A 57,671-nucleotide genomic window follows, 5' to 3' on the forward strand; every position below is an offset into this window, starting at 1 on the left:
TCTATAGTCGCTTTAATCTCATCTCTTAAAACGTCTTCTTCTTTGTCGGTTTCAACAATTATGAAATGACTATTTTTTAATGGGAATTTAACAACTTCTTCTTCAACGATTTCTTTAGTTCGTTCAGTCTTAAGTTCGAAGTGAGGCGGTAAAGTATGTAAATCAGATTCAAATTGTAAAGCTACATTTAACAAATCTGAAACGACTGCACTACCTGTAGCTAAACTTCCTGCACCTTTACCATAAAACATCGTATCTCCTACAGCATCACCTATAACATATATAGCATTATACTCGTCTTCAACATGAGACATTTGATGACTATTTGGAAGTAATGTTGGTTTTACACTTGCAACCACTTCACCGTTTTCGTATTTCCCTTGACCTATTAATTTTATTTTGTATCCTAATCTTTCTGCAACTTTAATATCTTCAATTTCAACATCTGAAATACCTACTCTTTCGACATCATCCAAGGAAATAACTCTATTAAATGATAAATAGCTCGTAATGACAACTTTACGAGCTGCGTCTACACCTTCAACATCATCAGTTGGATCGGCTTCTGCATATCCTAAATCAGTTGCAAGTTGTAATGCTTCTTCATAAGATTTACCTTCTCGAGTCATTTGGCTTAGTATAAAATTAGATGTCCCATTAAATATACCCATAAATTGATTGATATTATTTGCATTTAATCCATTATTAATCGCATTAACAATAGGTATACCACCTGCAACACTTGCTTCATACTTTAACGCAACTTTATTTTTTTCTGCTAAGTCTTCTAAGACTCTTAAATGTACAGCTAACAAATCTTTGTTTGCTGTAATAACATGAATACCTTTAGATAAGAATGCTTTCAACCATTCTACAGTTGGTTCAATTCCACCCATTACTTCTACAACGATATCTAATTCATCATCATTTAAAATATCGTCAATATTTTCAGTTAAATGATAGCTAGAGGTATTAATTGCTCGCTTCTTACTCGTTGAGTTAACGAGAATATGTTTAATATGTATAGATTTACCTATTGTATCTTCTATTTGCTCTTTATTTTCTTCTACAATCTTTACGACACCTGTTCCGACAGTGCCGAGACCTAATACTGCTACATTTAATACTTTCATTTTCTCACTCACCTTAAATATATTGTTCTTGTTAAAAATACAAATGTCTACTTGAAATAGACTCAACTTTATTATAGTATAAATTCATTAAAGTTTTTTGTAAAGTTTGAATAATTCGAATTAATAGTAATATTATCATTATTTCTAGCTTTGTAAAGAGCTACAATTACATTACCCCCAGTAAAAGGACTGATAAAATGAAAGTTTCAAAATTTGGCGGAAGTTCCGTCGCGAATAGTGAACAAATTAAAAAAGTATTAAACATTATCAACTCTGATGATGAAAGAAAAATTGTCGTTGTATCAGCGCCAGGTAAAAGGTTCAAAGAAGATATTAAAACAACAGACTTACTCATCCGGTTATATGACAAAGTGATCAATAATTTGGATTATTCAAATAAACTACGCCAAATTATTGAACGTTATGAAGAAATTGTTACAGAGCTTAAAATGGACGATGCGATTTTAAAAGAAATAAAGGATAACTTGCTATACTTAATTGATGTATACAAAAATCAACCTGAGCGATTATTAGATGCATTGAAAAGTTGCGGAGAAAATTTTAATGCAAAAATCATTGCACAATATAATAATCAGTTAGGCTATCCAACACGTTATTTATCTCCAAAAGAAGCGGGCATTATTGTGACAGATGAACCAGGAAATGCCATGATATTAGAATCATCATATGAAAAAATTTATCAATTGCGTGAGTACGACGAAACCCTTATTATACCTGGGTTCTTTGGGTATTCTGAGAATGACGATATCGTAACATTTCCGCGTGGAGGTTCTGACATTACTGGCGCTATTTTAGCTAGAGGTATAAAAGCAAGTCTTTACGAAAACTTCACTGATGTATCAGGTATTTTCCGTGCAAATCCAACAGTGGTTTCGCAACCAGAAGTGATCCCAGAAATCACATATCGAGAAATGCGTGAATTATCTTATGCAGGATTTGGTGTCTTCCATGACGAAGCTTTAGAGCCACTATACAAAGATCGCATTCCCGTCGTTATTAAAAATACGAACAGACCACATGATAAAGGCACTTTCATAGTAAGTGAAAGAGAAATTTCAAACTTATCTCATATTGTTTCTGGCGTAAGCTGTGACAAAGGTTTCACAATCATTAATGTCAAAAAATACTTAATGAATAGAGAAGTAGGATTCACAAGAAAAGTTCTTAGCATATTAGAAGAAGAGAATATTTCTATCGAACACATTCCTTCTGGTATTGATAATTTAAGTATTATCATGAGAAGCGCACAAATAAAAGGAAAAGAAGAACGTGTGTTAAATAAAATTCGAGAAGAAATCGAAGTCGATGAACTTACTATAGATTATGATTTAGCTATATTAATGATTGTTGGCGAAGGTATGAACAAAGCAATCGGCACAGCAGCAGGCGCTACAAAAGCGTTAAGTAAAAATAAAGTTAACCTTAATATGATTAACCAAGGTTCTTCAGAAATTTCAATGATGTTTGGTATAGATGAACAATATTCTGATATAGCTGTTCAAGCAATATATAACGAATATTTCGCTAAAGAAACAACACAAATTATTTAAAATATTAAAAAAAGAGATCCTCACTAGGCTATAACCTACTGAAGATCTCTTTATTTTAAGTATAAGTATTTTTGTCCCAACCTTTTTATGTTTCTGACAAAATAATTTGATTTAATTTATCTTTTCCAATTACTTTTCTAAGCATGAAAAATTGATAATAACTTAAGTGCTGAATCAGTCTTTGATATTTATATATGTCGTCTTGTCTCAGTTCATGATATAGTTTATACATCATTTGAATCTCCGGACGTAAATATTTAACATCAGTTTCTAAACTATGAAAATATATTTTATAGTCTTCCACTTCTATATTGTGATCATGTCTAAATTGCCATTTTTCATCTTTCGTCTCATAAATATACACTTTAATAATCCTACATTGTGCTTTTTTATCATATACATAAAACTTAGTATAATTATAAAGTTCGCTAGCATTGATTTCTTCTAGTTCGTTTAAAGGTGTTTTGACTACCAACTGATATTGGCGTTCTAAAAAGTAATTTGTTAACAAATCCACTTCTTCTCTACTTACTGTTATACTCATTAGTTCCTTTGTATATGTGTACTCGTTTAGAAATAAATCAATCGCACATTGTCCACAAACAATATATTGAAATGGGTAGTCAGACATTATCTGTTTTAATTCATCTATTGATAAATATTGTTCGTTTCTTTCCAAATCAGGTACCTCCTAAGTAAGCGTTTTCATTCCCCTTTCATTTTATCAGTTTTGTAATAATTATCCAATAGCTATTTATTGTTTAATCTTTACGATTTAGTGAATCTTCTTTAGTAAATCCATTTGGATATCGTTTTTCAAGCTTTGCTATGTTGGACATGGCTATATCATTTAAATCCATATCGAGTGCTTTAGCGCAACAAGCGATATACCACAATACATCTCCTAACTCTTTCTTTAATTCTTGCTCGTCTAATTCATGACCATGAAACACATGTTTTTTTACGATATCAGCGACTTCGCCTGCTTCTCCTGTTAGTCCTAAAGCACCATTAATTAAGCTTTGTTCTGGATCTCTTTTTATGTCTGACATCGTTCTTAATGCGAGTTGTTGATACTCATTTAATTCCATAATGCTACCTCTTTTCAATTTGATTTTTTAACAATTGTATAACAGATTGTGTGCCGTTATCATCAAATCCTGCCTCACTAAGGGCATCATATACTTCTTTTGCTTTAAGTAAACCAGGCATATATAGTCCCATTTTTTCACTTTCTTCAATCGCGATTTTCATATCTTTTATAAAATGTTTAACATAGAATCCAGCTGCATAATCATTTTTAACCATTCTTGGTCCTAAATTAGATAATGACCAGCTACCTGCTGCACCGTGTTCGATAGAATTGAACACTTTTTCTATATTTAAACCTGCTTCTTCTGCATAAATAATTGCTTCTGCTACACCTAACATTCCAGCTGCAATCGCTATTTGGTTAGATAATTTCGTATGTTGACCATTACCACTTTTACCTTGATATACAACGTTTTTGCCAATAACTTTGAAGATGTTCTCTACTTGACGATATGCATCTTCATCTCCTCCGACCATAATTGTTAGTGCTGCATTTTTCGCACCTACATCTCCACCTGAAACAGGTGCGTCTAAACTTTTAATATTTTGAGATTTAGCTTTTTCATAAATTTTTTCAGCTAATGCTGGACTTGAAGTTGTCATATCAATGACTATGCTACCTTCTTTAGCGTGGTTTAAAATGCCTTCTTCACTTAAATAAATGGATTCAACATCTTTAGGGTATCCTACGATAGAAATAATAACGTCACTATTCTGCGATAATAATTTAACCGTATCACACCACTCGGCACCTTGTTCAATTAGTGAATCAGCTTTTGATTTTGTTCTATTAAAAACATTTACTGTATATCCTTCTTTAATTAAATGCTCTGCCATAGATTTCCCCATGACACCAGTACCTACAAATCCAATTGTTTGTTTAGTCATCAAAAATGCCTCCTATTTTTATCATATACAATCATTATACCGATTTATCAGAAAAATCTAAATCATTGAACATATAGACATTCATAAATTTCACAATCCATTTACATAAAATAAACATTATTTAACGTTTATTATTAAAACTGAAAAACCTATAAAAATTCATTAATAAATTTAGTTTGATTTTAATTTGTAGTGGTATTCAATTAATGTTGATACATAAGTGTCAAACATATAAATAGAAAAGAGGTTCTAACATGAAGAAATTTATAATGTTGCTATTATCTTCATTCCTATTTTTAGCAGCTTGTGGCAATGGAGATAGCGATAGTAGCAAAGATGATTCTTCTGCTAATAAAGATTCATCTAAATCTGACGATTCTTCAAAATCAGGAGATAGTAAATCTGATAAAGATTCTAATTCTGATGGTTCTTCAAAATCAGGTGACAGTAAATCTGATAAAGATTCTAATTCTGATAGCGATAGTAAATCTAATAGTGATGCTAACGCTGACTCTGAGAGCAATGATAAGTCTTCTGAAAGTACAAATAATAACAATTCAGACGCTAGTAATAGTAGTGCTTCTTCCGACTCTAATTCTAACAGTTCCAATTTTTCAGATGACAATGGAACTTCAAGTTATGATGCAACAAGTAACGCCAGTAACTCAAATAATCGTTCAGCTGATGCAAATGCTTCTGCAAGTAATAACCAAACAGTTTCAACACTTGGATCTGAACAAGCACAACAAATTTATAACGAAACAGGCTCTAATGCCTATTTAAACTCCATTAATGCAGATTGGAGACAAAAGTACGAAGGCGGACTAACTAACCCTGAAAAAGCTTCTTTAAATGCATTAGAGGTAGGTACTTATAACGGTCCTGAACAACCTGAATTATTCTATAATGCATTAGTTCAAATTCAACAACAATATGCACAATAAATTAAAGGTCTCTTCATTAGGTTATAACCTAGTGAAGAGACCTTTTTATATTTTTAAATTTCATGATTTTGAAAGTGCATGCTTGTCTAGGGGTAAATCGCACGAAGACTAATCATAACCTTGAAATGTTAAGTGTGTACTTAATTCAGCATATACTGGTTTATTTGTTCGATAAAATAATCTTTCATCTCATTGATAATCCATTCATCTGGCATACCATCAACTGTTGTTTTCCAATTCGTATGAATTTCTAATGAACGGTGTGGACATTCAGTTTCACTAAATTCTAAATGTAGTCTCACTGTTTCCCTATTTGGCGTTAAATTATAATCTATCATGTCTGTCGCTATTGTTCGAAATGTTTCTTGTTCATTTAATAAAAATTCTTCATCCGTACTTGAAAGAGATTCTAACACTTCATAACCGATATATTGTTCATTGCCAATTGGATGAGCAGTATGCCATGCGATATTTTCAGTATCGATTGCTTGCCATTGTTGATTCCGATCAATATAGTAATGTGCTATCCCTTGTACATATCGTTCTTCAGGTGCATTTATTAATACTTCGCGCCATTCATTTGCATTTAATTCACTGGCATCATTATGAATAACTACACCTAGTAGAGGTTCGGTTCTTTTCTGCATATCGTAATTAATATAATCATTTTGTGATGTCATCGTTATCCTCCCCCATAAATATTAACTTTTATTTATCTTAACATAAATAATTCATGAACTTGAAACTGTTTATACATCTAAATAAATGGTAATGTAATAAAAGAACGATTACAGGAGGTTATATATTTATGACACAACATTTTCATAAAGGCATATTATTTTATCATAAAGCTGCTGGACAAGGTAATATATACAAAGAACTTGGACAAGTTACTGAAAACTTAACGCAGCTTTGTGATGACTTAACAATAAAATTAAGTAAAGAAGAAGGACAAATTAAATCGTATTGCAAAGAAATCGCTGAAAATAATCATGTTAGTTCTTTTGATGTTTTTTTCATACTAGGTGGCGATGGAACTTTAAATGAACTTATAAATGGTGTTGTAGAAAACAATCTACAAATACCGATTGGTGTGTTGCCTGGAGGAACATTCAATGATTTTACAAAGACGTTAAATCTTTCTCAAAAACCAATGCAAGCATCTCAAGATCTATTAAATAGTCAAATTAAATCGTTTGATGTTTTAGATGTAAATGGTACATATGCACTTAACTTTGCTGGTATAGGCTTAATGGTTCAAAATGCAGAGAACGTTGAATCTAATCAAAAAGAATTATTTGGTAAGTTCAGTTATGTGTTTTCTACAATAAAAACAGTTTCAAATCCTGAAATTTATAACTATAGATTAATAGCAGATGGAAAAGAGTATTCTGGTGAAACTTCCATGATTTTAGTAGCAAATGGTCAAAATGTCGGTGGTAGTAAAATTCCATTAGAAGATTTATCACCAAATGATGGCAAGATGAATATCTTTATATTCGACAAACAAAACTTTAGTATCATTAATGACTTTTTCAAAGTAAAAGATAGCATGAATTGGAATGAAATTAGCGAAAGTATTACACATATTTCTTGTGAATCAGCATCTTTAGAAACAGATCCACATGCAAAATTAGACATAGATGGCGAAATATTATTTGAAACACCAGTGGATATTAAATTATTAAAAGATCAAGTTAAACTACTATATTTAGATATTAATAATCAATAAAGAAGCTGGTACATAAATCCCAACTCAAAAAAAACAACTCATTCTACTGATTCATTCAGCTAGAAACGAGTTGTTATTTTTTATAAAATTTACGATTTTGTTCGTGCATGTTTGCCTAGGGTATGGTTCGATTATAAGAAAAAGAGTAGGAATTCAATTTTAATTATGAATTTCTACTCTTTTTTAATTTCTAGGAAATTTATATCCTAGACACTTTTACTATTTAGTTTCAAATACTATTAAACTTGGATGTTCCCTTGTTCATCTGATGGTCTTAGAAGTGCTAAAACAGCACTTATTATCGCTATAATATGTGGGATTCCCGTCCAACAAAAAGCTAAATGTAACAAACCTACTACGGGCTTTTGTGCATAAAATTTATGAACACCAAAGTTGCCTAAAAGAACTGCTAATGCAATATATATCCATTTATTAACTAACATTATACCCCTCCTTCAACTATAAGTTCATTATATCTCCTACTTTATAGTAATACCCTAATGTGAACTAACAATATCATATATAAAGTGACGTTTTTGTAACATAAAAAAAACCTGCCGACATAGTCAGTGACTTTGTCGGCAGGTTAACAATCATTTCTAGTTCCCTAAATAATCGTTAAACTCAGCTATAAATTGTTCTTTATCGTTTGCTGAATGATATTTTAACCCGCCTAACATAATCGACTGGCTACTTACTGTAATAAAGTCATAATCAATGGAATGTTTCAAAAATATATTTTTTGCATCTTCTTGATTGTAATTATTCTTTAGGTTTTCAAATACTAAAATCTTCTCATCAAAAAACATAACTGCCTCCAAAAAAAACTTAATATATAAATACTACAAAACTATATTAAGTGAGGCTAGGGGCAATTGATGTAAATTAATACAAATTAGACTTCTATACACAATGTGTGTAAAATAACAAAACAAATTTGAGTGATAGTTAATGTTTTTGACCGTTTATGATTCTTTGATAAATTCTGCTTCTAAATGCTCAATCATTTTTTTCGCTTTTTTTAATCCAGGAGACTCAGTTTCTTCTTTTTTGTGTTGAAGTTCCACTAAATTAAAATCCACTTCTTTTTTTAAAGTACTCCACATTTCATGATAAACACTTTCATCCATGATGAGTAACCTCCTATTCATAAATCTAACACTTAATATTTACCCTTATATTATATAAACAATCATTTATATAATATTTTTAATATGATAGACTTTATATAATATATTATATAGGAGTGTTTCTAATGGAATTTAGTACCGCGATAAAAAAAGGGTTAAAAGCCAACAAGAACGTTTATATTATGACTGTTGATCATATCGAGATTAAAGTAGAAGAGTTACTTAAAGATGGTTTCGAACATCTTTTAATTGAAACACCTGATCACATCATAAATGTAGCGAAGAAACAAATCATTTATGTTCAAACTGATAAATAATTAATGTAAAATTGTAGATTCTAATAAATATGTTTGTTCATATTTCACTGCTAACTGATGTATAAATTGCAGTAATTCATGAGCGCTAATATGATTGCTTTGAAATTGCTCTTTATATTTTATATATTGAGCTTTTTCCTCGTTGGTTGCAATTTTTTTGAAATATCCCCACATATGATCAAATGTATTCATAATTGACCCTTTAGTTGGTTCTGTTTTTTTAGCTGTTTTGATTTTAAATTCTAACGCTTCATACGACAAGTTACCTTTTAGTGATTCTCTAATATCTAAATATGCCTTCTGGCTATGCATCATTACGTTATATTTTTCATATCTCCACAATTTTTCAATCTCTGACCTACTTTTCATTTCATCACCTTCTCACATTGCAACGAGGTGCAATATTGTCTTGAGCCCACTTTAAATATAGTAATTTTTGATATTCTAAGTATGCTTTATCACTTAGTAGTTTACAATCACCGTATACATAAAATGGCGGTAATTTTTCATTTGAAAGCACACCATCTTGAAGTGCTAAGTTAATGACTTCACCCATTGTTTGAATTTTATGTTCAAATTCAAGCGATCTTTTTCCGCCTCTTCTTTTATGTTCTTTATCCATTTCTAATAATAATTGATATGCATCTAATAAATAAGGTTGGCCATTATTAAACACATGTTTTACAATCGGATGATTAAGATAACGGGTATCGCCTTTTATATATCCCAACTTTGCTAGACAAACATTAATAATCTGGTATAGTTCTAATACTTGTTTAGACAGTCTACGATTATCTAAAAATTTAGCACTTATTTCATGATCTTCACTTACTCTAAAGATTTGCATATATGCTTATACCTCTTCTTATCATTTAATCATCATAACAACTCCAAAACAAATCAATTTTGAAACTATCTATATACTAGTCATGCAAATCGATTTGATAAAATACTAAATCCAACCAAGTTTCGAATTTATATCCCACTTTTTCAAGTGTACCAACGTGTTTAAAACCTTTTCGCTTATGAAGTATCACACTACCCTCATTTGATGAATCGATACCTGCTACCATCGTTCTATATCCATTTTCTTTTGCAATTAAAATTAATTGATCTAATAACTGTGAAGCAATGCCTTGTCTTCTATAATTAGGGTTTACATAAATGGAATGCTCAATCGTATATTGGTAAGCTGCCCAATCTCTAAAAGGACCGTAAGAAGCAAAACCAGCAACTTCACCATCTTTTTCAAATACTAGTACTGGAAGATTGGATTTCAGTTTACTATTAAACCATTCTTTTCTTTCCTCAAGATTCGTTTTCTCGTATGTATAAACAGTTGTTGTATGAACAATTGCGTCATTATAAATATTTAATATACCATTCAAATCATTCTCAGTTGCATTTCTAATCATTAAGTATCCTCCGACATCTTTTTAATTTATTTAATCATATCAATCCACCTTAAAAAGTAAAGACTTTGATATAATATGTTGTATATGTTTTTTTAATGAAATAATAACGATAAATAAAATTGGAGTTGATCAGTTGTTCGAGTCAATCAAATTTACACGAGACGTTTTAGAGGAACATCATACCATTCAAGACCTAAATATAGAACCTTTGAATATCGAATATGAAAGCTGTTATTTCCGACTCGCTAATCATACATATAGAAGTAGACGTGCTAAAAAGACACCGAATAAAAAAGGATATTTCGTCGTATTTTGGGTTAAAGATGAAAACAATAAGAACAGGCCCTATACTTATGAAGAATCAGCAGACAAACTGATCATTACGATAATGGATGCCGCTAAAAAAGGTCAATTCATCATCCCTAAAGAAGTACTGCTTAAGAAACATATTATAAGTCATAATAATATAAAAGGAAAAATGGCTATGAGAGTTTATCCTAGTTGGGAAGAAAATTTAAATAAGACAGCTGCCCAAACAAAAAACTGGCAACAAGATTATTTTATAGATTTATCAGATAGCATAGATTCTTAAAATATTGCTAAATTATATTAAAAGTTTTTGGAGTGAAAAACGTGTTAAAAACATTAAACTTTATAAGTGCCTTAATGATTATAATTTCTCTTTTATATACGATTGTCGTTTATCAGAATTTACCTTCAGAAGTTCCAACACACTACAATTTATATGGTAAACCAGATGCATGGGGCAACAAACCGATTATATTTTTAATTCCTGGTATTTCTGCTTATGCATGGTTATTAATATACATCGTTTATAAATATTACGATAAAATCGCTAAGTTAGGATTGAATTTAAAAAATGAAATACCTTCAGAAGAAGCTATTAGATTCGATAAGAAATTACTAGTCGTTCTTAATTTTGAATCAGCTCTTAGTTTTTCATTAAGCCATATGAAAGATGTTTATAATATCCTCGGAGGAAATATTGATTTTGGGGTTTATGAACTTATCATTTTCCTAAGTGTCATTTTAATAACCTTGGTATATGGCATATTGAAAGGTAGAAAATATAAATAAGAGATAATTGTCTCTTATACAGAAGGTGGATAATAATTTGTTAAACGATTTTGATTACACACAAATGCTTAAAGGCGAATTATATTTAGCTCACGATATACAAGAAACAAATAGTTCTAAACACGGAAAAATAATCGCTCAAAAAATCAATCAGACTCCTATCGAAAATAAGGAAGAAATTGTTCGTTTAGAGAAAGAACTTTTTGGTCATACTGGAGAAAATATTTACGTACATCCTCCACTTCATATAGATTATGGTAGACATATCAATATCGGTGAAAACTTCTATGCAAATATGGATTGTATTTTTTTAGACGTTAATTATATAAATATTGGAAATAATGTCATGTTCGGTCCAAGAGTAAGTTTATATACAGCGGGTCATCCAATAGATCCAACAATACGTAATGACCAATTAGAATTTGGTCAAGCAATTAATATAGAAGATAATGTATGGATAGGAGGAAGCGCAACAATCTTACCAGGCGTAACTGTTGGTAAAAATTCAATAGTCGCAGCTGGCGCTATCGTAACTAAAAATGTACCTCCTAATACAGTGGTCGGCGGAAATCCTGCCAAGATTATTAAACATATAACAAAAGCTGATTATGAAAAATGGGATCGACTTAAAACAGAATACTACAAAAAGAAATTGAGTTTAAAAAACGATGCATAAAAAATCACCCAATCCGAAAATGAGTCTAACGGATTGGGTGATTTATTTTAAGAAAGGAAATGATATTTCAAGCTCTTATTTATTTTTATTTTCTTTTTCAATTTCTCGTGCTAAATTTTTATCATTATGGTCATCACTATAATTTAAGTTAATTACAATATTTTCTTTATCGGTTTCGCTACGTGTTTGACTTAATTTATAAGCAGCTTCGATTTTATTTATTTTTACTTTAAACCCTACTATACCTTTAATTTGTTTTTGAGTTTGAGATGATAAATTATCCCATGTTACTCCATCCTCATGATGGCTTTCATATTTATCCAACAGTTTTTTCAAATCTGCTTCTAGCTGTGCTTCGTTTAATAAACGCCCTTTCCCATACACGTGAATACTTTGATAATCCCATGTTGGAACATCTTCTGTTTCGTACCAAGTTGAAGAAATATACGCATGTGGACCTTGAAATATGATCAGTACATTGTCATTATTCTCAATCGTTTTCCATTGATTATTATTTTTAGCAAAATGTCCAGAAATCACTAATGCATCATTTGTTTCTTCAATGTTAACTGGTAAATGTGTTGCAATTGGCATTGTTCCATCATTTGTAACAATCGTTGCAAAATTATAAGTTGTTAAAAACTTCTTAATTTCTTGATAATCCTTCTTTTGATAATGTTTTGGAATATACATAAAATCCCCCCTCACTTAATAATATACTAGATTATAAAAAAAGGTTTAATTGAAAATTATTGTAACAATTCATCATTTATTTCGAGTATAGTTTGATACTTCATTTTTCACAATAAAAAAACCCTTGAAGCTATATGCTTCAAGGGTTTTAGCAATTAATATTGCTTCATATATTGTTCTCTTTCCCATTCAGACACTTGGGTACGATAGTAGTCCCACTCTAATGATTTAGATTGAATGAATTGGCGATAGATATGATTTCCTAATGCTTTTTTAATAACTGTATTTTCTCTCATTGCTTTAACAGCTGTGTAAAGTGTAGATGGTAAGTCTTGAACGCCTACTGATTCACGTTCTTCTCTATCCATTTCATAGATGTTTTGATCTACTGATTCTGGAGGTGTTAATTTGTTTTTAATACCATCTAAACCAGCTTCTAAAATTGCTGCTAATGCTAAGTATGGATTAGCTGCTGGGTCTACTGAACGAATTTCAACACGTGTTGATAATCCGCGTGATACTGGAATTCTTACCAATGGTGAACGGTTTTGTCCACTCCATGCAATATAACATGGTGCTTCATAACCAGGTACTAAACGTTTATATGAATTTACTAATGGGTTACATACTGCTGTAAATCCACGTGCATTTTTCAAGATACCCGCAATAAAGTGAAATGCATCATCTGTTAATTGCATTTCTCCGTTAGGATCGAAGAATGCATTTTCTTTACCATTGAATAAAGAAACGTTAAAGTGCATACCACTTCCGTTCACGCCAAATAATGGTTTCGGCATGAATGTTGCATGTAAATTATGTTTACGAGCGATTGTTTTTACAACTAATTTGAATGTTTGGATGTTGTCACATGCTGTTATTGCATCAGCATATTTGAAATCTATTTCATGTTGACCTGGTGCTACTTCGTGGTGACTAGCTTCAATATCAAAGCCCATATCTTCTAGTTCTAGAACGATATCACGACGACAGTTTTCACCTAAGTCTGTTGGTGCTAAGTCAAAGTATCCACCATTATCATTTAATTCTAATGTTGGTTCTCCTTGTTCATCTAATTTGAATAAGAAGAATTCTGGCTCAGGCCCTAAGTTGAAATCTGTATATCCGAGTTCTTCCATTTCTTTTAATACACGTTTCAAGTTTGTACGTGGATCACCAGGGAATGGGGAGCCATCCGGACTATATATGTCACAGATTAATCGTGCTACTTTACCTTTACCTGCAGTCCAAGGGAAAATTACCCAAGTATCTAGGTCAGGACATAAATACATATCCGATTCTTCAATTCGCACGAATCCTTCAATTGAAGAACCGTCAAACATCATTTCGTTGTTTAAAACTTTTTCTAATTGTGCAATTGGTACTTCTACGTTCTTGATTGTTCCTAAAATGTCCGTAAATTGTAATCTTAAATAACGCACGTTCTCTTCGTCAGCAAAATGAAAAATATCTTCCTTTGTAAATGATTGTTTAGCCATGTGATTATCCTCCAGTTTTTATTTAAAAAATCTTGATAAATCTCCACGGTTAAGTGGTCCTTCTGTTTTAGAAGTTCCTCTAATTACCCGCTCTCTCATCTTCAGTTCTTCATCAGAAAGGTCGTTTTGTTCTTGTAAAAGAATTTGTTTAATCCCTTTCATGTTAAAACCTTTTTCGATAAGATTTTTAATTTCAAGTAATCTTTCAAGGTCATTTAAAGAAAATAACCGTTGATTACCTTCAGTCCTTTTGGGTGAGACTAGCTCATTGCTTTCATAATATCTGATTTGTCTTGCTGTAAGCTCTGTTAACTTAATCACAACACCAATAGGGAACACGGCCATGTTTCTTCTAATTATGTCTCTTGACAGCACGACCGCCTCCTTCTATTAAGAACTTAAAATAAATTTAGCACATAAATTTTCAGAAAACAAATAAATGTTAGAAAACCTTACATAAAAATTATAATGCAACAAGTTCATTATTGATTAAATTTTTTACAGCTCGTGTAATAGCTAGTTTAACATGTTCATAAGTGAGACCACCTTGTATATACGCCTCATACGGTGCTCTTATAGGGCCATCAGCAGTTAATTCAATTGATGACCCTTGAATAAATGTACCTGCCGCCATAATGACATCATCTTCATAACCTGGCATATAACTTGGTAAAGGACTAAAATGCGCATTAATTGGTGATGCGTGTTGAATTGACTGACAAAATGCAATCATTTGTTCTTTTGTATCAAATGTAACGGACTGTATAATATCAGTTCGTTTATCTTGATAATGTGGTGTAGTTGTCATATTTAACTTTTGTAATAATAATGATGTGAATAAAGCACCTTTTAGACTTTGGCTGACAACATGCGGTGCTAAAAAGAATCCTTGATACATTTCAGGTAAACTTCCTAAAGATGCACCCGCTTCTTTACCTATTCCTGGTGCCGTTAAACGATATGCACATCGTTCGATTAGATCACGTTTCCCCGAAATATATCCACCTATTTTAGCAAGTCCACCACCTGGATTCTTAATAAGTGATCCTGCTATAAGATCTGCACCTATTTCAATAGGTTCTCTATCTTCTACAAATTCTCCATAGCAATTATCTACAAATATAATGATATTTGGATATTTAGCTTTAATAAGTTTTATAGCAAATTCAATTTGATCGATGGTTAATGAAGGTCTTGAACTATATCCTTTTGATCTTTGAATTGCAATGACCTTTGTGCTTTCGTTGATGCTTTCAAAAACGGCGTCCATATCTATCTCATGCTCTTTTAATGGAACTTCGTTATATGAGATACCTTGTTCTAGGAAACTACCAATACCATTTCCATTTACGCCAATAACCTCTAACAGTGTGTCATATGGTGTCCCTGTTATATATAATAATTCTTCACCATATTTAAGCTGACTATTTAGCGCCAACGTTATAGCATGTGTACCAGAAATAATTTGTGGACGAACTAAACTATCTTCTGCTTTAAACACTTTACTGTAAACTTCTTCTAAATGATCACGTCCAATATCATCATAACCATATCCTGTTGTTCCTACTAAATCCGATTCAGTAATTTTCACATCATGAAATGCATCTAATACACGTTCTTGAGCAGTCAATGCATTTTCTTCTATGCCATCGAAATACGGTCTTAATTCAGTTTCTACTTCTTTGATTAATTTATTTAATTTTTGTTCCATTATTCTACCTCTTATTTCTGTTTATAACCTTTAATGTGATATGAATTCGTTTCTTCATCGAATTCTAATGTCTCCACTAAAGTGTGTGTTCTTTGCCAATATAATTGATCAGCATTTGTGGATGAAATTGTCATTTCATAATATTCCATCGTTTCTTTAATCATTTGTACTAATTTTTCTTTCACTTTAACTTTATCTTTCACGTCTCTTGCAGATACGAATATAGAATGTTCAGAAACGGCTAATTGAGCACTTTCAACCATGTCTTTCTTATTAAAGACGACTAGCATCGGGATATGTCCCATTTCTAGCTGATTGACTAGAGACATTACCGTCTCGTATTGTTCCATATGATGAGGATGACTTGCATCTACAACATGAATAAGCAATTGGGCGTACTTCGCTTCCTCTAAAGTTGATTTAAATGCTGCAATAAGTGTCGTAGGCAATTTTTGAATAAATCCAACAGTATCGGACAATATGACATTGAACCCATTATTAATCGTAATGGCTCTTGATTTTGGGTCTAATGTAGCAAACAATAAGTCTTGTTCAAATGTTTCATCATTTGATAACTGATTAAACCACGAAGATTTACCAGCGTTCGTATATCCTATCAATGCAACTTGATAAGCTAGATTTTGTTGACGTCGCTCTCTATATCTTGAACGATGCGAAACAATTGTTTCTAACTGATGCTTTATTTCATTCATTCTTGTTCTAATATGTCTTCTATCTGTTTCTAATTTCGTTTCACCTGGACCTCTTGTACCTATTCCGCCTCCAAGACGCGACAAGCTTATTCCGTGCCCAGACAATCTTGGTAACAAATAATCTAATTGAGCAAGTTCAACTTGTAATTGTCCTTCTCTACTAGATGCTCTTTGAGCAAATATTTCTAATATAAGCTGTGTCCTATCGATAATTTTCGTATTAAACAACTCGTCTAAATGTTTAGATTGTCCAGTTGTTAATTCATCGTTAGCAATAATGGCATTAACTTCTATGTCGTTTAGTTCTATAAATTCAATAACTTCTTCGATTTTCCCTTTACCAAAATAATATTGTTGGTCAGGTCTTTCTCTTTTTTGAGTGAATACTTCTATCACTTCAAGTTGACTCGTTGTTGCTAAAGATTTCAACTCATCAACTGTTGATTGAAAAGTAGCTTCATCAATTTTTTTATCATGAAAAGCTAGTAATATTACCTTCTCAGTATCACGTTTAGTCGATTTCATATCATTTTTCATTTTATCACGCTCTCTTTAATTTCATTTTAACATATAAATCGATATGCATATTGATATGACTTTGATTAATTTTTGATTATAATGGAAATAAGAAAAGGAGTGATTGCAATGTCTATTTATGACTTCGAAGTTGCGAAAACAAACGGTGAGAAATATTCATTATCTGAATATAAAGGAAAAGCAATATTAATCGTTAATACTGCTAGTGAATGTGGTTTCACTCCACAATTTGAAGGATTAGAAGAACTTTATCAAGATTATAAAGATAAAGATTTTGTCGTACTCGGTTTTCCTTGTAACCAGTTTGGTAATCAAGAACCCGGCGACTCATATGAAGCGTATCAAAACTGTAAATTAAACTACGGTGTCACTTTTCCTATGCACGAAAAAATAAAAGTTAAAGGTTCAGAACAGCATCCACTTTATGACTACCTTACATCTGCTAAAAAAGGTATTTTAAACGGATCGATTAAATGGAACTTTACGAAGTTTTTAGTTAACAAAGATGGAGAAGTCGTTAATCGTTTCTCTCCACAAAAAAGTCCAGAACAATTAAGAAGTTCTATAGAAGAAGTATTATAAAATATAGACACAATATAGAACGTCGTTTTAACAAAAAATGATTGAATAGTCGTAGGAACAAAGCTTGGGACATAAATACCCATTCTCAAATAAAGAGAGCATAAATTCTTGTTTTTTAAAGAATTTACGCTCTTTTAAGTTAATCTGGGATGTTAATATCCCAGGCTCAAACATTGAAATATTTTATTCTTTGCATGGTCGTTTTTTTAAAGGATATAACCTAAGTTCAATGTTTTCTCCGTGTTTAATATCCTCAAGTTGATTTTCTGTTAAAGGTTCTGTGAATTCTTCATCATTCCAATGATCGTAATAAACAGCATTTTCCCCTTCAATTCTTAAAACTGCATAAATATCTTGGTCGCTTGGTAAATCAATATTATACATTTCGTCTTTCATCACTAAACACCTCCTTCAATATATCTTTCGTTGCCATTTTTTTACAAATAAGATATATTATATTTGTAAACACTTATATACAAAACCTTCAAAATTCTTCACTTTCCCAATCTAAAGTGAAGAATTTTCTCATTATCTTAGTGATGCTTTTTTAGTCAACTATTATCAAAAATAGTTGACTAATAGTAGGAACAGAGGCTGAGACAATTAATTTGTCTCAGCCTCTGTTATTCGTCACAAGATTTTATTCATTTTCTTTGTTTTCTTCGTCTTGCGCATCTACGAAAGTTGAAATAGCATGTTTGTAAATTAGATTTTCTTTCCCCTGAATATCTAATAGCACAACATTATCGTCAAAATTGACGATTTTGCCTTTCATTTGAAATCCATTCAGTAAAAATACTGTCAGTTCAGTACCTTCTGATTTGAACTTCTCCAATAATACTTCTTGAATATTTTCTTTCTCTGCCATATGACTTTCCCCTTCACTTGGATAATTGGATTACGTTGTCCGCGATTTCTGATAAAGACTGTTTATCCCGTTGAAACCAAGTAACATTCATTTTATTTTTAAACCATGTCATTTGACGCTTGGCATACCTTCGTGAATTTTGCTTGATTTGTTCTTTAGAAGTTTCTATGTCTATTTCTCCCTTAACTACAGGTATTAATTCTTTGTATCCAATGGCTTGCATACTTTGCGAATGTTCATACCCTTCCTCAACAAGATTAGACACTTCTCTTAATAATCCTCGCTGCAACATCATGTCCACACGCATATTAATTCTTTCATATAATATTTCGCGCGACATTTCTATCCCAACTAATATTGTACTATATTTTCCAGAAAATGTCTGGCTTTTCTTTCTTTCACTTAAAGTTTTTTTAGTTTTCAAGTAAAATTCAATGGATCTTTCAACTCTTTTACGATTGTTTGGATGCACTGTTGACGCGGTTTCTGGGTCAAACTCTTTTAAATAATTGTGCAATTCGATATTTGTAAAATTAGATAATTCTTTTAATTTATTTTTAATAATTTCCATTTTTTCCGAACTAATATCTTCTTCTTCAAGCTGATAATCGTATAGAACAGATTGAACATATAATCCTGTTCCACCAACTAAAATTGGTAATTTACCTCTACTATGAATATCATCTACTACTTCTGTAAAATCTTGTTTAAATTTGTACACAGAATATGGTTCATCAGGTTCATAAACGTCTATTAAATGATGAACGATACCTTCTTTTTCTTCCTCGGTCACTTTTGCAGTACCGATATCTAACCCTTTATATATTTGAAAAGCATCACCGTTTATAATTTCCCCATTTAACGCTTTAGCTAATTTAATACTCAATTCTGTTTTGCCAACAGCAGTTGGACCTACTATTGCAATTAATGGTTTATCATTCATTGGGGGATTCCTCTTTTTCTAATAATTTAATTTGCATGATTAACCAATTATATAAATGTTCGTAAACGGCATATTGATTCGTTTCAAATAAGACTTCATGACGTTTATTTTTATATAATTGTACAGTGACATGTTTAACACCTGAACGTTTATAAATAGAAGCTAATTGTTTAATACCTTTTCCAAACCCACCGAAATGATCTTCTTTTCCTGATACAAGTAAAATAGGCATATTAAAATTTTGTTTTTTAATGAAACTTGGCTTTTTAGTTTGTACAGTTGTTTTGACAGTTTCTAATAACACTTTATGCGAAACTGGAAATCCAGCATAGGTATCTTGTTCGTATTGTTCACGGTTCTCATCACTTTCACTAATCCAATTATTATCTTTGTTTAAATCTTTATGTTCTCGGTTCGTTGTTTTAAATGCAATATTGTTAATAAATTTAGACTTAGTGCGACTACCTAAAAACAAATTCACTATTTTTAATCCATATAAATTTAATTTACCTCGTAAATTAGAATATACGACCGTACCTGATAACAATAAAATATCAACATCATCTGGATAGTCATGTACAAATTTTCTAGCAATTAACGAGCCCATTGAATGGCCTAGTAATATATATGGCAAATCTGAATTTAATTCATTTCTAAAAGTGTCTCCTACCTCTTTTACGTCATCTACTAAATCTTGTAACGTATTAAAATGCCCTCTCGTAGACTCTTCAATATTAATGCCATGCCCACGGTGATTATGGCGAATAACATGAAAACCTCTCTTACATAAATATTCTACAATGTGATCATATCTATCTTTATGTTCAGCCACACCATGCAAAATATGTATGATGCCTAATGGTTTTTCATCTGATTTATCTATCGTAACTTCTAAAGTTTGTCCTGTAGATAAAGTGATTCTATGATTAAATCGTCTCAAAGACATTCGCCTCCCTTTGAATCATTATAGCAAATTCTATACTGCTTAAAAATATATTAACCACACTATATATCAATACAGTTATTTTTTCATTTCATGTACATTTTAGCACAAAAAAGCTGCCCAAAAATTTCATAACTTTTGGGCAGCTTATGTTCACTCTAACATTTGTTAGAATTTAATATACTTTATATTTTTATTATTTTACGATTGCTGGTTGATCGTTTGGATTAACCGCTTCTTTAATTGCTTGTTCTAATTCTTCTTTATATACACGTTTGCTGTCATTATCGTAATTCAACACTTTCGCCATTACTTCAACAATAGCGTCTTTATGTTCTAACACATAGTTGATATCGAAGTATAAACGTCCTGAACGACGTACTAAAAAGTCAGTTGGTTTATGAACCATTTCTTTTTGAATGCTGTAAATTACTTCAGCATATACTTCTATTGGTAAATTAACATCTGCAACTTGCGTAGCGTGCGCTATTTCAAATACGTCATCTACGTTTGAACCGTATTTTCTAGCTAAGTAACGTGCTGCATCTTCTGATAAGTTGTAGTTTTTAGCTTCTTTAACTTTGCTTTCAACAAATGATTCATAATTTTTACTACCACCAACGTTACCACCAGAAATATAAGTTTCTTTAGTGTTACATGGTTTGAATGATAATTTGTATTCTTCTTTTAGGCGTTTGCTTAATAAGTTAACAATGTCTTGAGCCATGTGACGGTAACCTGTTAATTTCCCACCTGCAATCGTAAGTAATCCTGAGTCGCCTTCCCAAATTTCATCTTTACGTGAAATTTCTGAAGGATCTTTACCTTTTTCGAAGATTAATGGTCTTACGCCAGCCCATGTAGATTCTATATCTTTATCTTCTACTTTAACTGTAGGGAACATATAATGAATTGCATCAAGTAAATATTGACGGTCTTCTTCTGTAACTTTAGGTGATGATTTATCATTGTCATATATCGTATCTGTAGTACCTACATATGCTTTTCCATCTCTAGGAATTGCAAAGATCATTCTGCCATCATTTTCAGTATCAAAGTATACTGCTTGTTGTAATGGGAATACACTTTGATCGATTACAATATGCACACCTTTAGTTAATCTAAGTTGTTTATTGTTTGTTGAGTAGTCTTTACCTCTTACTTCATCTACCCAAGGTCCTGCTGCATTAATTACTCGTTTACCTTTAATTTCAAAAATTTCATTTTGTAATAAGTCAGTAACTTCTATACCAGAAATTTTATTCTTTTTGTCATATAAGAAATCATTTGATTTAGCATAGTTTATGATATCCGCACCAAATTCACGTGCACGTTTCATTACTTCAATTGTTAAACGAGCATCATCAGTACGATATTCAACGTAATATCCTCCAGCTTTTAAACCATCTTTCTTAACAAGTGGTTCTTTATTAATTGTTTCATCTTTACTTAACATTGTACGACGTTCTGCTTTTTTAACGCCCGCTAAGAAGTCATATACTTTTAGGCCGATAGAAGTTGAGAAAGGCCCCATGCTTCCACCTTTATGCAATGGTAGTAACATCCACTCTGGAGTTGTTACGTGTGGACCATTTTCATAAACAATCGCTCTTTCTTTACCTGTTTCAGCAACTACGCCTACTTGGAATTGTTTTAAATAACGTAAACCACCGTGAACTAATTTAGTACTTCTTGAACTTGTACCTTGTGCAAAGTCTTGCATTTCAACTAAAGCTACTTTCATTCCACGTTGAGACGCATCTAATGCGATACCTGCACCAGTAATACCTCCACCTATAACTACTACGTCATAATCTGTCTTTTTAAGTTGATCTTTAACTTGATTACGGTTTAATGCTGATAATTGTTGCATAATCATTTCCTCCTATTAAAATGTAAAAAAATGAGAGACTCATCCCTACAATAAATTGTACGAACAAAGCCTCTCACGTCTCTACGGAATATTAACTTACCTTAATGATAACACAACTTAGTCTAATTTAAAAGCTTGAGTGGCTTTTACTGCAGTTTTCCAACCTTTATAAAGTTTTTCTCTTTCTTCTTCTTCAAGTTCAGGTTTGAATTCTGTTTCTAATTTCCATCTTTGTTGTATTTCATCTTTTGATTTCCAAAATCCTACTGCTAATCCAGCTAAGTATGCAGCACCTAGCGCAGTCGTTTCACTAACTTCAGGTCTTTCAACTGGTGTATTCACAATATCCGCTTGGAATTGCATTAAGAAATTATTCTTAACCGCTCCACCATCTACTCTTAATGTTTCTACATTAATTCCTGAATCTTTTTCCATCGCTTCTAATACATCTCTTGTTTGGTAACACAATGATTCTAACGTTGCTCTAATAAAGTGTTCTTTTTCAGTACCACGTGTTAATCCGAAGATTGCACCTCTTGCATCAGCGTCCCAATATGGTGTACCTAAACCAACAAATGCTGGTACTACATAAACACCTTCAGTAGATTTAACACGTTTAGCGTAAGCTTCAGAAGCTGGCGCAGATTTGATCATTCTTAATCCATCTCTTAACCATTGAATGGCAGATCCGGAAACGAAAATACTACCTTCAAGCGCGTAATTTACTTTTCCATCCAAACCATATGCTAATGTTGTAAGTAAACCGCTCTCCGATTTCACAGGTTTCTCTCCTGTATTCATTAACATAAAGCCACCAGTTCCGTATGTGTTTTTAACATCTCCACTTTCGAAACAAGCTTGACCGAATAATGCAGCTTGTTGGTCACCTGCTACACCGGCAATCGCAATTTTTTCACCGAAGAAATGATGTTCTTGAGTATATCCATAAACTTCACTTGAAGGTTTAACTTCAGGTAACATTGATGCTGGTACATCAAGATATTCTAGTAATTCTTCATCCCATTTTAAATCGTAAATGTTATACATTAATGTTCTACTTGCATTTGAATAATCTGTTACATGTGTTTCACCCGTAAATTTCCAAATTAACCATGTGTCAATTGTTCCGAATAATAAATCACCGTTTTCAGCTTTTTCTCTTGCACCTTCAACATTATCTAAAATCCATTTTACTTTTGTACCTGAGAAATAAGGATCTAGTAATAATCCAGTTTTTTCTCGGAAAATAGGTTCTAAATCTTTAGCTTTTAATTCTGCACAAATTTCTTGTGTTTGTCTCGATTGCCATACAATTGCATGATATACTGGGCGACCAGTATTTTTGTCCCATACAACTGCTGTTTCTCTTTGGTTTGTAATACCAATACCTTCAATTTGTTTTGGACTGATGTTATTTTCATTAAGTACACTTGAAATAACAGCTAGAACAGATGTCCAAATTTCATTTGCATCATGTTCAACCCAACCGCCTTTTGGAAAATATTGTTTAAATTCTCGTTGACTAACAAATTTGATAGTTCCCTCTTTATCAAATAGTATAGCTCTTGAACTTGTTGTACCTTGGTCAATTGATAAAATGTATTTTTCCATATTAAACACTCCTATAAATTTGTTTGTTACAGAATTTCTGAAACTTCATCTTTAAGGATAGTTTTATTCAATACGATACCGAATAATACTACAATAACTGTAAAGATGATTGAGAAAATAATGAATCCATTAACAATCCCGTTAAATAAAATGTTATACAATGCTGCACCTAACATACCACCTGAGATAGGTCCTAAAATCGGAACAATCGCATATTTCCAGTTAGATGATCCTTTACCTGGAATTGGTAATAGCATATGCATAATACGTGGACCAATGTCACGAGCTGGGTTAATTGCATAACCAGTCGCACCACCTAAACTTAAACCAATTGCTACGATTAATAGTCCTACGATAAGTGGATTTAAACCATCTGTAAATTTATTAGCTCCTATAAACAATAATCCCATAACTAAAGCCATAGTACCAATAATCTCACTCATGAAGTTAGCAACATAGTTTGGATATGATGGTCCAGTAGAGAATACAGCTAATTTTGCACCTTTATCCTCAGTTTTTTTCCAATGCGGTAAATATGTAGCCCATACAAATCCTGCACCAATCATGGCACCGATCATTTGAGCAATAATGAATGGCACAACTTTAGACCATGGAAATGATCCATCAATTGCAAAGCCAAGTGTTACAGCAGGATTTAAATGTGCCCCCGAAACACTTCCAGCTGCATATACGCCTAGCATAACAGCAAGCCCCCAACCTAATGATATGACAATCCAATCAGCGCCTTTACCTAAAGCGCCTTTAAGATTGACGTTAGCACACACACCTCCACCAAATAATACCAAGATGGCTGTACCAATTATCTCTGCTAAAAATTCACTCATATTAAACACCCTCCTATAATTTACGTGCTAATACATAAAAATCCCTCTACAAACATACAGCTATACCTAATATTCGTATAATTATTATACAAATTAATGGCATAGTTTTAGTTATAGAGGGTCTCATTTACTCATCTCATATATTAACTTAATTAGAAGTATAATACTTAATGAAAACGTTGTCAAATTAATTTACCAAATTGATACATCGCTTGATGTGATGTATTGGGCACCGCTTTCAATAGCAAGGTTAATTTCTTCTTCTGTATTGATTAATCCACCTGCAATAATACGCTTACCAGTTTGATCGCTAATTTCTTTTATGACTTTAGTTGCAACGCCTGGAAGAACTTCTACTAAATCCGGATCTGATTGTTTAATCAGTTCAATACTTCTACTTAACGCAGTGCTGTCTAGAATAAACACTCTTAATATCGTTAATGTATTTAATTTCTTTGCACGTTTAATAATTTTAGATTTAGTTGAAATCACACCGTGAGGCTTATATTGTTGTATAACATATTCAACAGCTGCTTCATCATTAGACAAACCTTTTATAAGATCAATATGCAACATAACCTCTTTATTATGCTTTTTCATTTGTTCTAAAATACCTTGCAAATGACCTATATGCGTATCTAATAGTACGCAGCGATCATAATCCATCTTAAAGAACTTTTCCATGTCTTTCATAGATCGAATAGCCGGCAAAATATATTTATTCATCTTATCCTCCTACATAACTCTTTTAAATAATTTCTCTAGTTCATAAGTCGTTAATTCAATAATAATCGGCCTGCCGTGTGGACAAGTGAATGGATCAGTCGTCTCTCTTAATTCATCAATTAAGTGACTCATTTCATGATTTCTTAAATAATGATTGGCTTTAATCGATTTTTTACAACTCATCATAATAGCTGCGTCTTCACGCAATTTTTTAATATCCACTTTTTCATGTTTTAATACATAATCTATCATATCTTTTATGATTTCTTCTGCATCGACATGTGGTAACCATACAGGATATTCACTAACCATGTAATCATGATGTCCAATCGTTTCTAAAAATATACCCGCTTCTTCTAAAGGATGGAGATATTTTTCGATAATCATATGTTCATCACGTGAGAAGTTAAAAGTTAATGGCAACAATAAGCTTTGTGTTTCATTTGTCACTTCGCCAATTTTCTCTTTAAAGAATTCATATTTTATACGTTCTTGAGCAGCATGTTGGTCAATCATAAACATTCCAGTATCATTTTGAGCAATAATATATGTTCCATGTACTTGTCCAACAACTTCCATATAGGGCACGCGTGGTGTGTCTGATTTAGCTTCTTGCACATCAATATCATTAGAGTTGGCGATTCTGTCACCCGAATCTATAAACGGCTCATTTTCAATGACATCATTAGATTCGTGATTCATCTCTTTTTCTATTTCAGTATGCACTTCGTTAGCGTGCATATCATCATCTTCTATATGCGTAGCAACATCTTCTTGTATAACAGAATGGTGATCTTTTTTATTTTTAAATTGCCATTGCTGTGAACCTACATTATTGGACGATTTCTGCTTTGTATCGTTTTCAGTAAGTTTATCAATATCATTCGACGGTACTACTGTATCCTCATTCATTTGAGGTAGAGGGTTTATAGGTTCTTGCTTTTTGCGAGCTTCAAAATCCAATTTCTGTTGCTCGAAAATTTCTTTTTGTGACTTTTTAGGCTTGTGCTGATCTAAAGAAGTATCCGGTATAAGAGACAAACCTCTAAACGCTTCTTTAATTTTGTTATTAATCAAATCATACAATAACTGCTCTTTAGAAAGTCTAACTTCTAGTTTAGTCGGGTGAACGTTCACGTCTACTAATATAGGATCCATTTCAATATTGATATAGGCAATTGGATAACGTCCAATTGGTAAAAGTGTATGATATCCTTCAATAATTGCTTTATTGAGAACAAAATTCTTGATATACCTTCCATTTATAAAAATGGAAATATAATGTCTATTACTTCTCGTATGTTCAGGTTTACAGACGAATCCGTTCATTACATAATCGTCTGTTTCACCTTTTATTTCTACTAAGTCTTTAGCTATTTTCATACCATATATTTCAGCCATTACTTCGTTCGTTTTACCAGATCCATTTGTTGAAAGTACGTTTTTATCATCTGATACAAGATTAAACGAAATATTCGGGTGACTCATCGCCATTCTATTGACAATATCCGTTATTTTACCTAATTCAGTATATAGACTTTTAACATACTTTAATCTTGCTGGCGTATTATAAAATAAATCTTTCACAAGGATATCTGTACCTTTTTTAGCTTTTGCAGGTTGTCGTTTAATAATTTCTCCATTTTCAACCTGCACTTCATGACCAAGCATACCATCTGTGCAAGTTTTCATTGTGACTCTACTTACTGATGAAATACTCGCTAATGCTTCGCCTCTAAAGCCTAACGTGCGTATATGAAACAAATCATAGTCATTATTAATTTTACTAGTTGCATGTCTTCCAAATGCTTTATCGATATCTTCTTCTTCAATCCCAGTTCCGTTATCTACAACTCTAATGGATTGTATGCCTGATTCTTTAATTGTTATGTCAATTTGAGTTGCTTGTGCATCAATAGCATTTTCCAATAATTCTTTGACGACAGAAGCAGGTCTTTCTACAACTTCTCCAGCGGCTATTTTATTGGCTAAAGATAATTCAAGTTCTTTAATTTTTCCCAACGCACTCACACTTTCTATTTAAGTTGATTTTGTATTTCTTGAAGTTTCGTTAATGCTTCTATTGGTGTTATATTCATTAAGTCTATCGATTTAATTTTCTTTTCAATTTCTGATGGGCTTTGTTCTTCAAACAATTGGAATGACGGTTGATTAAATTTTTCAACTTCACGTTCTGTTTTCGTATTTGATTCTAATTCTTGAAGAATCGCATGCGCTCTCTCAATAATTTCATCCGGTAAATCTGTTAATTTTGCAACATGTATACCGTAACTTTGGTCAACTGCGCCTTCTTTAACTTTATGCAAGAAAATAAGCTCTCCTTGATATTCTTGTGCTGCTACGTGAATATTTTTTAATCCGGATAACGTTTCATCCAGATGTGTTAATTCATGATAGTGTGTTGAAAATAATGTTTTTGCTTTCGTATGATGATGCACATATTCAATCATAGATTGCGCCAATGCTAATCCATCAAATGTTGATGTACCTCTGCCAATTTCATCGAATATAATCAAGCTATCTTCAGTGGCACCAACCATCGCTTTCTCCGCTTCTAACATTTCAACCATAAATGTACTTTTACCAGATACTAAATCATCTGCAGCACCTATTCTTGTAAATATTTGATCAAATATAGGTAATTGTGCATAATCTGCCGGTACGTATGCACCCATTTGTGCCATAATGCTGATTATTGCAATTTGTCGCATATATGTACTTTTACCAGACATATTAGGTCCAGTGATTAAATAAATAAAGCCTTCTTTATCCAAATAACAATCATTTGGTACATAATCATTGTGATCCATTACTCTTTCAACTACAGGATGACGAGATGATTTTAATGATAATGTCTTATCTTCACTAAATATCGGTCGCGTATAATGATACTTTTGAGCAATTTCAGCAAAGCTTTGTAAGCAGTCTATTTCGGACAACAATTTAGCTTGTGCTTGTAATTTTTCAGTATAGGCTTTTACTTCTTGTCTTAATTCTAAGAATAATTGATACTCTAATTCTATCGCTTTATCTTCTGCACCTAATATAATAGATTCTTTTTCTTTAAGTTCTTCCGTAATATATCTTTCAGCATTGGATAACGTTTGTTTACGTTGATATCCAAGTGCATCAGTATCTATATTGTTTACATTAGCCTTCGTAATTTCAATATAATAGCCAAACACTTTATTAAAGCTTACTTTTAATGATTTTACACCTGTTCTTTCTCTTTCTTTCAGCTGTAATTCTGCAATCCATTGTTTACCGTTTGTAGATGCTTCTTTATATTGATCAAGTGTTTCATGATATCCTCTTTTAAATATTCCACCTTCTTTTACTGATAAGGGTGGATCTTCAACTAAACTATCTTCTAATAGCTGTTCTAAATCTTTGAGTGGTTCAAGCGCTTTAAATCGATCGATAGAATGAGAATCTAAACGTTCTATAATTTCTTTAATGTATGGAATTTGTTTAATCGAATAATTTAATTGGACTAAGTCTTTTGCATTCACATTGCCATAACTCACTCTTCCAACTAATCGTTCTATATCATAAACCATATTTAAATAACTTCTTAACTCGTCTCGTTCGATAAAGCCATTAACCAATTGTTCAACCGCATCTAATCTTTGTTCAATGTCTCGTTGTTTGATTAACGGTCTATCAATCCACTGTTTTAATCTTCTTGCGCCCATTGGTGTTTTCGTATCATCCATTAACCATAAAAGTGTACCTTTTTTTGATTTAAGTCTAATACTCTCTGTTAATTCAAGATTTCTTTTAGCATAAAAGTCCATTTTCATGTAATCTAGCGCTCTATACACAAGAACTTCTTCTATGTGTGGCATCTCTCTCTTACCATTATCATGAATATAATTTAACAAATAATTCAATGATCTTTTTTGAGATTGAGATGTTCCAGTAACAACTTCATATTCACGCTCTTCGTAACTATCAACAACAGTAATTGTTTCAGTTATAAGTTGAATTTGTTTGTACAAATTATCAGGTAAAATTTTGTTCACAATAATTTCATTAGGATAAATTGTTGTAATTTCATTCATTAAAGTCGTTTCATCATCAAATGAAGTAACTTTTAATTCGCCAGTCGTAACATCACAATAACTTAAATGAAATTCACCATCTTCTTTAATAAAACTTAATATATAATTATTCGCTTTTTCGTCCATACCTTTTTGTTCCATCACTGTACCAGGTGTAATAACTTGCACGACTTCTCTACGAACCATGCCTTTAGTTTGTGTTGGATCTTCCATCTGTTCACAAATCGCGACTTTGTATCCTTTAGATATTAACTTTTCTATATATCCTGAAGCGGAGTGATAAGGTACACCACACATTGGAATCGGGTCTTTTTTCGCATCTCTTCTTGTTAAAGTAATTTCCAATACTCTAGATGCTTCGACTGCATCGTCATAGAACATTTCATAAAAGTCACCTAATCTGAAAAATAATAATGTATCTTGATATTGGGATTTTATTTTTAAATATTGAGCCATCATTGGCGTTGGTTTAGACATCTTTTTTCACGTTCCTTTTTTTAACTTTCGATTTATCTATTTTATCAAAATTTCTAACATTTAACGAGTATGGTGAAATTTATTTAATAAAAAACCATCTAAAACACGCATTGCTTAGATGGTTAAATATCGTTTTTCAATTTTTTAAGTATACCTCTTTTTTCAAAAGCTGTTAAAATCATATAACTCACAATCGCGCCAATTAAGCTACTCGTGAAAAATGAGATAAACAATGGCCAAAATGCCATTTCTCCTAGTCCAAGTAGCCAGGCAATTGGAAGACAAACTAAACTTCCTATTATGCCAGTGCCTATTACTTCACCTATGGAAGCCATATATAATTTACGACTATATTTATAGAGCAAACTTGCTAATAATACACCAATCATGCTACCTGGAAAAGCAAAAATCGTACCGATTCCTAGTAAATTCCTAATTGAAGATGATAACAAAGCTTGTGCTAAACCATACCAAGGCCCTAGAAAAACAGCTGATATGACATTGATAAAATGTTGTATCGGTAATGCCTTTATAGGTCCAATTGGGATTGTTACAAATGTACTCAACACAACATTGATTGTCGTTAATATAGCTGTTAAAGTCATTAACTTAGTCTTCATATTATATTGCCTCCTAAAAAAATCATTAGCCTACGCATTGGCAGACTAATGATTATGAGTGTATATAATCTTTAGTTGCACAATCTTTACGCCAGCATGATCTGGTTCAAATATACACGTATAATCTCAGCCTCTTAGGACACCGTGTGTGCAAAAATTTTCTTTATTAATGTGAACAGCTACTCGTGTTAGGTGCATTATTCACAGCAGCACCTGTTTCACCAGTTAATTGATTGCCACCAGTTGATTCAATAATTTCATTCGTAACTGTATGACTAATTGAATGAGATACCATTTGTAAAAGTTCATTCACTTCAACTTGAGCTTCTTTAAATTCACTTACGATAGGCATTTCATCTAATTCTTTTTCAATATTTTTTATTTTTTCTTCGACCATCGCTAATGCTTTATCTTTCCCGTAGTTTTGGAAATTAACAGCTTGTTTTTGCAAAGACTTCAGACTAGCCATTTTCTCTCTAACTGTTTGATTCTCATGTATTTGAGCTTCAGCACGTTTGAAAAATTCCACTTCTTCTGTTTCAGACATCATTTTGCCCAGTTTGCGCGCTTGATCAAGAATATCATCTTTTGTATACATTTAATGTACCACCTTTTCTTTAGATACAATCTCTATTAATTCACCATTCAATGAATATTGTTTCGCTTCAATTATTTTAACTTTTACGATTTTTCCAATTACATCTTTGGATGCTTTAAAGTTTACTAATTTATTTTTTTCAGTGTACCCAGCCATTACCGCGTCATCTCGTTTACTAGAACCTTCACATAAAACATATACTTCATGTCCTTCGTATGGTTTCAATGATTTAGCGGCATATTCTCCAACAACTTTATTTAATCTTTGAAGACGTTCTTTTTTCTCTTTGTCAGGAACGTTATCTTTCATTTTAGCAGCTGGTGTACCTTCTCTAGGTGAGTAAACGTAAGTATATGCATGCTCAAAACCAACTTCATGGTAAAGCTTAATCGTTTCTAAAAATTGTTCTTCTGTCTCATTAGGATAGCCAACAATGATATCAGTTGTCAATGCAACATCTGGTATTGCTGCTCTAATTTTTTGAACAAGCTCAAGATAACTTTCACGGGTATATTTACGACCCATTATTTTCAACACTTGATTATTACCAGATTGAACAGGTAAATGTATATGAGGCACGATGTTACCACCGTTCGCGATCACCTCAATTAAACGGTCATCGAAATCCCATGGATGACTTGTTGTAAAACGAACTCTTGGTATATCTATTTTAGTGATGTCATATAATAAATCACCTAAACCATACTCTAGCCCTTCAATATCTTTACCATATGCATTAACGTTTTGCCCTAATAGACAAATTTCTTGATAACCTTGACGTGCTAAATCTCTAACTTCAGCAATAATTTCTTCTGGCATACGACTTCTCTCTTTACCACGCGTAAAAGGCACAATACAGTATGTACAGAATTTATCGCAGCCGTACATAATATTTACCCATGCTTTAATTCTGCCATTTCTGACTTTAGGTAAATTCTCTATAACGTCGCCTTCTTTAGACCACACTTCAACTACCATTGCTTTAGACATATATGCCTCTTCTAAAATTTCTGGCAATCTATGAATATTATGTGTTCCAAAAATCATATCAACATTTTGGTATGATTTAAGAATTTTATTTACGACGGATTCTTCTTGAGACATACAACCACATACACCAATTAAACAATCTGGTCTTTCTTGTTTAAGATGTTTTAGATTCCCTATTTCGCTAAAAACTTTATTTTCAGCATTTTCCCTAATCGCACATGTGTTCAATAAAATCACATCTGCATCGTCAACTGAATTTGTTGGTGCGAAGCCTAAAGCTTGGAATATTCCTGCCATAACTTCTGTATCATGTTCATTCATTTGGCAGCCATATGTTCTAATATAGAATTTACGACCTTTCCCCATTCCTCTATGTCGCTCATCTATTTTAAAATCATCATGATATTCAACTTGAGATTTCCCTCTTTGTTTAGCGTCCTTTAAGTTTGGCGGTTGATAGACATGTTCGAAATATTTGCTATAATCCTTTTCTAAATTAGGTTCTGTCTTCGCATTAGCACCATGTTTTCTTTGCTCTTCATTCAATGTCAAAACCCTTTCTGCCCATATATTTATACCTATATATTATATTAGAGTTCAACACAAAGTGCAAAAATGTTTGAACATTTTTGCACTTTCATGAATAGAGAAATTTTCGTTCATAGTATTTCTTCTCTTATATCTCTGTCTTTTACTATAGATTAATCCAAAATCGTCGTGTCACTTCATTGTCTTCTGAAATAAAAGCGTCCGACTCGACTCCATTGTTATGCAGGATGACTTGCGCACTTGCATAATTATTTTCATCACATGTTACTAACGCTTTTTCTACAGACGCTTCGCGTAATTCTTTTAACGCGTATTCTAATAGTTTCGTTGCATAACCTTTTCCACGTTGACTTCTTCTAACACCATAGCCCACATGTCCACCTTTATTCCTCAAAAAATCATTTAGCCCATATCTAACATTGACCGCGCCAACAATTTTTTGTTCTACAATTAAGACAAAAGTTTTAGCTTTTACAAAATCTTCATCAATTGGATTAATCGCTTCTTTTTGCATAACTAACATCTCTTGAAATCCACCATGTTCTTTCACATCTGTAGTCCATGGTACAACGCTTTCGTCATTTTCATACCATTCATTTATATATTCTGTAAATAAGCTTTCGATATTTGTATCTATTTCTCTATATTCCATAAGCTCATCCTCTCTAATTTAATTCTTTGATTTGCTCCTCATCGCTAGCATTAAGCATATGATAATAAATCCCTTGTTGTTCTATTAAATCTTGTTGTGTCCCTGATTCGATGAGTTCTCCATGAGCTAGTACAAATACTAAATCTGCTTTTTTAACAGTATTTAATCTATGCGCAATAATAATGCTCGTTCTGCCCACCATTAATGTTTCTAAAGCTTCTTGAATTTTTATTTCTGTCACTGTATCAATACTACTTGTCGCTTCATCTAATAATAAAATTTTAGGGTCTTGCAATAAGCATCTCGCAATTGACACAAGTTGTCTTTCACCTTGAGACAATGATCCAGATTCACCCTTTAATACTGTTTCGTAACCATTTTCAAGCGCGTCAATAAATTCGTGTGCATTAGCTTTTTTAGCCGCTTCAATGACTTCTTCATAAGTTGCATTTGGCGTGCCGTACATAATGTTATCTTTTATCGTGCCATCGAATAAATATGGATCTTGAAGAACTACACCTATTTCTTGTCTTAATGATTTTCGCGTCATTTTATTAATAGGAATATCATCTATTAATATACGTCCGCTATTTACATCATAATAATGTAAAATAAGTTGAACGATTGTCGTCTTTCCAGCTCCTGTAGCCCCAACTAACGCCACAGATTCTCCATTATTAATTTTGAATGACAAGTCTTTTATCGTTGCTGTTTTTTGTTCTTTGTCATATTTGAACACGACATTTTCAAATTCTATTTTGCCATTTATATCATTGTAATCTATTGCATCATCTTCATCTTTTTCAACTGGTTCATTCATAATATCAAACACACGTTCAGCACCAGCTATAGCAGATAATACCGTATTAAATTGATTGGCCAAATCTGATAACGGTCGTGTAAACTGTCTCGCATATTCTGCAAAAATAACGATAACACCAACTGTCACGCCAGCAATATTGTTTAATGCTAAAATACCACCAACACCCGCTACGATTGCAAAACTTAAATTATTTAAATAGTTCATCACTTTCGGAATCATGCCGCCAATCGTTGTTGACCAAAAGCTATACTCTCTTACATTTTTCGCTTTTTCATTAAATGTTTCCATCACATATTTTTCTTGTGAAAAAGCTTTTACAACTGTTTGTCCGTTAACAATTTCTTCAATATAGCCATTCATAATGCCGAGCTGTTTTTGTCTTAAAGCATATAATACACTTGTACGCGCGGTAATCCACCTTAAACTTACAAACATAATAGGAATAATGATAATCGTTAATAGCGTAAGTAATGGACTCAAATACAGCATAATTGAAAGTGTACCGATTAAAGTCACGACACTAGACGTGAATTGTATAAATGATGAATTTAATACTTGTGAAACATTCTCAATGTCATTTTGCATTCGACTCATCAATTCACCATGTTGTTTTTTATCATAATAAGATACAGGTAACTTTTGAAAATGTTTAAACAGTTGATCTCTTAATAAATACACAGTACGTTGTGCAATGCTAACCATCATAAAAGAGCCTATATAAGATGTAACTGATAACAATACGTAAACAATAAGGAAGATTACAATATACGTTGACAATCCACTTAAATCTTTCGGAATAATTTTCGTATCAATTATTCGACCTATTAAAAACGGTCCTATTAAACTTAAAATAGACGAACAAATAATCATAAAGATTACAATAATCAATTGAATGCGTGTTTCATCAATTAAATTCCAAATATTTAACAATGTCCCTTTAGTATCTCGTGCTCTCTTTTTCTTTTTAGGATTCTTTTTCGAAAAATCTTCAGCTTTGAATACTGGTTGATGTCCATAAGGTTGTTTTATACTCATGATGAACTCACCGCACTTTCTTGACTATTGGAGATTTCTTTATAAAGGTCAGATGTTTCTAGTAAAGATTCATGTGTACCAATTGCTTCTATACGCCCATTTACTAATAACATAATGCGATCGGCTGTCTTAGCTGTTGAAATCTTTTGCGTCACGATTAATTTTGTTGTATCTTCATCTTCCAATGCATCCCATAAGGCTGATTCAGTCTTAATATCTAAAGCTGAAGTCGAATCATCTAAAATTAATAAACCAGGTTTCCTCACGAGTGCTCTAGCAATCGAAAGTCTTTGTTTTTGACCACCTGATAATGTCACACCTTGTTGACCAATTAAAGTATCATATTGATTATCAAAATGCTCAATTGAATGATGAATTTGTGCTTTTTCAGATGACATTTCTAAAGCTTCAACTTCAGCAGATGGATCTCCAAATTGTAAATTCTCATAAATTGTTCCTGAGAATAGAAGCGCTTTTTGAGGTACATAACCTATAGCATCTCTTAAAGATTCAATCTCCCATTCATTTACATTTTTATGATTTAATAATATTTCTCCAGATGTTGCTCTGTACATTTTAGGTATTAAACTTAGTAATGTCGACTTACCTGAACCAGTAGCTCCCATAATCGCAAACGTTTCTTTCGGTTTAACATCAAATGTAATATTTTCTAATACTGGCTTATTCCCATTTGGATAGGTAAATGACACATCTTTAAAAGTAATGCCGTAAGCATAATTAGAAGTACGATTGAATGTTTTACTGATTACTTGCTCGTCAGACTGAGTAATCAGCACTTCTTCAATTCGCTCACTTGAAGCTTTCATTCTACTTAATGTCATAATTAAAAAAGCCAACATTCCAAAGCCACCTTGCATTCTCATACCATAATTTAATATTGCAACGAGCTTACCTACTTCTAATGTAGATTGATTAACCATATCAGAACCGAACCAAATTACTGCGAGTATACTACCGTTAATAATGAGCAATAATGAAGGATTGATTAGCTCCATAAGTCTTAATGCATATGTATAATTGTGTCTAATATCTTGAATTTTTTCTTTAAATTGGTTTGTTTCTTGCTTGCTAGTTTGACTCGCTTTTATTAATCTAACAGCTTCTAAATTTTGTTGGAAAAACCTATTCATTTCATCAAATTTTCTTTGGATTTTAGTGAATAGTTTAGAACCTTTTCGAGCAATTAAAAATATAATAATAAAAATAATAGGCGTACCTATCACTAAATAAATTGCTAATCTAGGTTCAACAATAAAACTCATAATGATACTACCAATAATCATAAGAGGCGCTCTTAACATGATTCTTATAGACATATAAACTGCTTGATCACAATTGTTTACGTCGCTCGTCAACCTCGTGATTAAACTAGAAGTTTTGAATTTTTCTAAAGTTGCTAATGAAAAAGTTTGAATCTTGCTAAATTGTGCTGTCCTCAAGTCATAAGCGAAAGCTTGACTGACATGTCCTGCCACAAAACTATTCCACACGCCGGAAGCTAATGCTATTAGACCGGTTACAAGCATTATTAATAAGTACAAATACACATGGTTCAAATCATTTTTCAAAATACCATTATCTATAATTTCTGATATAAAGATCGGTTGAATTAATTCCACTGCTAACTCTACTAACATTAATACTAAACCGAGTATAAAAAGCATTTTATAAGGTTTAATAAACTTAAGTACTGTATTCACTTTGCTCGTCCCCTTTACTTCCTAAAACGAAATATTTCTATAACATTCTCCTTTTTTTATAACATCTTACTTAATTAATTGTTGTGATATTACTCATTATACTATTTTTAAATAATAAAAAAGACATATTTTAATAAAATATACTTACGATTTATGTTTTTCTGTTAAAGTCTCCATCGTTATACCTTCTGGAACGTGATAAAACTTTACTTGAGAAATAATACTTGCACATTCTAATTCAACCATACGCTCATTTATTTGTTCTATTAAAATGAGACATGAATTTAAATCACCTTCAATAGTTGTTTCTAAAGGATGAACTTCATATTTCATACCAGATTGATTTATGATATTGATTGCTTCATCTACTAATGGTATAACATCTGTTTCATTATGTTCCGGAATAATTTGAATGCTCATCAACGTATTTGTCATTTTAAAAGCTCCTTTCTATTTAGAAAAAAAGCCCATAGATAATTCTATGAGCTTAAAGTGTGACTATTATATAATTATTTGAATTGAGAAACAAGTTCATCAAATTGATTTTGCTCAAGTTTTAATGATTTTTTTACAAGCGGTTCTTCATCAAATTGCTCAATTTGTGATTCATATGAAGGCATTTCTTTATCTTGATAAATAATCCCTGTAATCATAGATTGTTTTTCGAGCACAGTTTGCATAGCTTGAGATTTATTTGAATGATCATAGTCTTCTATATCAGCAAGTTTTGTTAAATTTTCTTTAAACCAGTCATACGTATTAATTTTATTGTATGTGACACAAGGTGAGAATACGTTAACAAAAGAAAATCCTTTATGGTTAATGGCTTCTTCAATGATATGTGTAAGTTCTTTAATATCACTAGAGAAACTTTGTGCAACAAAAGTCGCACCTGATGAAATAGCTAATTCTAAAGGTGCTACATTTTGTTCAATGTTACCTTTTGGAGTTGATTTTGTAACAAATCCTTTTGCTGAACTTGGTGATGTTTGTCCTTTAGTTAAACCGTAAATTTGGTTATCCATTACAATATAAGTCATATCCATGTTTCTTCTTAATGCATGAATTGTGTGACCCATACCAATCGCGAAGCCGTCACCATCTCCACCAGAAGCTATAACTGTTAAGTCTTTATTAGCCATCTTAACACCTTGGGCCAATGGTAAAGAACGACCATGTATAGAATGGACACCGTATGAATTTACATATCCACTTAAACGGCCTGAACAACCGATACCTGTAATAATGGCAACTTCTTCTGGTTCAAGCCCCACGTTAGCAGCAGCTTTTTGAATCGCAACTTGCACTGAAAAATCTCCACAACCTGGACACCAGTTTGGTTTAACATTATTTCTAAAATCTTTAAATGTTGCCAATTAAATCAGCTCCTTCATATTGCTTACTATTTCTAATGCTTTATCTTCAATTTCATGCGGTAAGAATGGTGTACCATCATATTTTGTTTGGTTTATAATCTTATTTTGATGGTTAATGTTCATTTTTATGATATTAGATAGCTGTCCTTGATAATTATGCTCAGCTACTACTACTTTTTTAGCTTTATTGAACGCTTCTTGTACAACGTCTGAAGGGAACGGATGCAGTTGTCTAATTTGAATATGATTTACTTTAGCGCCTTGATGATCCAATCTAGTAATGGCTTCATCAATTGCTCCAGCAGTTGAAATAAAGCCTACATATAGAATATCCGCTTCATCATATTTTTCATTAGATTCAACTGGCTCATCAATTAACAATTGAGCCGTTTTACGCATACGTTTATCCATTTGTTGTTGTCTATTTTCAGCACTTTCAGAAGGTTTACCTTCCTCATTATGTTCAACACCTGTAACGTGATGAATACCACCTTTAGTTCCAGGTAATACACGAGGTGAAATACCTGAATCTGTTAAAGCATAACGTTTAAAGTAAGCTTTATCTTCTTGTGAGTCTAGGCCATCTTCTACGAGTGCACCACGACGAATTTCAATTTTATCGTAATCTAGAGATTCAACCGTTTGTTTACCTAATGATAATTGTAAATCTGATAATAAAATTACTGGGCATTGATATTCTTCAGCTAAATTAAATGCTTCAACTGTTAAGTAGAATGCATCACTTGCACTTGTTGGTGCTAATACAATTTTAGGAATATCCCCATGTGTACCATAAATCATCTGCATTAAGTCAGATTGTTCTTGTTTCGTTGGTAAACCTGTTGAAGGTCCGCCTCGTTGTGTATTTACAATAACAAGTGGTGTTTCAGTCATACCTGATAAACCAATAGATTCCATCATCAATGATAAACCTGGTCCTGCTGATGATGTAAACGAACGTACACCAGCATAATTGGAACCAATTGCCATTGTACATGCTGCAATTTCATCTTCAGTTTGAATAACAGCTCCACCTAGAGCTGGTAAATTATCTATCATGTATTCCATAATTTCAGATGCTGGTGTAATTGGATATGCTGCCATAAACCTAACACCTGCAGCAACTGCACCTAGTCCTATCGCATCGTTACCAATCATAAATAAGTGGCCTTCTGAGTCGATAGGTTCTAACGTATGTTTGCTTTGTAAGTCATTCATTTCAGCTTTCATTAAACGATAACCTTCATTTAAAGCTTGTATATTTAAATCAACAACGCTTTCACCTTTTTTGCCGAATAAGTCTTTAATTAATGATTCAAATACTTTCGTATCTAAATCCATAACTGCGCATGTTGAACCTACAGCAACCATGTTTTTCATTAAAGCCGTTCCTAATTCTTTAGCCACGCCTGTAAATGGAAGACTTACTAATTGCGCTTTACTGTCTTCTGGATTTTGTGGTTTAGCTTTTTCATCAGCGATTATAATACTTCCTTCAAGCATTTCACTATAATTCACTTCTATCGTTTCTTGATCAAAAGCAATTAATATATCTAAATCGTCACTTATAGCTCTAACTGGCTTTGACGATACTCTAATTTTATTGTTCGTATGGCCGCCTTTAATTCTACTTGAAAAATGACGGTATCCATATAAATAATATCCTTGACGGTTCATAGCAGTTGCAAAAATTTCACCTGTCGATTCAATTCCTTCACCTTGCTGTCCGCCAACTTTCCATGAAATTTGTGATTTCATCTTATGGCCTCCCCATGTAATATCTCAATTAATATCATAACAAAAAAACCCTTTTAATCCTATGAATTTAAAGGGTTTTCGCAAAAATCAGTCTAATGGACGATACTATTCAAATGGATGATCATCATTAATTAAAATTCTTTGAATTTTTTTAGCTTTACCTTCTCCATTAAGGTCGATAATAACACCTGAGAGTACTTTTCTACCTTCATCTGGTAAATTATGACGTTGTGGCAAACTTGTTATAAATCGTTCTATAACTTCATCCTTTTTAATACCTAGAATACCATCATAGTATCCTGTCATGCCTACGTCCGTGATATATGCTGTACCTCCATTTAACACACGCTCATCTGAAGTTTGAATATGTGTATGCGTGCCAACCATAGCACTCACTCTACCATTCAAATACCATCCCATTGCATTCTTTTCTGAAGTTGTTTCAGCGTGAAAGTCTACAAATATATATGGTGTTACTTTTGATGCTTGTTCGATTAATTCGTCTGCCTTTTTAAATGGGCAGTCTATTGCAGGCATGAAAGAACGCCCTTGTAAATTGATAATCGCAATATCTTTATCGTTAACTTTAATAATTCTCATGCCTACTCCAGGCGCTTCTTCAGGAAAATTAGCTGGTCGTACCATTCTATTAGCTTGACCGATAAAATCATAAATTTCTCTTTGACCATATGTATGGTTTCCCATTGTCAAAAAGTCAGCACCCATACGTAATATTTCTTTATATAATTTCTCAGTTAATCCTTTACCGTGAGCTGCATTTTCCGCATTCACAATAGTTAAAGTCGGTTTATAACTTGCTTTAATTTTCGGTAAATATGTTTCTAACTGTTCTCTTCCTAATTTTCCAACAATATCACCTATAAATAAAATTCTCAATATTGACATCCTCTCTATACACTCTATATTCTAATTCAAAATAAAAATTTTTAAAAGAGATGATTATTATTTTTTTATTGGGGTATTAATAAAAATGAGCGTTATATAGACAGTTTTGTTTAATTAACGTTACAAAAAATTATAGGAGTGTTTATTTAAACATGGGAATTGAAATTGAACCCGAAAAATTTGCAGAATTAGTGGTTAAAGCAAATCCGTCCGTACATGAAAATGCAGAAGATATCGCGAAAGACAGCTTAGAGCTATATGTAACAGCATTTAAACTTGCTGAAAAATATGGCAATTGTACTATTAACTCACAAGAAACATCCAACATCTTAAAAGAAGCTTTAGAATTAGAATTGAACTTAACAAATTAATTATAAAACATTAATCCAAAACAACATCTCTACAATACTTTGTAGAGATGTTGTTTTGGATTATTTCATGATAAAGTTCACGATATTTTCTGTTGTGCCTATCTTGTCTGCTTCTAATAACCTTGTTGTAATATTTTGATAATCAATTGCTTTCTTTTCTAGTAATTGCCTTGCTAAAATTCTTTCATCATTACTTGCGATTTCAATGTTCACAAGTTCAAATATATCAAAATAAAAGCCGATTTGTTGTGAATAATCTTCCGTATCTTCTTGTAATAAAAATATCGGTTTATTCAAATGTGCAAAATCAAAAATTGTTGAAGAATAATCTGTAATCATAGCTTCTGAAATCAAATATAATTCTTGTATATCTACAAGTTCATTGTAAAAGCAGTGAACACGGTCACTTAACTCACTATAGGTCATTCTTAAATGTGATTCATTAGGATGCAATTTCACGATAATTTCATATTCTTCTGGCAACTGTTCAAGTAAAATAATCAAATTAATTTTCGATAAAATTTCTCTATTCCCTTTTCGCCATGTTGGACAGAATAGAATAAATTTCTTATTTTTACTTTTAGTAAAGAAGTATTTAGAACGAATGTGCTCACTTTCTTCTTCACTACTTTGTAATAAATATTCATTTCTAGGCGCACCAAGTTGTAGTATCTTTAAATTTTCTTCATCCTTAATACCAAATGATGACTCTAGTAACATTGTGTTTATTGCTGAAGAAGTTAGTAAATAATCCCAATTTTTCATTCTTGGTTTAAAAGCTTGAACTTGTTCATTTCTTTCAACTTCATCTTCTAAATCATTCAACATTCTCTTCAGTGGGAAACCGTGCCATGTTTGTACAAATATTTGGTCTTTATGTTTAAACACTTTATCTAAAGTATTACCATTTACGATTACATATTTACACGCTCTAAATGTTTGATTATAAATTTCACTGCCAAACCTTACAGGAATGAGCTTATAGTTTCTAATTTCCATATCCACTAAAGCATTTCGAGAACTCACGTACACTTCTTTTTCAGGAAAATGTTCCTTAATATAAATAGCTAAATACTTTGGATCTCCACTGAAATTGTTGCCATGAAATGATTCAATAAACACTTTTTGATCTGAAGGTGTTATTTGATCATATAATTGTTTCAGTTTATTCGTTTTCCTTTTTTCATATTTCTTTTTAGCAAATTTAAACACTTTTTCATTATTCAAAAATGCTCTTAACACAGGCTTCGTTTTATACTGCTCGTACAAATCTCTACCATGTTCAAGTTTAGTTCTTTTATTTGTATTTGTTTTATTAACAATTTGATCAGCTGACCCTTTTTTAATACCATCCATACATGCATTTGCGGATTCAATGAAGTCAGATGCATAGTCTCTATCTATAAAAGTAGCTTTCATTAATGCTACATCTTCAGCTCTTTGCTCTTTTGTATACTTATCATCAATAAAAGTAATCAGACGTTCACAATCAGCTTGAATATCTTTTTCTAAAAAATCAACTGCATGATAATCTTGATAAATCTTTTTAAGAACACCATCTTCACCAGCGAATATAAACGCTTTATTTCCTTCAGCAATTGATTCTAATATAGAATATCCTAACGTTTCATATGGTGAAGAAGAAACATAAACATAGTTTTTCGGTTCTCTTTCATTTATATGTACATGCTCTTCTAAATGATAATAATCAATTAAATTTTTATACAATATTTCAGACGGACCATACCCCTTTATATAGAGTTGAATATCATCATGACCATTCATATTCACAATTTGATTCATCAACTTTATAACATATGATATATCTTTAATATTGTCTTCAAAACGCGCTTTAATTAATAAATTCCTTTTTGTTACACTAGGTTCACTATTCACATTAATATGTGCTGCATCTACATATTGATTAAAGACATTTGTGACTTCAAAACGTTTCATAAAATCATTTTTAACATCCGTTGTACTTACTCTATAGGCATCTATAGCATCAAACGCTAAATCTTGTCCATCATATATGTAAGCTAACGGCGCGTGAATCTCGCCAACAATCTTAATTCGATGATCTATTGATTTAATTTCTCTCGCTATATACAAGAAAGTTTCTCTCGTCAAGATCACTAAATCAGCATCACCAAAACATTTAGCATCTTCAAATTGTTCAAAATTCAACTTCTTATCAAATAACTGTTCATTAATCATCGTATTAAACTTCGCAGTTTTATCAAACGATTTAAAATTATAATACGTCACCTCATGATTCGACTTAATAAACGATTTAATTAAATTAATATTGCTTCTTGATGTTCCACCTTTAGCAAAAAGATTGAACCCTAAAATTTTAACCTTCATTCAATCTAACCCCTTTGTTTTCGATTGTAATTGGCAATTTAAATTATCCTTTATATTAACATTAATCAAATATTTTATCCATAAATAACAAATTTTTGAAAAAGAATTGTTTTTAAAATATATTTTATTTAAAACAGTAAAAAAGATAATCTGATTTAGATTATCTTTTTTATATACTCAATATTAAATTCATTTACTTTAGTTTACTCACTTACAAACACATCTTCCCCTAATTGTATAGCCTGTATGACACCATCTGATATTTCATCATGAGTCAGCCATCTTTTACCACCTTGATGATCCAAACGAAAACCTAATTGCACAATCAAAACCTTAAAACCTTTCTTCTGTAGCCACTTTATAAACGCTGAGTCATCATGCCTATTTGAACCAACAATATGTATATAAACAGGTGTACAGTTGTCATCAATCGTCATTTCACTTTCAATAAAGCTTTGATGATTAATGTAGCCATTACTATGTACCCAGTTCACCATAATTTTTACATTTTTAATATATTCATAATCGATTTTATTACCAGTTTCATAATCATATTCAACAAACTTCACGTTATGAAAGTTAAGCAATTCAGAAGAATATCTATCCTTATTCCTTGAAAGCAACCAAATATCATCATCAAAATTATCCTTAATCCATTCCGTAGCCCTTGCTAACATTCCAGATCCACCAACAATTACAATGCTCATATTTAAATTCCACCTACTCTACATCATTATTCTTTTACAGGTATTAAATCAATTAATATATTCACTATATAACTTAGGAACCCTATTATAATAGCTACCATCAAATCTTGAACGATAAAATAATAAACGAGCATTCCAATTAGATTACTTACAAATAGATTCATAATTATAGATTTTAAAGTCAACATTTATCATTGCTCCTTCTATATCAATATACCATTTAATCTTTAACAATTTGTTGTTTCAATATTAATATCTATTAAATATTCGCCTAACATTATTGTCACATCACTATTTTCCACTTTATTTTATGTTACGCTTTCTTCGAGGTGATTAAAATGAATCAAAATTTAACGCAATCCGAAAAGATATTATCAAGTCTATGTTATTTCAGTGTCTTTTTCGCACCATTTTTACTTCCGATAATTGTATGGATAGTTGCAGATAAACCTGTTTCAACACACGCGAAAAGCTCTCTTTTATATCATGTTTATCCTTATATATTAGGCGTGCTAAGTGTTTTACTGTTAGCTTATGCAAATGGTAGTTTTGAAAGTCATTTAAATAATGGATTAATGATCACATTAAATATCATCGCGATATTTATAGCACTACTTGCTTTTTATTACGTTATTTATAATTTGTACGCAGGTATTAAAGTACTCCTTAAATAACAATTAAACATTGTTTTCAAACGCCTTCTATGAGGCGTTTTTTTATTTATCGTTTTATATTTTCAACTTAACACTTTACAAAAGCGAACACTTGTTCGTATAATAAAGATAATAATTCTACGAGAGGTGTTAATGATGAATAAATATATTAACTTGATGATTAATAAATTTGAATCTTATATTTACATGTTAGATACTGTAGAGCCAACTAATGACACCGCAAAGTTCCTTAACGATAAAGTTATTTACAAAGAAATACACAAAGTTCAAAGCTATCTTAAATCTTTTGATGATCGAACTGAAAAATTCATTTTATATACAGATTACTTAGACTTGTTGTCCATCATATATAATGATGTACACACATCAACTACAAAAAGAAATACGATGATTGTGGCATTGAACAACGCCATTCATGACTTAAATAAAATGAATCAGGAGCTTGCATATGAAAGTCGTTAACCCCGGTATGCCAGAACCTTACAGATACGAAACTGATTATCGAAAAATACCGAATAGATATCTTCAACAAAACATACCTAAAGGCCGCGGTATGATTAAATGGGCACCATTTGCCACAATGCCACAGCAATATGAAACAATTAAACAGTTTATTAAAGATCAAACAAAAGTTGATAAACCTGTATTAGAAGATACCGCATTAAACGATTTAAATAACACCTTAGCAGAGAAGATATTCTATAACCCAGAAGCAACAATTAAATATTGGGAGAATGGTTATTTCAAAGAAGTAAATTGCGAAATAAATAAATTTGATAGCGCACGTAATAAGTTAGAAGTGATTAAAGATGGGGAATTACTAAAACTCGATATGGATTGCATTGTGGAGATAGAGTGAGATTCTACTGATATTATTAAACATAGCTCTTATTTCCTTTTTACACCCTACTTCGTTTACAATAAGTGTAATGCAAAGGAAGGAACTTAATCATTCATGATAACAATAGAAGAAATAACACATAATAATCAGCAGGCACTCGAATTACCGAATGAGCCTTTTGAATTATTTGGTAAACTGGTTGTTACAAGATCAAATGACACATGGGATTATTATGAAGTTTCAACTAAACATGAAACAATGATTTTTCCAGATGAACATTATCAATTAGATATTATCAATGAAAAAGGATATGCATTAGGCGCTTTTGACGATAATAAATGTGTTGGATTAGCAATTTTTGAAAATAATTGGAACAAATATTTATATTTAAGTGATTTGAAAGTAACATCATCCCACCGTAGAAAAAATATAGCGACAATGTTATTAAATACTGCAATAAAGATATCAACAGAACATGATATAAGCGGCTTATATACAATTGCACAAGACAACAACTTAAGTGCCAATCGTTTTTACTTACGTTATGGCTTTAGTATAGGTGGACTTAACACTAAGAACTATCATTTCACCAACCAAAAAGGTAAATATGACATTTACTATTATTTTGAATTTTAGAATTAACTGACTGTATGATCGAGTCATACCCTCAAGGCAAGCACGGACTTTACAAAATCAGCAATATAAAAATTACCCAATCCGTAAATGAATACAACGGATTGGGTGATTTATTTTGAGAAAGAGAATTATATCTTACCCTCTTTTAATTATCATCCTCATTAATTGATTCAGACAACAATTCATACATAAATTTATCGCTCACTTCATATATAACAGGCTTACTTTTTAGCTTTATTAATTTTTCTTCGTGTTCCATAATAACATCGTTTATTTTACCTCTAGAAAATCCTGAAATATCTTGAAGCTCTTTTAAACTAAGTCTAGAGTATTTACTACCAAAAACTTTATCTTGGAGTAAAATATATAATATTTTAGATTCGTATTTATCAAAGTTTTTAGCATTTAAAGTATTTTTTATTTTACTTATCATTTTTACATTGTCTTCAAAAGTATCAATTATATTTTCCTGTCCTTCTATAAGAATGCTCAACATTTCATCTATAAATGTAGTGAGTTCACCTTTATTTAAAAAATTAGATGTGTCTTTAAAAGCTTTATAATATTTCGACTTATTATTATTTACTGAATGTGAAAAGGAAAGTGTAGTAAAAGGATCTAACATATCATTTAACATTCTTGCGATTAAATGTCTTCCTATTCTTCCATTTCCATCATAAAATGGATGTAAATATTCAAACATATAGTGACTAGCCATAATTTTAACAAGTTCAGATGAATCAAAGTTTTTAGTGAAATCTATAAATTTTGTTAGAAACTCAATAATTTCAGACTCACTATATTCATTTCTATGAATCCATTTGTTATTAGAATTATCAAATACACCTATACTTTCAGTTCTAAACATCATTCCATCTGGTTGCTCATCTTTTTTAATTTCATTAGAAACTATTTCATCGTAGATATTTCTTATATCAGAGACAGTATTCAACTCAAATTTACCGTAGTGTATCATTAAATATTGATTAACTAATCCACTAAATCTTTTGTTTTTCGTACTCTTATTATTCAATGCTTCAGCTATTTCCTTTTTAGTACTTCTAATATTTTCAATTTCATTTGTACTTTGCAGCTCATTTATTAATAATTTATTTATATATGCATTCGTTGCTATACCCGGTTGATTTGATGACAATTGCTTAATTTTAGAAGAATTCAACAAAATTCTTTCATGCTTTTTCACAATGTTTTTATTCATAAAAAAAACAAGGGATATTTAACATTAAGTAACTGTTTTCCGTCTTGAATTGGATTAATATATATGTTTGTTACATAACTAGAAAAATGTCTTTTTCTCATTTCATATTCGGATTCCATATTTTCTTTCCCAAACATATAAAAAAGCTTTTTTAGTGATTCATACTCCATTTACATCGCTCCTATTCAACATATATCGCTAATATGTTGAAATAAATAAGATTATTATATACTTATTCTTACAAGTATCAAAGCGTTAGTTTTATTTTTCAAATTCAAAACCCTCTAACCATTACGGTTAAAGGGTTTTGAATTTGAAAGCAACTATTTAGCGTATTCTTTTCGTATTTTTATACTTCATGATACTTATTAAAAGATCAGTTTCTACTATATAAGTTCGTATTAGTAATTTTACCGATATATTATTGGGGGTACTTACACACTTACAAAATGCCCCTCGACGTCTCTTCATGAGACTTATTTCTCAACGCCCAAGTTGCGTATTTTCCATATTGATATATTGTATTCTCTATTATATATTCTTCAGTTACAGATATATATTTTTTATAACTTGAATACTCTACAAAAAAGTCGAAAATTCCACGTAATGAAGGAAGTACTGGACCGTGAATCCAACCTTCAAATTCTTCGTCAATAATAGTTTCTCCGGTTAAAGTCAAGGAGGTTTTTTGTATATAATACATTAATTTATGAACTCTCGTTTCATCGCCAACTAGACTATTACCTGTAATTTCTTGATATTTACTGATTAGATTTTGAACAATAATAAAAGTTTTGTTTAGTATTATATCAGTCATAAAAACCACTCCTTTGTTTGAAATATATACCGTTAATTGTAATTTGTAAACACAAAAAGCACACACCAAGGTGGGTTTATATCTTAAGTAAAGATTTGAATTAATATTCCTATAATACTAATAACTGCTGGTACGCTAATACCTATCCAGAATTTTATTGACGTAATTTTTTCATCATTAATTTCATCTTTCAAATCAGAAACTGCTTCTTTAATTTGATGTTGAACATTATCAAACCTTGTATCTAAATGTGCTTTCTGTTCATTAAATTCTGGTCTTGTAATATAATCCATATTCATATTACCTACCTCCACTTCTTGAAAACCTAAAGTACCTGTATTTTCATTTCTTGTATAGCTTCTAGAATAATCTTTACCGTATTTTTGATATTTAGGGTGTTTGTTGATTTCATAAATTTTAGTCTTCGTCATAGAAATTGCTCATTTCATTTTGAAGAGTATCAATATCCTTTACTTCTCCATGCATTTGTTCATGCTGATAAAATGCTTGTTCTAATACATTTTTTAATTGTTTGGCTAAACTTGGATTCATTATAATTTTTTGATTGTTTAAAAATCCATTGGGAGTACTTTGTTTAAAGTTTATCATAAAATCAGTTATACTTGTTTGTACATCTAATGAATTCGCGTAAAACATTTCGTGATTTTCTTCATACATATATTCATCAATCTGATTAAATTTTAGTTCATCATTATTACGCTCCATTTAAATACACCCCTTTTTAATGTAATTAAATATATATTACATCAAAATAAGATTGCGTAAAAGATAGGACATGAAAGCGAACATGAAAAATAACCCTTTAACCATTACATTTAAAGGGTTTTGGATTTGAAAGCAACTATTTAGCGCATTCTTTTCGTATTTTTTATACTTCATGATACTTATTAACAGATTAGTTTCTACTATATAAAAGTAATCATATGATTTATAAAACTTACCCATACTTAAATATACTTTACATTAATTTTATCTCTTTGACTTTACTCTTGTAGTACCATGGTCAATTACTATGACATTCACAATTGTACTTACAGTGTACCGTGCTATTAAAGAAAAACAAAAAAATAAGCCAACTATATTAGTGGTATAGTTAGCTTGACCTAATAAGGTTCGTTTGATAATCACAGCCTGAGTGTGAGCCTTTACTCAATAGTCATCAGTTCAGCTTAAGAATCTGATGGCTATTTTTATAACATCTATATATTAACACATTATGTGCTTGATTATCAATATTAACCTAACTTGATAAATAAACATAATACAATCACGTTTCCGCTAAGAAGGCATTTAATCAATCGCCCCCTTTTCGGACATTAAAACACCTTAAAAAGACTGAACGCTATTTCAAATAATAGAGTTATAAATTATACACGAGGTATATAAATGTATTTTATTTTATGATCTACCAGCAACGATAAAGTATAGGAGAATGTAATATTGAGTATGGATTGTATTGTCTAGATAGAGTAAGTTAAACTATAGCTAATAATTGAATAAAGGAGGATAATTATGAACTTTAGAAATATTCATGCTGAAGATTATAATATTTGTGCTAAAAATTTAGTTTTAGCATATGCAGGTCCACCTTGGCATAATAAATGGACTGAACAAGAAGCATTACTTAGAATTGAAGCAACAATGAGTGGTTTTAATTCAAGAGGATATGTTATCGAAAATGAAGGTGAAATAATAGCGATGTGTATAGGTCGTATTGACTATTATTTTAGTAACTTTAATCAATTTTTTATTGATGAATTTAATGTTATACCTAATCAACAAGGATTGGGAATCGGAAAAAAATTAATGAACTTTTTTAAAGGTGAGATAAAACGAGAAAATGTAAATAAAATTTTTCTTATTACTGGTGGAGAATCAGCATCAAAATTTTATTCTAATAATAAGTTTGAAATAACGAATGATGGCTTTATGATGGAACTTGAGTTGTAATAAATAAGTATATATAAATAAAAACACCCACCAAGGTACTGAACCCCGAATGTTAGTTTTTCACTCTAACTTTCGGGGTGCAGTACCATTAATGTGGGTTTATATTTTATTGTTATTATACCTCATTTAATCCTCGCTCCTTTTTGGCCCTTAAATTTATTAAAGTATTATAAGGAAACTCAACCAGTATTTTGGCTTCTTTGATATAAATCTGAAAAGAAATTTATTATATCCATTGAGAATATACCAATTGAGCCAATTACAGTAAGTATACTTACCATTTCACTCATGTTTTTCAGATTATTCTGATATCATAGTTATTGTAGAATAAAAACTCAATATTATCCAATATTTAAAAATTAATAGGAGTGAACGGTATGAATATATTACCAATAATAGGTAAATTATTAATTGGCTTTATTGTATTACTAATTATAATGAGGTTGATGGGCAAAAGGAACCTAGCACAATTAAATGCGAGTGACGTAATATATTTACTAGTTTTTGGAGGTATAGTAGAAGAGAGTCTTTATGATGATAAAATTAAATATTGGCATGTTCTAGTATCACTTATTGCTTGGGGTTGTATTATATTTTTATTTGAATATTTACTTTATAAATCAAAAAAAGCTAGATTTCTTTTAAAAGGCGATAAAGATATTTTAATGACTGAAGGAGATATTTACACTAGGGTATTAAAGTATAATCGGCTAGAATTAGATCAAATTAGCTCTATAGCAAGAAATTACGGTATCTTTGACTTAAGTGAAATTAAAAATATGTATATTGAAAGCCATGGTGGTTTTACTATAGAAAAATATGATAATAAATATCCACTTACAGAGCATGATTATCACATTTATGAGTTAGTGAAAAACAAATCTATAAATAAAGCAGCCTTAAAAGTATTAACCAAGATGAAAATTGGTTATATAAGCAATTAAATAAAAGAGAAATTAAAGATATAGATAATGTCTTTTATGCTGATTGGTCATTTGACAGAGGTATACACATAATTAAATACAAATAAAGATAGAATATTAATTAATGTTAAACATTATCAAAACTTGTATCTAAATATTCTTTGTATTCATTGAATTCTACTCTGGTAATATAGTCCATACAATAATCATAAAAAAACAACCCTCTAACCATTACGGTTAAAGGGTTTTGAATTTGAAAGGAACTATTTTGCGTATTCTGTTCGTATTTTTCTACACTTCATGATACTTATTAAATGACGAGTTTCTACTATATAAATGCAATTATTTGATTTATATAAATAAACTATACTTAATTATACTTTGTATTATCCTCGCCCTTTTTTTGGCCCTTAAAACACCTATAAAATCAGAATGTTCGTTAGTATAATGGAATTACAAATTATACGTACTGAAGTTGTAATAAGAGAATTTAAAATGTATTAACGAAAAAATTATTTTATGATCCACCAGCAACAATTAAGTATTGGGAAGATGGATATTACAAAATGACAAAGTAGTTAAATTGAATCTGAATTCTATTGTAGCGAAAGAATCCAGATAACAACTTTTTTACTTATATATACTATTTAAAATTGGGTATATAATCAGTATGTAATTAATAAATTAGGAGTGTATAAATTGAAATATAAAATTTCTTTTCAAAAACCATTAGTTTCAGATTACCTTCATTTGATAAAAATATGTGATTTGATTATCAAAGATGAAAAAGCTATATATATTGGATTAGAAAACGCATTGTTTAATGTCACAATTTACGACAAAGAAAAACTTATTGCTATGGGAAGAATTGTAGGAGATGGCGCTACTGTTTTTCATATTATAGATGTAGCTGTTCACACAGCTTATCAAAAGCAGGGACTTGGAAAATTAGTTATGGATCATATTATGTCTTATATAGAAGAAAATAGTTTTAAAGGAACTTATGTTAATTTAATATCTGAAACACCTGCAAACTATTTATATGAAAAATATGGATTTAAATATGTTAGAGAAGATACACCTGCAATGTTTATTGAATACTAATATTATTAAATCTGTTCTAATACGATACTGTGATTCCATCAATCAAGGGTGTAATTATGTTTCATGCTAAGAGGATTGAACCCTAAAAATAATTAAAGCACTTAAAAAACTGGTTAGAATGAAGAGAAAATTCACAAAAAATTAGATTCAAATATCGAAGAAGAGATTGTTCATGTGACAGATTAAAAATATAGACGAGATAACAAGAGAATAAAATATACCACACATAAAACAGGTGGTATATTTTTACTTTATTCAGTTTTATAAACTTGAACTTCATCTTCATCATAAGCATCTACACTATGGTCAATAAATACATGGGTTTTTAAGTAAATTTTGTTATTTTCAACATCTATATCATGATTTTCAAGTTTGAATTGAAAAGGTACTGTTTCTACTTCTTTAGCTGCAACTGTAAATTCTCCAGCATATATGTATGTATCCAATTCATTTTCTATTTCTGAAAATTGACTTGTTTTATCGTCATTTTTGAATTCTCTCTATTAATATAATTTCAATTTTATTAACTTTTTGATCAGCATTCCCACCTTTTAGTATAACGACACCTTTAATCAAATCATTCTCATAATTTACATTGTTTTCGATACGTGTGTCTGCACTTATTGTACCTACACCAATTGAAGTTAGCAAATTATTGAACATAAATACCGCTCCCTATTTTATTCAAATAAATTATAACACAAAAAATACCACCACTTCATAACTTGTCTGCTTAAAAAGGTATAGGGCGTAGTCGTTTATAATAAAAAAATAATCATAACAAGCCAATCATTAAATTTGGGTCAGTAATAATAAAAAGTTATCAACCACAAAACTTAATACAACAAGTATAAAACCTCTTTTTTGGCAATATAATAATTTAATTTCAAATAAATTATCTTTTGTTAATTTAAAAGAAGTTTGTTAATGATTAGGTCTGACGCTTAATAATATTCCAGGTATTAAAAAACTCACAAATGCTGGTGTAATTAGAAAACAACTTATTAACGAAATTAACGAAAAACTATAAAGAATACACTGTATTCATACTTTTTCATTATTTCCACCTTCTCGCTTATTAACTTTATAATGTTATTTCCTCTATAAATAAAATTAATCAAAAACCCATCTATCCTTACTAATTAGAGTTTATTTATATAAAAACATAGAAAGTATTGTGGAGATAGAGTAAGAGCATCCGTTTAAAAAACAGATGCACTTTAATACAATGTATGCTTTTGTGGATTTATTTCTTAAATAAAAATATTTTGTTAATTTTCATCTTTATATTTCGAATTCTTAGCATAAAGTCTCATTGGCATTAATATAGAGTAACCTAATAGTAATCCCCCTACAGACGAAACTTGAAACGATAGATCAAATGTTTTAGTTAAACCAACATAACTTATAAAACAAGCTATTAAAAATATAAAAATAAAATTAAATATTACATTTTTTTTAGATAAATACAAAATTACACTTCCTTTATTTGTAAAATATGATAATAATAGGTTGTACCTCAATTATACATATAAAGGAGTTTAATATCTATGAAATTTAAGAAATCACACAAAATTGGTTTATCATTAGTACTTACTACTAGTATTTTAACGCCGTATGCAAGTGAAGCATTTGCTGAAGGTAATCAGACTAACAGTGAAAACACTCAAAGTAACTCTACTTTACCAGGTTTTGAAAATATTGAATTTTTACCTATGGAAACATACACTCAAGATGAAAATGGTATTACTACTTATGCAGCAAGACAAGCCACTAAAACTATCAAGACTGGTAAATATGTTAAAAAGCAAGGTTATATGACTAATGCGCAGTTGAGGAAATATGTAAAATATGTTGACAAACAAAAGAGTAGATTAAGCTGGGCTTCTATGGTAACAGGATTTGCTCCATTCTTCTCAGGAGTTCCGCAAGGGGTTTTGATGCAATTTTTAGGAAATGCCAATAATTTTGAAATTGTTAAGAAAAAAGCTTATGCTGGATATGGCATGGGTTGGGCGCATTTATCAGCAACTGGTAAAAAGAATAGTCTATCTGTAATACCAAGAAGAGATTTTTCAAAAACTAAAATTGTTTATAAAAAATAGCATAAAAAAAGCCCACCAATTAAGGTGGGTTTAACTTTTTAATTTTGATAATGCCAGACTTTAAAGCAATAAATCACTCCTCGTCTAAATTCATAGCCTCATCAATTTCATCTAAAGAAATATCGTTTATTTTTGACAAATTTAATATAGCATTAATTGCCCATTTCTTCGTTAAACTTTTTAGTAGTTTATCATCCCATTTAGATGACTCCTTTTCTTCATCCCACGCTTTAAATAGTTGAGGTATCAGGTATGTGTATATATAGATAGCAAAATCAACAAACTCATTTTCATTTATTTCTATTTTACTTTTATCATTATCTATAAAAAATACCGAGTTTATATCAAGTAGCCCCGCTATTTGAACATCCTGATTAACAAAAATCACACCAGTTTTATTAATTTTTTGAGATTCACTAAAAGCTGATAATGCACTTGTGCTTCCTAAAATATCTTCTCCCATACTATGAGTTGTGTAAAGTTCATATTTGTCTTCTTCTAACACTTGTGAAATATCAAGCACTCTTATTTTTTCAGTTTCAAATTCAATTTCTTCAACTTTATCTTTTTTATAAAGTAACCAATAAAAAAATTTACTATCTATTTCATAATTATCTACCTTATTATATTTTACCTTACCCCAAATATCTTTTTCATTAGGGTTATTTCTATATTTCATCAACTTGTTTCGTACTTTAGATTCATCAGTTGAATTCACTTTTAAAACCACATAAATAGCCTCTTTAATTTCAAAAAAACATGCCTCACATGAATGATTAAAAACCCTTGATTCTCTCGGTAATACCTTACCGTTAACAATGGCTCTTTCCTCACTCAAATTAGTCTCAAATAATCCTTTTGTATATATATATTTTATATTTTCTAAGTCATTATTATTGCCATCACAATTTTTCTTATGATTTTTAATTTCTAATTTATTACTTCCATCCGGATTTATCCATTTATTATTTAAGGTTTTATCATTTTCCTCAATTTCATAACCATCTAGATACTTAATTTTTTGATTATAATTTTTATTGAGTAGCTCTAAAACTTTTTCTAAAGTTAATTCTTTTTTTCTATCTTCCAAATAGTGAATCTATCTATATTTTTACTCATTTTTTACTCCTGTTCATATATGTATATTTTATGATCAAAGTTGTTTTTATCAATTTTTTCTTTCTTGGAATAAACAATATGGGTACTTAATTTATGAGGTGATTTGTTGTTAGAGATTGAACTACTAACCCTAATAGGAAAGAAAATTGCAAATAAGAACTTGATGAATAAATATATTAGATATGCTAATATTAGTATTGCTATTGCAAAGACTTCTTTATTAATTTTTGTTTTATCAGGGAAAAATTTTATTGTTATTAAAGTTAAAATAAGAGTTGCAATAACTTTTAGTCCTTCAAATAATAAGTTAGATTTCATTTTAAACACCTAAAGCGTCAAATAAGAATTTCTCATATAAGACATCCTCTATTTTTATATTCTCATCAAATTCTACAGTTACTACCCCTTTTTTATTTATTCTATAACAATTTTTATTTATCTCAACTCTAATACTCTTTATCTCAAATTCATTATATTTAATTTCCTCCAAAATTTCCTCAACTTTTTCTGAATTTTTTTCTATTATATATTGAGTAATATTATCAGAAAGTTCCTCATTATTTCCAACTTCAATAGAAAGAATTTTTAGATTGCTTTTTAAAATTTGCCATATCAAATTGAAGAAATTGTGCTGAGTAACGTTAATAGGAAGAAAATTTTCATTTTCAAGATAATATCTCTTATTAAAATCTGCGAATGAAATAGGAATGGCTCTATCATTAAAATTTGTTCCAATGTTATCCAATTTTTTTAGATTTTCTACAACAAGGAAATTTTTTTTAATATTCATTTTAATTGCCACCTTTCATATTATTAAAATAAATGATTTTGGGGTTTATTTTTACATTACCCTTTTTTTGTTTAATTAAATTTATATTACACTAAAAATCTATTAAACAAAAGATAAACTGTTAAATTGAATATAAAAATAACCCCATCACACAAAGTGACAGGGCCAGTAATGGAATGTTTATTATGAAACAGTCTTTTATAATATTACATCATGTTCTTTTTCATAAGCTTTCATTTTTTCATAGCTTTCTTCACTTTTATCTAGAGTAACATGTAATTCATATGTTCTACTCGTACGTTCATCTATTGAGAGATAAGTCTTTACATCAATCCCGGCAAAAACTTTTCTATAGATATCAATAATTTCCTTATCTGCGTCTGTTACAGGTAAATTAAGTATCTCAGAATATGGATAATAAGGTTCGCTATTAAAATAATCACTCACTAAATCATGTAATAATCTATTACAATAGCTTGATTGATTACTTTGAAATTCAATAAAATGTTCTTCTGGATCAAATAATAAATCATATATCTTTTTATGTTTTAAAGCCTGATACAATTCATTTAAGCAATGATTTGTATCATTACTTATGCTCGTAACTCTTTCTTCTGCTTTTTCTTTTTTAGCCCCAAAAAAAGTCGTATGTTTCCCATTCAAATGTACATTATTAAAATAATTTTGCAGCTCTTCTTTAAAATCTCCATATAAATCAGAACCGAAATCTACTTCGTAGTCATAGAAATGAAAAAACATACAGTACCAATCTATATAAAACTCAACATATCCTTTATTTTCCAAGTGTAAGCCCTCCTGCAGAACTTGTCACATTCCCTGCACCAGCTGTCGTAACATATTGAACATTAGCTCGGAAGCCAAAGTACTTTTTCTTTCCTG

65 protein-coding genes, 2 pseudogenes and 1 riboswitch (2 of these 68 cut by a window edge) are annotated in these 57,671 nt (G+C 30.9%); of the genes and pseudogenes, 18 read left to right on the forward strand and 49 right to left on the reverse strand.

Annotated features, from left to right (window positions below):
• Positions 1-1,133, reverse strand: the 5' portion of a protein-coding gene (locus LQ598_RS02615) for a homoserine dehydrogenase (protein ID WP_016911673.1). 145 nt of this gene lie to the left of the window's left edge; only the first 1,133 of its 1,278 coding nucleotides appear in the window; its start codon is at positions 1,131-1,133; its stop codon lies off the left edge, out of view.
• Positions 1,134-1,330: 197 nt separating this feature from the next.
• Between LQ598_RS02615 and LQ598_RS02620 the strand changes: the two genes are divergently transcribed.
• Positions 1,331-2,704 (forward strand): aspartate kinase, encoded by a 1,374-nt coding sequence (locus LQ598_RS02620; RefSeq protein ID WP_239745142.1) that lies wholly within the window; start codon positions 1,331-1,333, stop codon positions 2,702-2,704.
• A gap of 85 nt (positions 2,705-2,789) precedes the next feature.
• On the opposite strand, the gene LQ598_RS02625 is transcribed toward LQ598_RS02620, so the two are convergent.
• The 3 genes from LQ598_RS02625 to LQ598_RS02635 all read right to left on the reverse strand — a co-directional run bounded on the left by LQ598_RS02625 (position 2,790) and on the right by LQ598_RS02635 (position 4,684).
• The gene (locus LQ598_RS02625) at positions 2,790-3,383 is read right to left on the reverse strand and encodes a hypothetical protein (RefSeq protein WP_239745143.1); all 594 of its coding nucleotides are present in this window, start codon (positions 3,381-3,383) and stop codon (positions 2,790-2,792) included.
• Between the two features lie 82 nt (positions 3,384-3,465).
• On the reverse strand, positions 3,466-3,795 hold the full coding sequence (locus tag LQ598_RS02630; RefSeq protein ID WP_016912266.1) for a nucleoside triphosphate pyrophosphohydrolase family protein: 330 nt from the start codon (positions 3,793-3,795) through the stop codon (positions 3,466-3,468).
• 4 nt (positions 3,796-3,799) lie between these two features.
• Positions 3,800-4,684 (reverse strand): NAD(P)-dependent oxidoreductase, encoded by an 885-nt coding sequence (locus LQ598_RS02635; RefSeq protein WP_016912267.1) that lies wholly within the window; start codon positions 4,682-4,684, stop codon positions 3,800-3,802.
• Positions 4,685-4,938: 254 nt separating this feature from the next.
• Here LQ598_RS02635 and LQ598_RS02640 point away from each other — a divergent pair, with 254 nt between their 5' ends.
• Positions 4,939-5,628 (forward strand): hypothetical protein, encoded by a 690-nt coding sequence (locus LQ598_RS02640; protein WP_239745144.1) that lies wholly within the window; start codon positions 4,939-4,941, stop codon positions 5,626-5,628.
• A gap of 140 nt (positions 5,629-5,768) precedes the next feature.
• Here the strand turns inward: LQ598_RS02640 and LQ598_RS02645 are convergent, their stop codons facing one another.
• Positions 5,769-6,308: an N-acetylmuramoyl-L-alanine amidase gene (locus LQ598_RS02645; RefSeq protein WP_016912269.1), complete on the reverse strand. Its 540-nt coding sequence runs from the start codon at positions 6,306-6,308 to the stop codon at positions 5,769-5,771.
• A gap of 128 nt (positions 6,309-6,436) precedes the next feature.
• Between LQ598_RS02645 and LQ598_RS02650 the strand changes: the two genes are divergently transcribed.
• Positions 6,437-7,360, forward strand: coding sequence for a diacylglycerol/lipid kinase family protein (locus tag LQ598_RS02650; protein ID WP_119609212.1), 924 nt, complete (start codon positions 6,437-6,439; stop codon positions 7,358-7,360).
• 239 nt (positions 7,361-7,599) lie between these two features.
• On the opposite strand, the gene LQ598_RS02655 is transcribed toward LQ598_RS02650, so the two are convergent.
• From LQ598_RS02655 to LQ598_RS02665, 3 genes are all read right to left on the reverse strand, one after another.
• Positions 7,600-7,803: a TM2 domain-containing protein gene (locus tag LQ598_RS02655; RefSeq protein ID WP_103322736.1), complete on the reverse strand. Its 204-nt coding sequence runs from the start codon at positions 7,801-7,803 to the stop codon at positions 7,600-7,602.
• Between the two features lie 156 nt (positions 7,804-7,959).
• Positions 7,960-8,181 (reverse strand): hypothetical protein, encoded by a 222-nt coding sequence (locus LQ598_RS02660; protein WP_236005702.1) that lies wholly within the window; start codon positions 8,179-8,181, stop codon positions 7,960-7,962.
• 144 nt (positions 8,182-8,325) lie between these two features.
• Positions 8,326-8,490, reverse strand: coding sequence for a hypothetical protein (locus LQ598_RS02665; RefSeq protein ID WP_239745145.1), 165 nt, complete (start codon positions 8,488-8,490; stop codon positions 8,326-8,328).
• 125 nt (positions 8,491-8,615) lie between these two features.
• On the opposite strand from LQ598_RS02665, the gene LQ598_RS02670 reads away from it, so the two are divergent.
• Positions 8,616-8,807 (forward strand): hypothetical protein, encoded by a 192-nt coding sequence (locus LQ598_RS02670; protein ID WP_016912274.1) that lies wholly within the window; start codon positions 8,616-8,618, stop codon positions 8,805-8,807.
• Here the strand turns inward: LQ598_RS02670 and LQ598_RS02675 are convergent, their stop codons facing one another.
• The 3 genes from LQ598_RS02675 to LQ598_RS02685 all read right to left on the reverse strand — a co-directional run bounded on the left by LQ598_RS02675 (position 8,808) and on the right by LQ598_RS02685 (position 10,222).
• Positions 8,808-9,176: a YbgA family protein gene (locus tag LQ598_RS02675; protein ID WP_103322945.1), complete on the reverse strand. Its 369-nt coding sequence runs from the start codon at positions 9,174-9,176 to the stop codon at positions 8,808-8,810.
• A gap of 4 nt (positions 9,177-9,180) precedes the next feature.
• Positions 9,181-9,654, reverse strand: coding sequence for a pyrimidine dimer DNA glycosylase/endonuclease V (locus tag LQ598_RS02680; protein WP_107537465.1), 474 nt, complete (start codon positions 9,652-9,654; stop codon positions 9,181-9,183).
• A gap of 76 nt (positions 9,655-9,730) precedes the next feature.
• Positions 9,731-10,222 carry a GNAT family N-acetyltransferase gene (locus tag LQ598_RS02685; protein WP_239745146.1) on the reverse strand — a complete coding sequence of 164 codons (492 nt, stop codon included), beginning with the start codon at positions 10,220-10,222 and terminating at the stop codon, positions 9,731-9,733.
• Positions 10,223-10,355: 133 nt separating this feature from the next.
• Here LQ598_RS02685 and LQ598_RS02690 point away from each other — a divergent pair, with 133 nt between their 5' ends.
• Genes LQ598_RS02690 through LQ598_RS02700 form a run of 3 tightly spaced genes read left to right on the forward strand, consistent with a single transcriptional unit; the run spans position 10,356 to position 11,996 of the window.
• A complete protein-coding gene (locus tag LQ598_RS02690) occupies positions 10,356-10,814 on the forward strand; it encodes a MepB family protein (RefSeq protein WP_239745147.1) in 459 nt (152 codons plus the stop codon).
• A 41-nt stretch (positions 10,815-10,855) separates the two neighbouring features.
• On the forward strand, positions 10,856-11,320 hold the full coding sequence (locus LQ598_RS02695) for a DUF1648 domain-containing protein (RefSeq protein WP_239745148.1): 465 nt from the start codon (positions 10,856-10,858) through the stop codon (positions 11,318-11,320).
• Between the two features lie 37 nt (positions 11,321-11,357).
• Positions 11,358-11,996: a sugar O-acetyltransferase gene (locus LQ598_RS02700; protein ID WP_345773306.1), complete on the forward strand. Its 639-nt coding sequence runs from the start codon at positions 11,358-11,360 to the stop codon at positions 11,994-11,996.
• A 75-nt stretch (positions 11,997-12,071) separates the two neighbouring features.
• Here the strand turns inward: LQ598_RS02700 and LQ598_RS02705 are convergent, their stop codons facing one another.
• The 5 genes from LQ598_RS02705 to hflX form a co-directional block, all read right to left on the reverse strand.
• Positions 12,072-12,689, reverse strand: a complete 618-nt coding sequence (locus LQ598_RS02705) for an FMN-binding negative transcriptional regulator (protein WP_239745150.1) — start codon at positions 12,687-12,689, stop codon at positions 12,072-12,074.
• 155 nt (positions 12,690-12,844) lie between these two features.
• Complete coding sequence (gene glnA / locus LQ598_RS02710; protein ID WP_016912282.1) at positions 12,845-14,185, reverse strand: type I glutamate--ammonia ligase; 1,341 nt, start codon at positions 14,183-14,185, stop codon at positions 12,845-12,847.
• An 18-nt stretch (positions 14,186-14,203) separates the two neighbouring features.
• On the reverse strand, positions 14,204-14,560 hold the full coding sequence (locus tag LQ598_RS02715) for a MerR family transcriptional regulator (RefSeq protein WP_016912283.1): 357 nt from the start codon (positions 14,558-14,560) through the stop codon (positions 14,204-14,206).
• 88 nt (positions 14,561-14,648) lie between these two features.
• Positions 14,649-15,896: a methionine gamma-lyase family protein gene (locus LQ598_RS02720; RefSeq protein ID WP_239745152.1), complete on the reverse strand. Its 1,248-nt coding sequence runs from the start codon at positions 15,894-15,896 to the stop codon at positions 14,649-14,651.
• Between the two features lie 11 nt (positions 15,897-15,907).
• The gene (gene hflX / locus LQ598_RS02725) at positions 15,908-17,146 is read right to left on the reverse strand and encodes a GTPase HflX (protein ID WP_239745153.1); all 1,239 of its coding nucleotides are present in this window, start codon (positions 17,144-17,146) and stop codon (positions 15,908-15,910) included.
• 108 nt (positions 17,147-17,254) lie between these two features.
• On the opposite strand from hflX, the gene LQ598_RS02730 reads away from it, so the two are divergent.
• Positions 17,255-17,728: a glutathione peroxidase gene (locus LQ598_RS02730; RefSeq protein WP_016912286.1), complete on the forward strand. Its 474-nt coding sequence runs from the start codon at positions 17,255-17,257 to the stop codon at positions 17,726-17,728.
• Positions 17,729-17,911: 183 nt separating this feature from the next.
• Here the strand turns inward: LQ598_RS02730 and LQ598_RS02735 are convergent, their stop codons facing one another.
• The 20 genes from LQ598_RS02735 to LQ598_RS02830 all read right to left on the reverse strand — a co-directional run bounded on the left by LQ598_RS02735 (position 17,912) and on the right by LQ598_RS02830 (position 41,118).
• The gene (locus tag LQ598_RS02735; protein ID WP_192977685.1) at positions 17,912-18,124 is read right to left on the reverse strand and encodes a hypothetical protein; all 213 of its coding nucleotides are present in this window, start codon (positions 18,122-18,124) and stop codon (positions 17,912-17,914) included.
• 244 nt (positions 18,125-18,368) lie between these two features.
• On the reverse strand, positions 18,369-18,596 hold the full coding sequence (hfq, locus tag LQ598_RS02740) for an RNA chaperone Hfq (protein WP_016911571.1): 228 nt from the start codon (positions 18,594-18,596) through the stop codon (positions 18,369-18,371).
• A 13-nt stretch (positions 18,597-18,609) separates the two neighbouring features.
• Entirely contained in the window at positions 18,610-19,539 is a 930-nt protein-coding gene (gene miaA / locus LQ598_RS02745) for a tRNA (adenosine(37)-N6)-dimethylallyltransferase MiaA (RefSeq protein ID WP_016911572.1), read from the reverse strand.
• Positions 19,532-20,479 (reverse strand): alpha/beta fold hydrolase, encoded by a 948-nt coding sequence (locus LQ598_RS02750; protein ID WP_239745154.1) that lies wholly within the window; start codon positions 20,477-20,479, stop codon positions 19,532-19,534. Before LQ598_RS02750 ends, miaA begins: the two co-directional genes overlap by 8 nt.
• Positions 20,480-20,678: 199 nt before the next feature.
• Positions 20,679-22,355, reverse strand: coding sequence for a glycerol-3-phosphate dehydrogenase/oxidase (locus tag LQ598_RS02755; protein WP_239745155.1), 1,677 nt, complete (start codon positions 22,353-22,355; stop codon positions 20,679-20,681).
• A gap of 117 nt (positions 22,356-22,472) precedes the next feature.
• A complete protein-coding gene (gene glpK / locus LQ598_RS02760; RefSeq protein WP_103322955.1) occupies positions 22,473-23,966 on the reverse strand; it encodes a glycerol kinase GlpK in 1,494 nt (497 codons plus the stop codon).
• Between the two features lie 26 nt (positions 23,967-23,992).
• Positions 23,993-24,811 carry an MIP/aquaporin family protein gene (locus LQ598_RS02765; protein ID WP_016911575.1) on the reverse strand — a complete coding sequence of 273 codons (819 nt, stop codon included), beginning with the start codon at positions 24,809-24,811 and terminating at the stop codon, positions 23,993-23,995.
• Positions 24,812-25,003: 192 nt separating this feature from the next.
• Positions 25,004-25,537, reverse strand: a complete 534-nt coding sequence (locus LQ598_RS02770) for a glycerol-3-phosphate responsive antiterminator (protein WP_016911576.1) — start codon at positions 25,535-25,537, stop codon at positions 25,004-25,006.
• A gap of 9 nt (positions 25,538-25,546) precedes the next feature.
• Positions 25,547-27,568, reverse strand: a complete 2,022-nt coding sequence (gene mutL / locus LQ598_RS02775) for a DNA mismatch repair endonuclease MutL (RefSeq protein WP_404804827.1) — start codon at positions 27,566-27,568, stop codon at positions 25,547-25,549.
• A gap of 5 nt (positions 27,569-27,573) precedes the next feature.
• On the reverse strand, positions 27,574-30,099 hold the full coding sequence (gene mutS, locus LQ598_RS02780) for a DNA mismatch repair protein MutS (RefSeq protein ID WP_239745156.1): 2,526 nt from the start codon (positions 30,097-30,099) through the stop codon (positions 27,574-27,576).
• 122 nt (positions 30,100-30,221) lie between these two features.
• Complete coding sequence (gene thiW, locus LQ598_RS02785) at positions 30,222-30,719, reverse strand: energy coupling factor transporter S component ThiW (protein WP_016911579.1); 498 nt, start codon at positions 30,717-30,719, stop codon at positions 30,222-30,224.
• A gap of 65 nt (positions 30,720-30,784) precedes the next feature.
• Positions 30,785-30,876: riboswitch (TPP riboswitch) on the reverse strand.
• 9 nt (positions 30,877-30,885) lie between these two features.
• Positions 30,886-31,317 carry a YlbF/YmcA family competence regulator gene (locus tag LQ598_RS02790; protein WP_016911580.1) on the reverse strand — a complete coding sequence of 144 codons (432 nt, stop codon included), beginning with the start codon at positions 31,315-31,317 and terminating at the stop codon, positions 30,886-30,888.
• Positions 31,318-32,853, reverse strand: a complete 1,536-nt coding sequence (gene miaB, locus LQ598_RS02795) for a tRNA (N6-isopentenyl adenosine(37)-C2)-methylthiotransferase MiaB (protein ID WP_107593022.1) — start codon at positions 32,851-32,853, stop codon at positions 31,318-31,320.
• Positions 32,854-33,001: 148 nt separating this feature from the next.
• On the reverse strand, positions 33,002-33,508 hold the full coding sequence (locus LQ598_RS02800; RefSeq protein ID WP_107536805.1) for a GNAT family N-acetyltransferase: 507 nt from the start codon (positions 33,506-33,508) through the stop codon (positions 33,002-33,004).
• A gap of 13 nt (positions 33,509-33,521) precedes the next feature.
• Positions 33,522-35,366 (reverse strand): ABC transporter ATP-binding protein, encoded by a 1,845-nt coding sequence (locus tag LQ598_RS02805; protein WP_107536806.1) that lies wholly within the window; start codon positions 35,364-35,366, stop codon positions 33,522-33,524.
• Positions 35,363-37,087 (reverse strand): ABC transporter ATP-binding protein, encoded by a 1,725-nt coding sequence (locus LQ598_RS02810; protein ID WP_016911584.1) that lies wholly within the window; start codon positions 37,085-37,087, stop codon positions 35,363-35,365. Before LQ598_RS02810 ends, LQ598_RS02805 begins: the two co-directional genes overlap by 4 nt.
• A 144-nt stretch (positions 37,088-37,231) precedes the next feature.
• Positions 37,232-37,522 carry a thiamine-binding protein gene (locus LQ598_RS02815; RefSeq protein WP_107557180.1) on the reverse strand — a complete coding sequence of 97 codons (291 nt, stop codon included), beginning with the start codon at positions 37,520-37,522 and terminating at the stop codon, positions 37,232-37,234.
• Positions 37,523-37,596: 74 nt separating this feature from the next.
• Complete coding sequence (locus tag LQ598_RS02820; RefSeq protein WP_239745157.1) at positions 37,597-38,463, reverse strand: 2-oxoacid:ferredoxin oxidoreductase subunit beta; 867 nt, start codon at positions 38,461-38,463, stop codon at positions 37,597-37,599.
• Positions 38,464-40,221 (reverse strand): 2-oxoacid:acceptor oxidoreductase subunit alpha, encoded by a 1,758-nt coding sequence (locus tag LQ598_RS02825; protein ID WP_107537390.1) that lies wholly within the window; start codon positions 40,219-40,221, stop codon positions 38,464-38,466.
• A gap of 105 nt (positions 40,222-40,326) precedes the next feature.
• Positions 40,327-41,118, reverse strand: a complete 792-nt coding sequence (locus LQ598_RS02830) for a TIGR00282 family metallophosphoesterase (RefSeq protein ID WP_016911588.1) — start codon at positions 41,116-41,118, stop codon at positions 40,327-40,329.
• Between the two features lie 161 nt (positions 41,119-41,279).
• Here LQ598_RS02830 and LQ598_RS02835 point away from each other — a divergent pair, with 161 nt between their 5' ends.
• Positions 41,280-41,498, forward strand: coding sequence for a DUF2192 domain-containing protein (locus LQ598_RS02835; RefSeq protein ID WP_107537391.1), 219 nt, complete (start codon positions 41,280-41,282; stop codon positions 41,496-41,498).
• A gap of 60 nt (positions 41,499-41,558) precedes the next feature.
• Here the strand turns inward: LQ598_RS02835 and LQ598_RS02840 are convergent, their stop codons facing one another.
• The 3 genes from LQ598_RS02840 to LQ598_RS02850 all read right to left on the reverse strand — a co-directional run bounded on the left by LQ598_RS02840 (position 41,559) and on the right by LQ598_RS02850 (position 44,736).
• Positions 41,559-43,865, reverse strand: a complete 2,307-nt coding sequence (locus tag LQ598_RS02840; RefSeq protein WP_107557181.1) for a CDP-glycerol glycerophosphotransferase family protein — start codon at positions 43,863-43,865, stop codon at positions 41,559-41,561.
• Between the two features lie 203 nt (positions 43,866-44,068).
• A complete protein-coding gene (locus tag LQ598_RS02845) occupies positions 44,069-44,572 on the reverse strand; it encodes a Rossmann-fold NAD(P)-binding domain-containing protein (protein ID WP_107537509.1) in 504 nt (167 codons plus the stop codon).
• Between the two features lie 26 nt (positions 44,573-44,598).
• Complete coding sequence (locus LQ598_RS02850; protein ID WP_157782580.1) at positions 44,599-44,736, reverse strand: hypothetical protein; 138 nt, start codon at positions 44,734-44,736, stop codon at positions 44,599-44,601.
• A 174-nt stretch (positions 44,737-44,910) separates the two neighbouring features.
• On the opposite strand from LQ598_RS02850, the gene LQ598_RS02855 reads away from it, so the two are divergent.
• The 4 genes from LQ598_RS02855 (at position 44,911) to LQ598_RS02870 (ending at position 46,723) form a co-directional block, all read left to right on the forward strand.
• Positions 44,911-45,246 carry a magnetosome magnetite crystal formation protein family gene (locus LQ598_RS02855; protein ID WP_107537552.1) on the forward strand — a complete coding sequence of 112 codons (336 nt, stop codon included), beginning with the start codon at positions 44,911-44,913 and terminating at the stop codon, positions 45,244-45,246.
• 135 nt (positions 45,247-45,381) lie between these two features.
• Positions 45,382-45,708, forward strand: a complete 327-nt coding sequence (locus LQ598_RS02860; RefSeq protein ID WP_107557182.1) for a hypothetical protein — start codon at positions 45,382-45,384, stop codon at positions 45,706-45,708.
• Complete coding sequence (locus LQ598_RS02865) at positions 45,695-46,105, forward strand: YolD-like family protein (RefSeq protein WP_107537488.1); 411 nt, start codon at positions 45,695-45,697, stop codon at positions 46,103-46,105. The genes LQ598_RS02860 and LQ598_RS02865 overlap by 14 nt, the downstream gene beginning before the upstream one ends.
• 96 nt (positions 46,106-46,201) lie before the next feature.
• Positions 46,202-46,723, forward strand: a complete 522-nt coding sequence (locus LQ598_RS02870) for a GNAT family N-acetyltransferase (RefSeq protein ID WP_107537487.1) — start codon at positions 46,202-46,204, stop codon at positions 46,721-46,723.
• Between the two features lie 145 nt (positions 46,724-46,868).
• Here the strand turns inward: LQ598_RS02870 and LQ598_RS02875 are convergent, their stop codons facing one another.
• The 4 genes and pseudogenes from LQ598_RS02875 to LQ598_RS02890 form a co-directional block, all read right to left on the reverse strand.
• A complete protein-coding gene (locus tag LQ598_RS02875; RefSeq protein WP_239745158.1) occupies positions 46,869-47,942 on the reverse strand; it encodes a Fic family protein in 1,074 nt (357 codons plus the stop codon).
• Between the two features lie 457 nt (positions 47,943-48,399).
• Positions 48,400-48,759: pseudogene (locus LQ598_RS02880) on the reverse strand (Panacea domain-containing protein); the annotation flags it as partial.
• A gap of 83 nt (positions 48,760-48,842) precedes the next feature.
• On the reverse strand, positions 48,843-49,190 hold the full coding sequence (locus tag LQ598_RS02885; protein WP_107537537.1) for a hypothetical protein: 348 nt from the start codon (positions 49,188-49,190) through the stop codon (positions 48,843-48,845).
• Entirely contained in the window at positions 49,177-49,485 is a 309-nt protein-coding gene (locus tag LQ598_RS02890) for a DUF3467 domain-containing protein (protein WP_107557184.1), read from the reverse strand. The genes LQ598_RS02885 and LQ598_RS02890 overlap by 14 nt, the downstream gene beginning before the upstream one ends.
• An 807-nt stretch (positions 49,486-50,292) precedes the next feature.
• Here LQ598_RS02890 and LQ598_RS02895 point away from each other — a divergent pair.
• The 3 genes and pseudogenes from LQ598_RS02895 (at position 50,293) to LQ598_RS02905 (ending at position 52,757) form a co-directional block, all read left to right on the forward strand.
• Positions 50,293-50,730, forward strand: a complete 438-nt coding sequence (locus LQ598_RS02895; RefSeq protein ID WP_107537520.1) for a GNAT family N-acetyltransferase — start codon at positions 50,293-50,295, stop codon at positions 50,728-50,730.
• A 377-nt stretch (positions 50,731-51,107) separates the two neighbouring features.
• Positions 51,108-51,760, forward strand: a pseudogene (locus tag LQ598_RS02900) (DUF421 domain-containing protein).
• Positions 51,761-52,352: 592 nt separating this feature from the next.
• Positions 52,353-52,757: a GNAT family N-acetyltransferase gene (locus tag LQ598_RS02905; protein WP_107557412.1), complete on the forward strand. Its 405-nt coding sequence runs from the start codon at positions 52,353-52,355 to the stop codon at positions 52,755-52,757.
• A 251-nt stretch (positions 52,758-53,008) separates the two neighbouring features.
• Here the strand turns inward: LQ598_RS02905 and LQ598_RS13755 are convergent, their stop codons facing one another.
• Positions 53,009-53,215, reverse strand: coding sequence for a sporulation protein (locus LQ598_RS13755; RefSeq protein ID WP_107557413.1), 207 nt, complete (start codon positions 53,213-53,215; stop codon positions 53,009-53,011).
• Positions 53,216-53,240: 25 nt separating this feature from the next.
• The gene (locus LQ598_RS13760) at positions 53,241-53,420 is read right to left on the reverse strand and encodes a sporulation protein (RefSeq protein WP_107537563.1); all 180 of its coding nucleotides are present in this window, start codon (positions 53,418-53,420) and stop codon (positions 53,241-53,243) included.
• An 887-nt stretch (positions 53,421-54,307) separates the two neighbouring features.
• On the opposite strand from LQ598_RS13760, the gene LQ598_RS02915 reads away from it, so the two are divergent.
• On the forward strand, positions 54,308-54,862 hold the full coding sequence (locus LQ598_RS02915; RefSeq protein WP_107537505.1) for a hypothetical protein: 555 nt from the start codon (positions 54,308-54,310) through the stop codon (positions 54,860-54,862).
• Positions 54,863-54,935: 73 nt separating this feature from the next.
• On the opposite strand, the gene LQ598_RS02920 is transcribed toward LQ598_RS02915, so the two are convergent.
• Entirely contained in the window at positions 54,936-55,952 is a 1,017-nt protein-coding gene (locus tag LQ598_RS02920) for a hypothetical protein (RefSeq protein WP_107557416.1), read from the reverse strand.
• A gap of 135 nt (positions 55,953-56,087) precedes the next feature.
• Here LQ598_RS02920 and LQ598_RS02925 point away from each other — a divergent pair, with 135 nt between their 5' ends.
• On the forward strand, positions 56,088-56,312 hold the full coding sequence (locus tag LQ598_RS02925; protein WP_142396893.1) for a hypothetical protein: 225 nt from the start codon (positions 56,088-56,090) through the stop codon (positions 56,310-56,312).
• On the opposite strand, the gene LQ598_RS02930 is transcribed toward LQ598_RS02925, so the two are convergent.
• The 3 genes from LQ598_RS02930 to LQ598_RS02940 form a co-directional block, all read right to left on the reverse strand.
• Positions 56,301-56,771, reverse strand: coding sequence for a hypothetical protein (locus LQ598_RS02930; RefSeq protein ID WP_188350455.1), 471 nt, complete (start codon positions 56,769-56,771; stop codon positions 56,301-56,303). The genes LQ598_RS02925 and LQ598_RS02930 overlap by 12 nt on opposite strands.
• Positions 56,772-56,969: 198 nt before the next feature.
• Positions 56,970-57,575: a hypothetical protein gene (locus LQ598_RS02935; protein ID WP_107537529.1), complete on the reverse strand. Its 606-nt coding sequence runs from the start codon at positions 57,573-57,575 to the stop codon at positions 56,970-56,972.
• Positions 57,565-57,671, reverse strand: the final stretch of a protein-coding gene (locus LQ598_RS02940; RefSeq protein ID WP_107557068.1) for a hypothetical protein. 439 nt of this gene lie beyond the right edge of the window; the window shows 107 of its 546 coding nt (coding positions 440-546); its start codon lies beyond the right edge, outside the window; the stop codon is at positions 57,565-57,567. Before LQ598_RS02940 ends, LQ598_RS02935 begins: the two co-directional genes overlap by 11 nt.

Origin of the sequence: Mammaliicoccus sp. F-M27 (assembly GCF_022387115.1) — a bacterium.
GTDB lineage: Bacteria > Bacillota > Bacilli > Staphylococcales > Staphylococcaceae > Mammaliicoccus > Mammaliicoccus vitulinus.

Bases quoted from the DNA above. Each gene is read 5' to 3' on its own strand.
- LQ598_RS02620 (WP_239745142.1), top strand. From the start codon at position 1,331: ATGAAAGTTTCAAAATTTGGCGGAAGTTCCGTCGCGAATAGTGAACAA.
- LQ598_RS02630 (WP_016912266.1), bottom strand. From the start codon at position 3,795: ATGGAATTAAATGAGTATCAACAACTCGCATTAAGAACGATGTCAGAC.
- LQ598_RS02635 (WP_016912267.1), bottom strand. From the start codon at position 4,684: ATGACTAAACAAACAATTGGATTTGTAGGTACTGGTGTCATGGGGAAA.
- LQ598_RS02640 (WP_239745144.1), top strand. From the start codon at position 4,939: ATGAAGAAATTTATAATGTTGCTATTATCTTCATTCCTATTTTTAGCA.
- LQ598_RS02645 (WP_016912269.1), bottom strand. From the start codon at position 6,308: ATGACATCACAAAATGATTATATTAATTACGATATGCAGAAAAGAACC.
- LQ598_RS02650 (WP_119609212.1), top strand. From the start codon at position 6,437: ATGACACAACATTTTCATAAAGGCATATTATTTTATCATAAAGCTGCT.
- LQ598_RS02655 (WP_103322736.1), bottom strand. From the start codon at position 7,803: ATGTTAGTTAATAAATGGATATATATTGCATTAGCAGTTCTTTTAGGC.
- LQ598_RS02665 (WP_239745145.1), bottom strand. From the start codon at position 8,490: ATGGATGAAAGTGTTTATCATGAAATGTGGAGTACTTTAAAAAAAGAA.
- LQ598_RS02670 (WP_016912274.1), top strand. From the start codon at position 8,616: ATGGAATTTAGTACCGCGATAAAAAAAGGGTTAAAAGCCAACAAGAAC.
- LQ598_RS02675 (WP_103322945.1), bottom strand. From the start codon at position 9,176: ATGAAAAGTAGGTCAGAGATTGAAAAATTGTGGAGATATGAAAAATAT.
- LQ598_RS02680 (WP_107537465.1), bottom strand. From the start codon at position 9,654: ATGCAAATCTTTAGAGTAAGTGAAGATCATGAAATAAGTGCTAAATTT.
- LQ598_RS02685 (WP_239745146.1), bottom strand. From the start codon at position 10,222: ATGATTAGAAATGCAACTGAGAATGATTTGAATGGTATATTAAATATT.
- LQ598_RS02705 (WP_239745150.1), bottom strand. From the start codon at position 12,689: ATGTATATTCCAAAACATTATCAAAAGAAGGATTATCAAGAAATTAAG.
- glnA (WP_016912282.1), bottom strand. From the start codon at position 14,185: ATGGCTAAACAATCATTTACAAAGGAAGATATTTTTCATTTTGCTGAC.
- LQ598_RS02720 (WP_239745152.1), bottom strand. From the start codon at position 15,896: ATGGAACAAAAATTAAATAAATTAATCAAAGAAGTAGAAACTGAATTA.
- hflX (WP_239745153.1), bottom strand. From the start codon at position 17,146: ATGAAAAATGATATGAAATCGACTAAACGTGATACTGAGAAGGTAATA.
- LQ598_RS02730 (WP_016912286.1), top strand. From the start codon at position 17,255: ATGTCTATTTATGACTTCGAAGTTGCGAAAACAAACGGTGAGAAATAT.
- LQ598_RS02735 (WP_192977685.1), bottom strand. From the start codon at position 18,124: ATGAAAGACGAAATGTATAATATTGATTTACCAAGCGACCAAGATATT.
- hfq (WP_016911571.1), bottom strand. From the start codon at position 18,596: ATGGCAGAGAAAGAAAATATTCAAGAAGTATTATTGGAGAAGTTCAAA.
- miaA (WP_016911572.1), bottom strand. From the start codon at position 19,539: ATGAATGATAAACCATTAATTGCAATAGTAGGTCCAACTGCTGTTGGC.
- LQ598_RS02755 (WP_239745155.1), bottom strand. From the start codon at position 22,355: ATGCAACAATTATCAGCATTAAACCGTAATCAAGTTAAAGATCAACTT.
- glpK (WP_103322955.1), bottom strand. From the start codon at position 23,966: ATGGAAAAATACATTTTATCAATTGACCAAGGTACAACAAGTTCAAGA.
- LQ598_RS02765 (WP_016911575.1), bottom strand. From the start codon at position 24,811: ATGAGTGAATTTTTAGCAGAGATAATTGGTACAGCCATCTTGGTATTA.
- LQ598_RS02770 (WP_016911576.1), bottom strand. From the start codon at position 25,537: ATGAATAAATATATTTTGCCGGCTATTCGATCTATGAAAGACATGGAA.
- mutS (WP_239745156.1), bottom strand. From the start codon at position 30,099: ATGTCTAAACCAACGCCAATGATGGCTCAATATTTAAAAATAAAATCC.
- thiW (WP_016911579.1), bottom strand. From the start codon at position 30,719: ATGAAGACTAAGTTAATGACTTTAACAGCTATATTAACGACAATCAAT.
- LQ598_RS02790 (WP_016911580.1), bottom strand. From the start codon at position 31,317: ATGTATACAAAAGATGATATTCTTGATCAAGCGCGCAAACTGGGCAAA.
- LQ598_RS02800 (WP_107536805.1), bottom strand. From the start codon at position 33,508: ATGGAATATAGAGAAATAGATACAAATATCGAAAGCTTATTTACAGAA.
- LQ598_RS02805 (WP_107536806.1), bottom strand. From the start codon at position 35,366: ATGAGTATAAAACAACCTTATGGACATCAACCAGTATTCAAAGCTGAA.
- LQ598_RS02815 (WP_107557180.1), bottom strand. From the start codon at position 37,522: ATGACAAATACGTTGATGAGCATTCAAATTATTCCGGAACATAATGAA.
- LQ598_RS02825 (WP_107537390.1), bottom strand. From the start codon at position 40,221: ATGAAATCACAAATTTCATGGAAAGTTGGCGGACAGCAAGGTGAAGGA.
- LQ598_RS02835 (WP_107537391.1), top strand. From the start codon at position 41,280: ATGGGAATTGAAATTGAACCCGAAAAATTTGCAGAATTAGTGGTTAAA.
- LQ598_RS02840 (WP_107557181.1), bottom strand. From the start codon at position 43,865: ATGAAGGTTAAAATTTTAGGGTTCAATCTTTTTGCTAAAGGTGGAACA.
- LQ598_RS02845 (WP_107537509.1), bottom strand. From the start codon at position 44,572: ATGAGCATTGTAATTGTTGGTGGATCTGGAATGTTAGCAAGGGCTACG.
- LQ598_RS02850 (WP_157782580.1), bottom strand. From the start codon at position 44,736: ATGAATCTATTTGTAAGTAATCTAATTGGAATGCTCGTTTATTATTTT.
- LQ598_RS02855 (WP_107537552.1), top strand. From the start codon at position 44,911: ATGAATCAAAATTTAACGCAATCCGAAAAGATATTATCAAGTCTATGT.
- LQ598_RS02860 (WP_107557182.1), top strand. From the start codon at position 45,382: ATGAATAAATATATTAACTTGATGATTAATAAATTTGAATCTTATATT.
- LQ598_RS02865 (WP_107537488.1), top strand. From the start codon at position 45,695: ATGAAAGTCGTTAACCCCGGTATGCCAGAACCTTACAGATACGAAACT.
- LQ598_RS02870 (WP_107537487.1), top strand. From the start codon at position 46,202: ATGATAACAATAGAAGAAATAACACATAATAATCAGCAGGCACTCGAA.
- LQ598_RS02875 (WP_239745158.1), bottom strand. From the start codon at position 47,942: ATGAATAAAAACATTGTGAAAAAGCATGAAAGAATTTTGTTGAATTCT.
- LQ598_RS02885 (WP_107537537.1), bottom strand. From the start codon at position 49,190: ATGACGAAGACTAAAATTTATGAAATCAACAAACACCCTAAATATCAA.
- LQ598_RS02890 (WP_107557184.1), bottom strand. From the start codon at position 49,485: ATGGAGCGTAATAATGATGAACTAAAATTTAATCAGATTGATGAATAT.
- LQ598_RS02895 (WP_107537520.1), top strand. From the start codon at position 50,293: ATGAACTTTAGAAATATTCATGCTGAAGATTATAATATTTGTGCTAAA.
- LQ598_RS13760 (WP_107537563.1), bottom strand. From the start codon at position 53,420: ATGTTCAATAATTTGCTAACTTCAATTGGTGTAGGTACAATAAGTGCA.
- LQ598_RS02915 (WP_107537505.1), top strand. From the start codon at position 54,308: ATGAAATTTAAGAAATCACACAAAATTGGTTTATCATTAGTACTTACT.
- LQ598_RS02930 (WP_188350455.1), bottom strand. From the start codon at position 56,771: ATGAATATTAAAAAAAATTTCCTTGTTGTAGAAAATCTAAAAAAATTG.